Below are 49,251 nucleotides of genomic sequence, written 5' to 3'. Positions count from 1 at the left end.
GTGCCCCTGCTGGCCGAGCGCCGCCTCGCCGCGCTTACGTGACGACGCGCGCGGCGCCGTCGTGCGGGGTCAGTTGGGTACGGATACAGATCGAATCGCGTACGTTTCCGACCCCGACAAAGGCGGTCGGGCCGGAGTGAGGCTCAGTATTGGTCAGCCTTTATTCTGATCCGGATTCGTCATATCTGATCCAGGCAAACACTGAAGTCGCCGCAATGCCAGGTAAGCCGGGATCGTCAAACTATGTGATCCGGTGTAGCACCCGAAGAAACCATGGACCTGAGGCGCATGTCAACGACCCGTACAGCACAGACGGCCGTGCACACACTATGTAAAGGTCGGTCCGTCTCGGATCGCCTTACACTCGCTCGGGCAGAATGGGACACAACCACACCGCTCACAGGGAGACGGGGGTTGTTCACCGTCGCCACATTCACTGCGCAATGTCTGTGGGCGACGCAACAGCCTCGCTCTGCGCGGCGACTGGGACACCCTGTCAGGGTGTTACCATTTCAACCCATCCAGGAGTTCGTCCACGGACACCGCCTCTGCACCCTTCTCGTCGTCGAGAGCCTCAACTACGAGTTCTCTCACAACGAGCGCTGCTGGTTGATGCCGAACGTTCGTCTGCTCCTGGATGTACTCCAGGCCTCCGTTCGCATACTCCTCGAAGATCCGGACCCGCTCGTCCAAACGACTCTCGTCCATGATCTCCGGGTCATCGACCGTGTTCACCGCAATCATGTTGATGAGCGTGTCGCTGAACCCGCGCGCGCTCAATGTCTCGTATCTGATGGGCTCCCCCGCAGTAAGGGTGAACCCGGCGCGGCGATTCTGGCGGAAGCCCACGGCAGCGGCGAGCAGCAGCACGTCCCGGAAGGTCGGGAAGGCACCTTCGTCCTGGAGCTCCTTCATCAGCGCTTCGTGAGCGGCGGGGCGCCGCATGCGTACGTCAGCGGACGTGTTCACTGGATCTCCTTCAGCACGGAGCGGTCATGCGAGCTCTTTACGATGTAGGGGTAGGAGTTACCCCTTACCTCGATGTCATCGCTGACATCGCCGTCGCTGGTCGTGTGCGTTTCGATGATGCCGACGTGACTGACATGTGGGAGCAGCTGTTCGACGACCTTCCCCAAACCCTGGCTCTTGCTGACGAGAACGACCAACTGTGGCGCCATTTCGGCGAGTGCACGCGCGACCGACTCCTGGTAGTCGTCATCGAGGGAGCCGAATGCCGCATCCATGACGATGGGGTAGGCGCCTGCGCCCTCGGGCGAGGAGCCTTCAGCTCGCCCCTCGGTGCGAATCTGCCTGGCGATTTGAGAGACGGCGGTGACGAAGCTGAGGCTGAGGATCTGGTTCTCCCCGGTCGATTTGGGAACGGGCAGCATGACCCCGTCAACTTCCTTCTCCAGTCGCAGCTCGAACCCTTCGTCCAGGATCGGCTGGTGGTTCTGATGGGTGATCTTGGCGAAGATCGACTTCAATTCCGCGTCCAAGCGCTGACGCATGTCGTCCTCGCGGATGCGGAGGATCTCTTTGAGGGCCCGGGTAACGGACTGGACGAGGTCCGAGCGACGACGCGCCTTTTCCGCGAGTTCGTCCTCGACCGACGCACGAGCACGGTCGCGGGTCTTCTGCTCGATCTCTCGCTCGAGAGCCTGTCGCAGCACGCTAATCTGTCCGAGCCGCTGCTGCAGCGCGGCAATGCGAGTGTCCAGACCCATGGACTTCGTTTGCAGCGCTTGGACATCTTCAGCGGGGCTGTCTTTGAGTCGACCGGTGAGCTCAGCCTGCCGCTCTTGGAGCCGGGTGAGGCGGTCCTTCTCGTTACTTATCCGTCCGAACAGCTCGGTGAGCTGATCTTTCAGCTCAGAGCGGGCGGATGCGAGGGGTCGCAACTGTCCGAACAGCTGCTGCCAGGACGTCTCAACGACTTGAAGGCCTGCGCGATGCCGCCACTCCCGCACGTGTGCGGTGCCATCTGAATCCGGGGCGAGCGTCGCCCCGCAAATGCACACGCCGTCGTCGAGCAGCTTGTCCACGAACTCGCGTTTGAGTGGTGCGGGGAGCGCACCTTTTTCGTACAGGCCCTCGGCCTTGGTCGCCGTCAAATCTCCCAAGGACTTAGTGAAAGCCTGGAACCCTCTGGTTGCAACGAGCGCTGAACGGGAGCTCTCGGCCGCCTCCAGCGCCTGCCGCACCTCGCCGAGCTCTCGGTTCACCGTGTCCAGGGCGGTCTGGATCGGTGCTGAGTCGGCGTGTTTGCGAAGGAGGCTCGCGACCTCGTCGCGTTCCTCGCTCAGAGCGGCGATGTTCCGCTGGGCGACAGCCGCCTCCTCCGCGAGCTCCTTCTCCTCTTCCTGCTTCGAGTCGATAACGTCCTGGATCTCGGCGGCGCGTGCATCGCCGTACCTGCGGAGCTCAGTGGTCAGCTTCCGGTCGACCTTCGGGAGATGTTCCAGCGCGCGTTCCACCTGTTCGAGGCCCAGGAGTACCTTGATGTCCTTCTGAACCTCCGCGTAAGCACTCTTCTTGACGAGGTTCTCGATGCGCTCACCGTTGAAGAAGAAGAAACGGCTCACCCCTGGCGGGAGGATCGAGGAGACCATCTCTTGGGGAGCGCCGAGCATCTCCGATGCGCCGGACGCTCCTGTCCGCCATCCCTCAAGCTTCACTGATGTCGCACGCACCGACTGCGCATCAGTGTCTTTTCGCACTGAGGCCCACCGCAGGATCCGATACGTATCCCCCTCGTGTTCGAAGACGAGGTCGACCGATACCTCTACGGTTTCACCCATCGAGGTCGCCCGCCACACTTCATCGTTAATGAGGCGGTGATGCTGCTCAACATCGTCGGAAAGTGTGCCGTACAGCCCCCAGGTGAACGCGTTGAGGAAGGTGGTCTTCCCAGAGCCGTTCGCGCCGAAGATCAGCGACACCGGCTTGAGCGCGCTCGAGTCCAGGTCGAACGTCTGCTCCTCGGCGAACTGCCGGAAGTTTCGAAGCGTGATCCGCTGGAGCTTCACGTGAGGACCTCCTTTACCGCCGCAAGAAGTTCCTCCGTCGCGTCATACCCTGGCAGATGAAGTTTTGACCGCTCAATCTCCAGAGCTCGCGTGAGAAGCGCCCTCTCGTCGTCGGACAAATCCTCGAGCACCCGTCGCTCGGTTCTGTTTTCAGGCACTTCGGCTTCCTTTCATAGCAACCGCGGTCACATGTCCATGAGTTGGTAGCGCTCTTTCAGTGGTCTCAAGGCGGTGAGAGTGTCGCCGTAGTTCTCTGACAGGCGAGCAAACTCGTTCGTCCGTTCAAGCTCACGAATCAGCAGTCGGCGTTCCACGTCGAAGTCCACAGGTGCGTCGGACGGGGGCACGGCGAGGTAGTCCACGATCTCGGCGTGCCTCTTGCCTGTAGCCAACCGCAGGAGTCGTCCGCGGCGTTGGATGAACTGACGCGGGTTGCTGCTGCTGGCCAGGAGATAGCCGATTCTTGCGTCGGGGATGTCCACACCTTCGTCCAAACACCGCATGGCGACGAGGGCTTGGAGGTCAGTTCCTGTCGCGAAGCGACGCAACAGGGCCTTGCGTTCAGTGCGGGGAGTCTCCGAGGTGTATTGATGTGCGGCTAGGCCGAGGTCTCGGCCAACTACACGCAACACATCTTGGAGCTGATTGGGTCCCGGCTCTTCACCAGCCGAGGCAGGCCGTGAGCCCTCCGCGCAGTAGATGAGCTGGAAGTGCGCGTCGCGGCGCGCCGCGACGTCTCTTCTCACGGCCGCCAGTTTGCCCGCGGCGTGACCGAGAATCCCCGCGCGCTGGCGCAGAAGGAATCCCAACGTCGCGTCCGAGTCTGGTTTCTCTGGGTCACTTCCCATCGCCATTCGCGTGGCAATCTGGGCGGTCAGGTCGACGTAGAACTGAGTTTCCGCATAGTCGAGTTCCACGAGTCGGGGCTGGTAGTGATAGCGAGTGAGCGCCTTCATCTGAATGGCCCGCCCCATGTCCAACTCGTACACGACATCCCCGAAGTAGTCGATGAGAGCGTCAGTGCCCTCGTCGTCGAACCACCGCTCCGGAGTTGCGGATAGAGCCAGCCGATAGGCGGCGTTCTCGGGGAGACTGCCCCGGTACGCCGCCGAACCGAGGTTGTGCGCCTCATCGCCAATCACCAGCATCGGAAGACTCAGTCGCTTCAGGACGGACTGGAATCGGTCACCGGCGAAGGAGCTATTGGTGGCGACGAGAGCCACGATGGGCCGGCGACCGAGGCGCGCCGCCGCGAGTTGCTCTTCGACGATGGGCAGCCAGGTTGCACTGGACTCGTAAACCCCAACGGGCCTCACACCAAAGCCCTCCACCTCGGAGATCCATTGGTCAACGAGGTGCTGGAGCGGCGCGATGATGAGCACCACGAGCGGTTCCTCGCGTCTGCGAAGAACCTGACTGAGTTGGGTGGCAGCAATCATGGCGGTCTTCGTCTTGCCTGTACCTGTGGCCATCTTCAAGATCCCGCGGCCACGGTTGGCGAGCCAGCTTTCAACAGCCTGCTTCTGGTAGTCGCGCGGCTCGAGCCAGCTGGGGATGTGAAGCTCTGCGGGTGCGGTTTCGACGACTCGCGGAGTGAGCGCATGCTCGGATGCCTCAAGCCTGCCAGCCGGTCGGTGCTGGCCGATCTCGATGAGCCGCTCGCGGACCACGTCTGGGAACGCTTCGACGCTTAGTCCGGGCGTCTGATTCGCCCACAGCATCCCGAAATCGTTCTCGAGGCGCAGCGCCCGTTCACCGTCCCCATCGTGCCATCCCGGGTAAACCTCGACGGATTCAAAGTTGGCGAGAAGACCTCCGAGGGTCTCGTTGCCGCTCCCCGTAAACCCGACAACATCGCCCAGGTGGTCGCGGAAAATACCGAGCTTCTCGTGGTAAATCCCGACCCGTCCCTCTCGTTCCACGAAAGCGAGTTTGATGTCCAGGCGACCTTCGGCCACGAATCGTCCCAGCTGTCCGAGACCGTCCAGGAGAGTGTCCGGCTGCTCATCTGTCAGTTCGCGCAAGGCGGCACGTGCGATAACGGCACGAAGCTCATACCCGCGCTCAATGTCAGCGATGTCGTCGCCATTGAGGTTCGGCGACGCGATGAGCTGCATACGCCCGCCCCGTTTGCCGAACTCCTCGAGACCGCGGGAGTACAACGCAAGACTTGTCGATGAGAAGTAGCCGACCGCACGCTTGTATACCGAAGCCGTAGAGAACGCGGGAAGATAGAACGATGCGACGACGTCCTCCATGTCGCTGCGATACCGAGTTGCGAAGTTGATGGACCGCAGGCCCTTCAGACGTGTCACAGAAGATCCATGATGTAGGACACATCCGGTGCCTTAGCCAGGCTCGAGGGTCCCTTTGTCCCGGGGTCCAGCTCGTCCCTCAGGCTGATGAGCAGATCTGCGATGTCGTCGTCGCCGCGACCGCGGAAGACGTCAACAACACTCGCGAACGGCGTCGACGGATCCTGATTCGCCGCGTGCACGAGGTGCTGCCACGCGTTTTCGGTGTCAGCGGGCGCGCCGGTGAGGGCGAGAAGGTCATGCGCAGGCTCTCCAATCAAGGCGTCCGCTGGAGCGAAGTCGAAGACGCGGTCATCACTGATAGTCAGGAATGCGTCAGTGTTGGCTTCTATGTCGGCGTCCAAGAGGAAGCGCCGGATACTGCCGAACGAAGGCTGAATCCCTGTCCACGCAATGACCTGAGGCCCTAAACGCGAGTCGAGCTGGATCGAGTCGCCCACGCCGAGGCCCAGCACGTGCGCCATCGCCTTCGGTGCGACGAACCCGCTGCCTCGGAGGTGGTCAGATGACACGGTGATCCTGTACGCCCACCCATCGGCGCGGCGGAACAACCGGCGTGTACGCTCCGGCGGCTTTTCTGCTGTTCGGCCTGCACGCATCGTGCGCACCGTGCCATCGACGGTCTCGAACGGAGCAGCGTTAGCGTACGCGATGACGCTGCTCGCGCTCACCGAGTAGCGACCAGTGATTCTCTCCACCAGTGCGTCCAGACGTTCTTCTCCGCCGTTCACACCGAGGTGCTCTCGGATCACGGCTCGGATTCCCCCGTAGGATCCGAGACCCCATTCCTTGAGGCCCCACAGTTCGCGGTCTACGCGTTCAAATCGCGCATCCTGGCTCATCGCGTTCCGAAGCGATCCCGCGGTACGGTCGAACGCGAACCGTTCCACAATCGCTTGCGCGGTCATGGGCGTTCCAACAATCGACAGCACAGCCGCCCCGTAGTCGCCTACCGACCCAGTGTGACGGAGAACGAATCCGCTGTCGATGATGTAGCCGCAGCGCGTCAGCCACTCTTCTGCGGCACTGTCGGCATCGGTGTCAGGTCCGACCGTCACGACGCTGAGGTCGGAGATCCGGGCAACCCCGTAGGCGTCCGCAGATTCAGTGATGATGGCGAGCGTTGCTGCTTCGGCCGCGGCCATCGACGGAGCAACCCTCCAGCCGTCGACGATCTCGTAAGCATCGTCGAGCTGGTCCAGAACTCGCCACGCCGGCTGGTCAGCGCTTGGCACAGTTTCAGCCAACGACGGGTAGGCAGCAATCAGGTCCGACAGCGGACGGATGGTTCCCGTGGAGGACGCGATGGACTCCGCGACGTCAGCCAGCCCCGCTGACTCCGAGACGGCAGTCAGGAGTGCTCCGCGGGCCTTGCCTTCGATCTGCCGAACACGCTCTCGGGTGACGCCGAACTTGCGTCCCAAGTCCTCAAGGGTCATCGGTGCCTCGCTAAGCAGCCGGAGCTTGAGGATCTCGAGGGCCCGAGGCTCCAAGAGGGCGAGCGCGTCATCGAGCACCACAGAGAGCGACTTCGCTCTGGCGTCCGCAGGGATGTCATTCAGGCGAAGGGTGAGAAGCCGCTCGGCTGCTCGTCTCACCTCGTTCGGGGCGGTCGACAGGGTTGATGGATCGAGGAGAACCTTTTCATCAATACCAATGAGTGCGCACCAGTCGGCGATGAGCGCGATGTCGTTACGGACAGCACGCAACCAATGGTCGTCCGGAAGCTCACGGACGGTGTCGGCCGAGGCGGCTGCGCTCGCTGGCACGCCTGATTCCAGAACAGAGGGAGACGCTGTTGTCGAGACCCTGACCAGCCGAGCGATAACCCCGTTGATGGTCCCTGCGCCGATGCCACGCCAACCCATGAGCGACCCAAGGTACTCGTTCGCGAGCTCCCCGGTCGTAAAGATCCCGTGACGGCTCAGCGAGTTCGCTGCCCTCGTCGGCAGGTCGAGGGCGGAAAGTTCAACGTCGGGCGGAAGGCTGGGGAGGATCTGACCGATAGTCCAGTGCGTTAGCCGTTCGCTCGCGAGCTCCGCGATGACACCGGCAAGACGCCCGACTGTCACCTCATCTGCGCGCTCGGTGGGGGTGTTCCACTCCTCGTCGCTCGACCGCGCGATTGCCGGCAACCAGGGAAACACGTCTAACCACGTCGATCCCGAACGTGGTGAGCTGGAGTCGTCGAGCATCTCGAGCATTTAGTGCACCCCCCTGGTCGCTCCACATCCTTTATATCCGTATATCCGACCTGCCACCTTGTCACGAGACGGTTCCGGTCCCGTAGGGCCAGCGCCTGAGTTCAGAAGCGACCGCCGCGTTCGTAGACGCAGCGCGAGTCTCACCCTAGGGCGAAGAGTCGTATCCGCCATCTGGAGCTACCCGTGTTGCTGAACAAACCCATGACGGAGCGAGGTGGTCTTGGATGAAGTAGATAGTCGCGGCTGCGCGCGCACTCACCAGGTCCCCCACTCGCTCAGGAACGTGAAGTGCCCTGGGACGTCGGATTCCCTCATCTAGCAGCTCACTCCGCGGTGGGGGCGACATCCAAGCCGCCCCCACTGCGTCCACGGAGTCAGATGTCTTCGATCCGCATGAGGCCCTTGATGTACGCGTGTGCGTGCTGGCCCCAGTAAGTCCGAAGGTCATCGAACTGCTCGGGATCCCGCTGCATGTTCTCCGCCTTCGCATATGCGAAGAACAGCACGTCGAGCCCGTCGACTGCCCGGCGGAGCAGACCATGCATCTCGGAGGGATCGAGGTCGTCCGCGGGCTTGGCGACGGCGTCGCGCAGCGGGCGGTAGATGTGGGCGAAGAACGGATGGCGCTGATTCATCCGGAGCACAACTCGTCCGTTCAGGTGGTCGAGCTCAATGAGTTCCTTGCCCGGCCAGTTGCCATCGAGGAGGGTAATGGCCTGAGATGCGATCTGGATACGAACGCGCTCCTTCACCTCAGCGCCATCCGCATCAGCATCGGCGATGTCGAGGTCCTCGATGATCTTCTCAACGACCTCCGACTCCTGGGCCGGCGTCAGGTTCAGCCCAGCCTGACCCCGCGGGGAGGTCTGCTCCGCCTGGTCCACAGCCTGCTGGACAGCGGCGGAGCGACGGCTGAGCTCCACGGCGCGCTCGGCAACTTCCACGTCCGACCAGTGCTTGCGGATCTCCTTCCGCGCCGCCCGGATCGGCCGCTGCAGCCAATTGCGCAGGGCGTTGCGGAGCTTGTCCACGGGCTCGGTGCCGCGCTTCACGTGACGCACCTGGAAGTACTCATCCAGGTCCGCAGGGAACGACACCTCGATACCGATGTAGCGGTCGCCCCGGCTGACACCTGCTGGCAGCATCCGCGGGACGATGTCGTAGTAGATCTCCCGGCCGTTGCGGAGAATGCTGATGCGGCCTTCGTTGTCCTGATTGATCTGGAACTCACGGATGTCCCGGTTATCGAGGTCCGTGTCACCACCGGTTCCTGAACGGTGACGGAAGATCTCCGGGACCACGGTGACCACGACGTGGACATCATGGCCGTCGATCTCGAGATCGGTCTCTTCGATGACGACACCACGCATCTGGTCGGCGGAGATACCTTCGCGCTTCGAGTACTGCCTGATGATGCGCGGGTCATCGAGCAGGAATGTGGGGTCGTGGAGCGTGACGGACTTCCCGAGAAGGTAGACCTGGAGGCCCTGGTCGATGAACCGACGGTAGGCCCGGGAGATGAACTTCCTCAGGTCTGCCAGCTTCTTGTCCAGGGACTCACCGTAGGTTCCGCCGCTGCTGAGGCGGTCGATCTTGCGCCACAGGACGAGCGTGCCGCTTTCGAATGGATCGCCGTTCGCGTTCTGCATCAGATCCGCGTAGTCGGTCGGCCAGCCATCGACCTTCTCCGACTCGATCTGCGTCTGTTCCCCAGTCCCGATGTGGTCCAGGTCCATGTAGGCGTGGAACACGGCTTCCTGCCCGACCGGCTTTGTGTACACCTCGATGCGACGGCCAACGCTGAGCGCGGCGAGCTTCAGGCCGACGCCGAAGCGTCCGAGTCCGGCGCGCTGGCCGTATCGCGTCGAGTACCCCATCTTCAGCACGAGAGCCAGGCCTTCGCTTTCGATCCCACGACCGTTGTCGGCGAATGCCAGGTCGGTGATGTGCGATTTGTTCGCGGAGTAGCGCGGTTCGATGCGGACGATGGTGGCGTGAGCTTCGATGGAGTTGTCCACGGGCTCACCGACGGCGGCGGTGAGGTCGAACCCGGAATCGCGCATGCTCTCAAGAGCCTTGTCGACCTCGATGAAGTCGGAGGTGTATGGGGCGTCGGGGATCTGGAGGTCAGTCATGGGTGTGTCCTTCGGTCATCAGAGTCTGGGTGGATGTCTTCGCGGTCGGGATCCGGAGCCGGTTCCTACGAGTGGCCTCGAATGAGCTGGCGCAGAACGGGCAGGGCGGGTCGCCGAGCCGAGGACGCGGCGGGTGGTCGATGTTCGTAGTCCTGTCGCCGAGCGAGTGGAAGAGGCTGCACTCCATGGCGAACGCGTCGTGGACGGAGCGGCTAACGTCGAATGTGAAGTAGATGCCCGCGCCCCACGTCGCGGCGTGCTCGAGGAGGCGCCGGCGAAGGCACGTGTCGCTGCGACCGATGTACACGGGCCCGACGGCGTTCCAGAGGGTGTACGTGCCGACTGTCCCGTCGGGGATGGATGCGCGGATGAGCCAGGGCGTGAGGAGCATGCGGCGAGGATTCATGAGAATCGCACCTCCGCGTCATACGCAAGACGGGCAACACGCCGGGCGCGGGAGATCTGCTCTCTCATGCGGGCTACGGAAATGTCTGCGCGCGTGGCGAGAGATTCAGCGTCTTCGCCGTCGGCGAGCAGGAAGATGATGGAGCGCTGGTCGTCGGTCAGCCCTGTGGTGGAAGCAATCCACCAGAGGATGTCGAACGTCTCAGTGCCGGTGTCGATTCCGCTCTGACGCTGCGCGGCTTCTTCGGCCGACGCGCGGTCTGCGACGCGCAGCTCGTCGTTGTCGAGAGCGTAGACGGCGTACGTCCGCCGCTTCGCGAGCACCTTCGATGCGTTCGCGCGAGCATCGCGCACCTGGAACGGCGCGGGAGCGGTGTTGTCAGGATGTGCCAGGATCTGGTCGAGCGCCCGGTCGATACGGTCGAGGTCGAAGGCATCCGTACTGGTTCTTCTGAAAGTGAGCTGCTGAAGGTATGCGACAGCAGCCCCTACCTGGGGTGTAATCAATTTTCGTGTCCCTACTTGGTCTGACTGTGGTCGCCTGCGGCGTTCACGGTCGGTAGTTCCGTTGATGGTGTGTTCAGTTGTGTTGCCCAGCATACTGCGGGGTTCAGGGGGAGCTCGAGGCTCCTGTATGTATAGGGGGCGCGAGGATCGAGATCCTTGCAGAGGTTCTCTCAGCTCACGCTTGCGAGGTAGTTCCGGCGGGCGGGAACGACACCGCGGATGCCGCCGACCGGGTCTACAACATCGCCTTCCTGACGGGGAATCAGGTGGCAGTGCGCGTGCCCGACGGTCTGACCGGCGGCAGTTCCTGCGTTCCATCCGACGTTGAACGCTTCCCACCCGTCAGCGGCAAGCTCGCTCCGCAGAGTGTTCAACGCTGTGCGGGTGTCGAGCATCTCCTGCTCGGTCAGATCGAAGACCTCTTGGCAGTGCCGAAACGGGATGATGAGGTGGTGCTCCGGCGAGACGGGGTACCCGTCGAGCACCGCATACACCGTGCCGAAGTCGCGGATCGCCTCAGTCCGCTGCATCACGCAGAACCGACATGGGGCGTTGTCATTTCGTGGTCTCCTTCGCGCCCAGCAGCGCAACGAGCTTGTCGCGTCCTGCCCGGATCTCTTCCTCGAACTCTGAAGGGAAGTAGCTGAGCCGAGCGTCGGCGACATAACCTGGCTGCTCGAACGCGCCTTCCAGCATGGTGTGGTGAACACGCCACCTACCTGACGTGGTGACCTGGCTGAGGGCGAGGCCGGACTTCGTATCCAAGACCGCTTTGATGCTGACGTTGGCCTTCACGATGGCTTCGAAGAGGCTCCACAACGCCTTGTCCTCGCGGATGGCTTTGATGTTGTCGAGGATGTGCCACTCCCCCACCATGCATCCGCTCTCTCAGCGCGTCTCGGAGGACGAGGACTTCGTCGAGCATCGCGCAGATCGGCGAGTAGAACTCGTTCAATGCCCGGGTCTGGAACTCTCTGGTCGCGGCAGCAACGGTCTCCTTCTTACGGAGTCCACTGGCCGGCCACAGGCTGAGGACTCCAATGATGGCGGCGGTTACCGCGGGGCCAAAAAGCAGGCCAAGACCTGTGAGGGGATCCACCGACACGGAGAGCTTCATATCGTCCGCGGGCGTCGGCATGGGGGTGGGGGGTCGCCGCCCATACAAACTCCGTCAGTCCCGCGATGATCTGCTGCATACAGGCAGGCTACCCCTCGGGTCGGACATCACGACGAAGCCTATGACCGGCGACCACGAGGCCCCGCTCGCTCAGAGCTTCCCTCCAGCCCGCTTCTGTGCGGATGCGGTCCGGTTCGTCGTACAGTCCCGCCCGATGTTCCGCGCGTGACAACGCCGCATAGAGCTCGCGACGGGGGTGCTCGATGCTGACGAACTGTTCTTTTTGATGAAGAACTGACCGCCGTCCGGGCTCCTCTGGCGGGGTCCACCTCACATCCAACTTCCCGATTCGGACGCGTGCGGAGAAGCTCAGCGGCGGGTGCGCCGTCTCCTCAAATCGCTCGTACGCCCGGTATTCGACCTCGTCCGCGACGTACGACAATCGGATGATGTTCACCCCGACGCTCGCGCCGGCGAGAAGCCGCGCACAACCCTCGAACACTCGGAGAACCGGTGGCAGTTCGGCGAGGGCCGCAGCGTGGACGTACAGCGAGGTGGGGCTGATCCTGCCGACCTTCGATGCCAGGGCGTTCACCTGCCGAAGAGCGGGGTCGCTGCACGCCAGCAGCAACCGGTCCGCGTCTCGGCGCGCGCCGTCCGCTGAGGGGAAGAGCGAACGTGCGTCGGTGCGCGTGGTCGTATCGCGCAGCAGATCCTCCTGCCGGAACCGCCCTAGGGCCAGCATGACCAGTAGCTCGTTGCGCCGCTGCCTCGCGACTTCCTCCCAATAGGAGGCGGTAGTCGCAGAGCGGATGATGCGGATGCCACGGGCCACGCTGCCTACGGCGTCCGCGACCTTTACCTTGTCTGCATCCGAGAGCTCATGGGTCCGGGGAGGTCTGGCGTGCACGGCCATGAACGCGAAGAGCGGTTCGAGGGCATCGCGGTGCGTCTCGTACAACGCCTGGGTGTCGATCTGTCGGCGAGGTCGGTAGATGGCGACTCGCGAGCGCACGTACGCCTGCGCCTCATCCGGGTTTCGGAAAAGGTAGAAGACGCCGGGCGCCGCCGCGTACGCCCGCTCACCGGTGACCTGCTCTACCCACTCACCGAGCTCGGTGTGCGTGTAGAGCTTCTGGAACGTGCGCCGCCCGGTGAGCAGCCCATCTCCATGACTCACACCTGCGGGAGCACGATCCTCTCCGAAGGTTCGGCCGGAAACGATGAGCAGACGTGTCGCCAACCCCCAGGCCGTGAGCACGGCCGCCCGACGCTCAGCGACGTCTTCGATGACGTTGACCACGTACCCCAGGTTCACGACATCAGCCGGTCGCCTCTCGGTGTTCGGCCGGAACGCAGGATCCCATCCATCGGCATCTACACCCAGCGCACGGAGCCGGGCGATGTCGTCGCCACGACCGCACCCGTAGTCGAAGACCGTGGACCCGCCAGATATGAGTTGGTCGGCGAGGGCGCCCGCCACGGGCCGGGACAACGCAGTACGAGCCAACGCTGTCCGGGACCGTTCGATGCGCATGTCAAGCTTCCGAGGTCGCCATTCGGGCTAGTGCCGTCAGGTCTTTCAGCGAGGCGTCACCGACGAGATAACCGATCCCGCGGTGCAGGTGCAGACGGAACTGCTGAGCGAGGGTCTCCTCGTCCAGCGCCAGTCCGTCGAGGTGAGCGCGCATCCGCAACAGTGCCCAGTAGACCTCACCCTGGTCGCCGGCGAACGTCCGCCAGGTCATCTCGACGTTGCTGTCCAGGACCAGTTTCACGGTCGGAGGTGTCGCGGGCTCTGCCAGAGAGCGACAGAGCGCCCACCGGCACAGTACGTTCCACTGGCCGATGCCGGTACGCCGCTTCAATGTGATGAGCTGGTCGCGCGCCTGCTGGGTGACGCGAATGTTGTCGATGGTCATCGTTCCTCCCAGAAGTAGCCAGAGGTGACCGTCGTGGAACTGGTCGCCGCATCGAACTCGAGGCGGTACTCCCGTCCGATGAAGGGGGAGAGCTGCTCATGCGAGCGTTCGTTGATCTCTGTGTCCGTGGACAACAGGACGACCTGGTGGCTGGCGTTCGGGAAGTATCGTTCGAGGAGCCGGCCGCGGTGCGAGCGGTCCAGACGCCCCAGCGGGGTGTCGATAATGACGGGCAACGGCTGTCCGGCGGCACGGGCGAGGCCCCACAGCAGTGAGACGGCAAGCAGCTGCCGCTCGCCGGCGGAAAGGTCGCTCGAAGGCAACGGCGAGCCGTCCGACCCGAGGAGCTGCACCGACGTCGTCTCCGCGTCGATGGATACCTCGGTGATGAGTTTGTCCTTCCGCAGGAGCACCTGCAGCGCCTCGTGGATGAGGCTGGAGATACGGTTCAGCTGACGTCGGGTCGCCGCGACTCGGACCCGGTCGAGAGTCTCCTGCGCGCGCGTCACATGGTCGACGATGCGCCTTCCGTCATCGGCGGCGAGGTCCAGGCTCGACATCTGCTCGATAGCTTTCGCGTGCGACGCTGACGCTCGCTCCCTGTCGAGGGCCGCCCGCTGTGCCGCATCTTCTGCAACAGCCAATGCGCCGTCCGCGCGCCCCAATGCAGCAGACGCCTCCTCCCTAGCCGCGACGACCGGCGCAATCGCATCAGGATGTGGGATGGAGACCAGCCGCGCTTCTGCCTCATCGACGGCGGTGACCGCCGTCTGGTACGTCTCCAGCAGCTCGTGGATCCGCGCCTGCGTCGCCGGAAGAGTATGCGTGACCAGAGCGGTGAGTCCGTCCGTGTCGCGCACCCCGGTGAAAGACTCCGTGCTCGCCCTACTCGCACGCCCCCCACGGTCGGCGTCCAGTCGTCCGCGAAGCTCGTCGACGACATCCCCGTGCGCACCGATCTCATCCAACCAGGACAGGACAGTCGCATCGCGCTCGTCCAACGCGCTCATCAGCAGCTGGTCCTGCGCGGCTCGCGTCTCCGTGAGGGCTTGTTCTCGCAGGTCGCGCACCGCGTCCCACACGAGGAGAAGCGGTGCCTCACCACTGAGTGCGGCGCGAAGCTCCCCTTCGATGAACGTCCGCTGAGCGATGCTCTGCTCGGCTGACATCTCGGCATCCGTGCGCTTCTCAGCCAGCTGTCCGCCGGCGGCGCGGTACGCCTCATCTGCCCGCTGGTAAGACGCTCTCGCCCGTTCGGCATCGTTGCGCAGCCGGGCGACGGCCTGCGTGGCGGCATCCTCCACCTTCCGCGCGTCGTTGACCGCCGCTTCCAGCTCCTTGACCGCAGTGCTCGCTTCCGGCGACAACTGTTCCGTCTGCTGCCGACGACGGAGCACATCGAGGTCGGAGCTGAGGCGGGTAACCAGGTCCAGGCCGAGGAGTGCGTCCAGGGCCGAGCGCAGCACCTCCCGCGAGCGTTCTCCGCTAGCGAGCGCTTCGATCTGCTCGCCGTCGAAGAAGAACAGTCCAGCGATGCCTCGGGGTAGGAACGTCTCCACATACTCCTGCCAGGTCTCCGTCAGGACTCGGTCATGCCGGCCGTTGACGGAGACGAGAAGGATGGTTCGCAGTGACGCGCCTGTGGGTTTCCAGCTTCGACGGATCCAGTACCTGCGCGCTTCCCCCTGCTGGTACGCGGTGAACTCCAGCTCGACGGCGGCGCCTTTTTCGACGTCGGGTCCCCGATGGATGAGTCCGCGCAGGTAGTTGTCGTAGCTGCCTTTCCCACGGGCCGTCGTCTGCATCAGCGGGCCGTACAGAGCCAGTTGGATGGCTTCGAGCACCGTCGTCTTACCGGCGCCGTTCAGGCCACCGACGAGGACGATGGGATGCTCACGGTCCGGGGGTGTGAGGTCGAGTGTCTGCGTACCTGCGAACGTGCCGAAGTTGGTCAGGGTGAGACTGTTGAGGATCACGCGGGTGCGTCCACCGTCACTTTGCGGACATAGCCGTCTGCTAGGTCGACCGGGTCCGGGCCTACGGAAACGTCATCCCCTGCCGCCGGCGCCTTGCGCTGGCGGGCACGGTCGACGGCGTCCTCTTCGTTGTCGAAGAACCCCCGACGGATGGCCTTATCCAGCGAGTCAAACAGGCCGGCACGGCGCACCTGGGCGCGATGGCGCTGTTCGATGTCGAGGAGCTCGCGTACCATCTCGAAATGGATGCGGTCGTCACCGGCCACCTCTTCGAGAGCCGCAATCATGTCCTCACCGAGGGGGAGGTGCTCGTCCAGTGGACGCCCGGGGTAGGGTTCGCCGACGGTCGCCTGGTAGATCCGCGGCACGCGGTCCTCGAACTCGTGCTTCTCGACGACCCAGAGACGACGGATCTCTTCCAGCTCCGCGAGGGTCACCAGCTCCAGGTCACGGACGTACTCCGGTCCGTTCGCGCGAATCCAGGTCTGCGCGTCCAGGAGTCGAGTCAGCCAGTCCTCACGGGCATTCTGCGTGTAGGGCCCGGGGATCGGACGGTCATGGAACAGCTGCACGGAACCGTTCATGCGACGGAAGTCGCGCAGATCCCGGTCGTCGGCGACATCGAGAGCGTTGCGAAGCTCGAGGAGCGGGAGCATCCACTCCTTCTCCTCGTCGTTTTGAATCATCGCGGACATCGACTTGTCCTTCTCGACCAGCGTGCACGTCCAGCAGCCGAACCGGCTGTCACCGCAGCTGGGAGTGCTGGAATCGACGACCAGCGGGCACTCACCATCCTGGGAGGCGCCCTGGTACATCGTCAGCAGCTCCTTGTTGGAATACCCCCACGGGTTTCCGGCCTGCATGAGGAACGTCCACACGTCGTCGTTCGACCAGTTCTCCACGGGGGAGTACACCAGGCAGTTGGGCAGGGATGCGTTCGGGCTCAGTAGGTCACGCACACGCTGAGACTCGAGAGCCTTCATGCGTGCCGCACGGCCCGAACTCTCCGCCTTCCTTGTCCCGAGGACGAGGATGGCTTCACCGTGGGACTTGACCATTTCGCGGATGAACGTGTTCGACGGCTTGATCTTCAACCGCTCCGTGCACCACCGGAACTTCGGACGAGGTGCTGGGTAGCCGCGGCCGATAAGGTTCACCCAGAAGGTGTCGGTGACAGCGGGGGTGAGCCGGTGCGAGGTGATAGGCAGTCGCTGAGAGCGCGCCTGCTCCGCCATCTGGTCGAGGGAGTGGGTGACCCAGGCCGCGACCACCGGGTTCTCCACGAGGGTGTCCGTGCTGATGACGTGGACCGGCTTGATGCGCTGCTCTTCGGGCAGGGAATTAAGCGCCAGCCACACCAGCTGCAGCACGGCGGTGGAGTCTTTCCCACCGGAGTAGCCGACAACCCACGGCACAGCGTCAGCGAGGTACAGTTCCCGGGTTTGCGCAACGAGAGAGTCAACGGTGCCGGCGAATCCGAGGTCGTCGAATGCGGACTTCGGGCGAATGGGAAGCTGAATGGTCATGCACTGTCTCCGTCGTTGTGGTCTTCAAGGCCGAGGAACTGGGCGATGTACTCGCTGGTGAGCTGCACGTTCGCGCGGCTCTTGGTAACGCGGCCGCCAGTGGTGGCGCGGCCCTCCCACGGATCTTCGGCGCTGCGGTGCCAGTCCAATCCTTGGAGCCCTGCAAGCAGCTCAGTCCAGTCCTCGTCACGGTGCTCGGTGAGGAGGATGTTGCCGACGATGCCGAGGGCGTGGAGGACAACACTGTGCGTGTGGATGAAGTCTTTCCGGACTTCGCCGGCGGTGACGTCACCGCGCAGCACCTGTTTCCACAGCGGGAACTGGTCGGCAACGGCCTTCCAGAAGCGGACCGCGAGATCCACCCTCCCGGTAAGAGTCTCCGCTTCCACACCCTCCAGGAGCGCACCGGTTGCCGTGTGCAGCGCCGAGAGCGTAAACAGCTTCCGGGAACGAGGGGAGAGGTTGTTCGACTCCGTCTCCGTCAGATCCTTGAACAGCGGGATCTGGTCAATGACGAGGCGGGTGACCGCGGCCATGGGGTCGCGGTGGTCATATAGGACGCCGATGGACTTCGACGGGCGGATGGCGTACCGGTTCAGGTCCGCGAACATCTGCTGGCAGCGTTCTAAACCGACATCCATGAACATCACAATCGCGATGGTCTCGTCTCCGAGCGCGGAGTTCTCCGACAGTGCCTGCTGGATGGCCGCGCGACGGTGCTGTCCGTCGTTGATGACAAACTTGGCTTCCATTGGGATGGAGAGGGTTCCCACTCGCTCCGCAGGCCCCGACTGCTCCGGCATCAGTGAGCGGAACGTGACGTCCGCGTCCACCGACGCGGTGAGGGCGGAAAAGATGTAGTTGTCGGGGTTCTCGGTGATGTAACGGGCCATTTCGGGGACACGGGAGCGGTTGAGGGTGCGCTGTGCTCTCATCTCCGCGGGAAGCTCGTCTTCGTCGAAGAGGAACAGCCGCGGAATCAAGCGCAGTGGGCACATCGTGATGTAGTACTCGCGTCCGGCTTGAACGCCGCGAATGGCCGGGAAGTTGTATTCGAACTCACCCGCTCGCGCGGTCGCGGCAGGCGATTCTGGGAGCTCGACGGTGGCCATGCCATCATTCAACCATGTACGGAGGACACTCTCCAAACACATACGGAGAACAGTCCATACTCACTTCCGTACAGCCTAGAATGAGTGTATGCCAGAGCGCTCCTCCGACGGGACTGACGGTCGCCGCGTCACCTACCTGGACTACAACGCGACGTCTCCCGTGGACCCGCGAGTCGCCGAGGAAGTCATGCGATTTATGGTCCTGGAGTTCGGCAACTCCGGTAGTCGCACTCATGTCTTCGGGCAGGCTGCCAAAGAACGAGTGCAGCTCGCACGCACCGAGGTCGCCGCGGTCCTCGCCGCCGACCCGAGCGAGGTCATCTTCACCAGCGGAGCGACCGAAAGCAACAACCTCGCCATCCTCGGCCTCGCCGAGCACGGCACGAAGGTCGGCAAGACGCACATCATCTCCACCCAGATCGAGCACAAAGCAGTGCTCGAGCCACTGGAAGTGCTCGCGGCTCGCGGTTTCGACGTTGAACTCATCGCCCCCACCGCGGGCGGGTGGGTGGACCCTGAGAGCATCCGCGCAGCCCTTCGGCCGGACACCCTTCTCGTGTCGACGATGGCCGTCAACAACGAGACCGGGGTCATCCAGCCTCTCGACGACATCGCTGACGCCCTCCTGGACATCGACGCACTCTTCCACGTGGACGCCGCGCAGTCATTCGGGAAGGTCGTCGAGCCGTTGCGCAACCCCCGCATCGACCTCATCGCCGTGTCTGGTCACAAGATCGGAGCGCCGAAAGGCGTGGGCGCGCTGCTGACCCGGCGCCGGGGTTACAAGCGCCCGCCGCTCAAGCCCCTGATGTTCGGCGGAGGACAAGAGCGCGGACTGCGGCCCGGGACACTCCCCGTGGCCCTCATCGCCGGGCTCGGACTTGCGTCCACGCTCGCGTTGAAAGAGTCTGACGAGCGCCATGCGCGCGCCCTCGCCGTCCGCGGCAACATCATGGATGCGCTGGCTCCGCTGAACCCTCAGTACAACGGCGACATCGACCGCACCATCGACACCACCCTCAACTTCTCCGTGCCGGGCATCGACTCGGAAGCGGCCATCGTCGCCCTGAAAGATGTCGCGGCGATCTCCAACGGCTCCGCCTGCACCTCCCAGAGCTACGAGCCCAGCCACGTGTTGACGGCCGGCGGCTTGGACGAAGCACGAGTTGCCGGCGCCCTACGCCTGTCGTGGGGGTATGAGCAGGGCTATGTTCCCATCGACGCGGTCGTTGCCCGGCTCCGGGAGCTCGTCCGCTGACTCTCGGGATGTGAACACCCGCCAGGTCATCGCAATGAGCGCAACTTGCCTCTCATCGACAGCGTCGCCTTTCGAGTCGAGCGTGACGGCAAGCTCTCGGATCATCGTGACGTCACTCGCGGCATCCTGCGCCTGGTTCCGCACCGCGTAGTATCAGAGCTCTTCCCTGAGGTAGGTGCGCTTGTCCGGAATCACACCGCGGACGCCACCGGTGGGGTCTTCCACGTCACCGCGGCGGCGGGGGATGAGGTGGCAGTGCGCGTGGGCCACGGTCTGGCCGGCAGCGACGCCCGCGTTCCACCCGATGTTGAAGTCGGTGACACCCTGCTCGCCGAACTCGGTGTGCAGCGCCGCCAGCGCCCGGTGAACGTCGCGAAGCTCCCGATCCGTGAGGTCGAAGTAGGTGTGACGGTGCACCACTGGGATGATGAGCGTGTGACCGGGGGTCACCGGGTAGCCGTCCTCGAGCACGGCGACGGATCCGAAGCGTCGTGTCTCTTCGTTCTTCCCCAACAGGCAGAAACGGCATGCATGCGTGTTTTCAGCATGGAGGAGGAGGTCGGTTGAGGCGCGGTCGAGTCCCGAGGTGGTGTCGCTCTCCCACGGGCAGGAGGCGCACGTAGTGAACCACTGACGCGCGAAGCCGCGCTTCTCCTCGAAATAGGTGCCGATGATGTCACCGGAGTCGTTGCGCAGGGTTCGCTGGCCGTCGCGGCTCAAGGTGTAGCGGGTCATATGGACTCTATGCGCGGTGAACGCGCGGACGGGTGACACTGACCGCGTCTGGGCCGGTAGAAGCAGCTCCCAGCAGACGGTTGTCGCCTTGCCCACGGGCGTCATCGACGAGCTCGTCGAAACGCTCTCTGAGAAGATCCGCTTCAACAAGAGCGCCGCCGGACAACAGACTCTCATGACCGCCCTGCTGCGGGAGTTCATCAAGCAACGTGACAACTACACATGCAAGACCTGCCCGGCGCCCGTAGCTATCAGTCCGAATCTGCTACTCGAAGTCGACCACATCATCCCGGTTTCAAAGGACGGCATGTCGGCCGTCGAGAACTTACAAACGCGGTGTTGCCGGTGCAATCGATGCAAGTCCAACAAGATCTTGGTCGGATGAATCTGTAAGCGCGCGAGTCCATGAGCGCTCACTCTGGGGAACTTCATGGATGTCGGGACCCGCAGCTAGCTTGACGATATGGAATTGGGAACCGCAGCTGAATGGGCCGGCACCGTCGGAACGATTGGCGCCTTGCTGGTTGGCAGCACCCTGTTCGCACGGGAACGCGCCATCAGTCGACGCGCTGGCGTGGACGCCCTCATCACTTGGTTGAGCTGGGACGAAGTCGCGGACAGTGACGGAGGCTTCCGCTTCGAGACCATAGTGCACGTGCGCAGACCTGCACTCGCCCGATCTACCCTCCCTGCTGCTCTATCCGGATGAACGCGGCGGCTACAGGACGGAGATCATCAGTGACGATGGGCGACCAGCGATGCTTCCGCCCGGGAAGGAGATGAGACGCGTGATCCAGGGAGTCCCGCGAAACGCGATTCCTCGCAACATCTTGATGACAGGCGAGACTGGCCGACTTTGGATTCGCAAAGTCGATGAGCATCGATATGCGAACGCGCTTGCGCACATCGTCTTGCTCCTCCTACTGATGTGCTTTGGACGGCAGGACTGCACAGTCCCCCAACGGCTCCGGCTGCGGGAGCGACAGATAGTGCCCGCGTCCGCCGCGCTTGACCCGCAGTGGGTTGCCCAACTGCGAAGAGGATCAGCGGCAGCCTCGAACCTGAAAGGAGGCGGCAAATGGAGGCTTTAGATCACGTGAGCGCGATCAGCCTGGCAGAGGAACGCGTCGCCATTTGCGGCGACTGGCACGGAAACATCGGCTGGCTGCGGATGCTCACCCGGGCGCTACCGAACCTCGCATACGACGTGAAGACCGTCCTGCAGCTTGGCGACTGGGGTATGGACCCGGTCGAGACCGACGTCCTCTTTGCCGAAGCCGGCATAGAACGCGTCTTCGTCACCGTCGGAAACCACGACCGATTCGATCTGATCAGCCCGCTATTTGCGGCACATCCCGGCGCCGCAGTGCGCGTGTCGGAAATCACCTGGGTCCTGCCCCGGCCAGCTCGCCTGAACATCTGGGGTAGAACCGTCCTCTCCCTCGGCGGCGCAACATCTGTCGACCAGAGATGGCGAACGGAAGGTCGCGACTGGTGGCCGGAGGAAGCGATAAGTGACCAGCATGTCGCCGCAGCCGTCGCCGGTGGTCCCGCCGACGTGATGCTGACGCACGAGTCGCCGGCCGCGACCCCGGTTCGAGCGGTGCGTGAGCTGCTGGGCACCAACCCGAATCGGTTTCCCACGGAAGCGCTCGAGGAATCGGCGAAGTCACGAGCGCGGGTCAGCGAGGTGTGGGACGCCGTTCGCCCGGAGCTGTTGATGCACGGGCATATGCACACTCCGGGCGGGGGCACGGCTGAGGACGGGCGACGAGTTGTGAGCCTCGGGCGCGACGTTCAAGAGGACAACCTCGCCATCCTGGACATGACCACGCTGACCCTGGAAACCCCAAGCCTCAACGCGATCCGGAACGCAGCGCGACGATGGTGAAGTCGAAGAACACAAACCACACGAACCCCTGGGCCGAAATCGTCGGGCAGTGCTACACCACGGCGTCTCTCGCACGCGCACTCGGTTGGACGGAGCCGGCAGTGATCGAGGCATCAGAGTCGCTCGCCCTGCTCAAGTTGACCACGTCGGATGGAGTGGAGCTCTACCCCGCGTTTCAGATCCGCGATGGCAAACCGGTGGTCGGTCTTGCCGACGTCCTCAGAGTGCTGCGCACTGGCGTCGACGCCCCTTGGGCATGGGCTCAATGGTTAAATACACCCCTCGCGGATGAAGACGGCGTTGAACAGCCGGCGAACATCAAGCGACTTCGCGAGGGACAACTGGCCGATGTGCTGCGTGCTGCCGAGCACGACGCGGCTGTATGGCGCAGCTGATCGGCTGACCGTCAACTCACCGGAATTCCCGGATAGTTGAGGGGTGGCGCCTGAGGTGCAAACGGAGGTGAAGGTGCATTAACGGACCGGCGCCTCAGCACTCCGGCCCGGGCCACAGTTCGTCGCTCACAGGATGCGGATGTCGCGGTCGCGCAGCAGCAGGCCCTTTTCGAGGAACATCTGGCGGTGTCTGCCGCCGGATGTATGCGCGTGACTCCGGCGAGGAGTCGGCGTATGCCAGCTCAGTCGCCAGCAGGGTGTCGTACCGGACGTCACCCGTGCTCGGGGGTTCTTCCAGGACTTCGGCGGGGATGTCGCCTGGCGCATCGATGACCCGACCGAGAAGTTCAGTGATGCGACGGTCGGCGGCCTTGATGTTTCGCTCAGAGCGTTCTCGTGAGTTCACCAACGGACCAGGAGTGAACTGACGAAGGGGTCCTCAGCGGCCGCTGCACCGCTTGCTCGTCGGCGTTCCCCATGACGCGAGCAACGCTGCAAGGTGGGAGTTTGGACTGGCGCGGCGCGATCCGACCCACGATTCTTGATTTGTGCAACGGCTCGTTGCACAGACTGAGAACAGCCCGCCCAGCACCATCTTCAATTCGCCAACGGTCCGTTGGCGAATTGTCCAACGGATTGTTGGACAATTGACGGCTGGGCCCGTGGTGGTCGCTCCGCTTGCTTGCCGGTGTTCCGGTGACGCCGAGAGCGACGATGCCCCGTGGCAAACATGGCCCAGCGGTGGGCGCAACCCGACGCACGATCACGAATTCTCCAACGGAGCGTTGGAGAATTGCCGGCAGGCTCCCCTGGCCCCCAATCCGTCGCCCTCATGGTGCTTCGGCTGACCCTGACAGCCCGGACGAGCGGATAAGCGATACCTCACGCCGGGGTCTCATACGGAAGGTGCATCGCGCGTCGGTGAATGGCCGGTCGCCTAGCCGTACGTTCGAGACGTGGTGGCCGCGCACGCTTGCCACCGATGCTCAAGCCGCACGGCCTATCTCCACTGTTGACTTACCAGACATGAGCACGCGCCCCGGCAGGAGGCCCCGCCTCCCTGCAATGGCCGCGGTACGCTCGGCAGCCCGCTGGCTGCTCGACCGGGGATGTGCTCTCCGCGACACTCTCTCGCCCCATACCCTGCGGCACATCAACGCCCCGAACGGCGGATCCGACGAATTTGGCGTCTGCCAAGCTCCAGCCAAGTCGCACGAACGCAACTTTCCCCTGGCCAGCGGCAAGAAATTGCCCCTCCAGCCAAGGTTGCCAAGTGCGGAGTGCTCTATATAGGGGGTTTCAGAGCGAAGTTGGCCCCTATCTCTCTACTTCTCTCTTTTTCTTCTCATGTAAGAGATCTACTACTTGGCAACCTTGGCAGCGGCCTCCGATCCCAAGCGAGAGTAGGGCTCCCTCCAGCCAAGGTCACCTTGGCAGACCTTGGCAGACCTTGGCCGACTCGGCAGAAGCCTGCCTGGGACCGAATAGGGCAGAGCGCCCTCGTCAGGGGCGTAACGAAGCGGATCAAGGCGATCAGTGCGGATAGCGACTCGGGCTGAGGTGTTCCTGTGCGGGAACCCACCGCCGGTGGTCATCAGTGATGAAGGCATTCGTCGCTTGTCCGCTACCCGTGCGGTGTTGGCCGCCGATGAGCCCTGCCCAGCTATGAGTGTGGGCGCCAGAACCCGCCAGGAGACGTCTACTGCTTCGTACCGTTCACTCTGGATCGTCGGCCACGTTTCTCGAAGTAGCGTTGCGCGGCACGCAGGGTCGTACAGTCGGTGTCGCTGAATCGAACGACAACATCCGGGTGTAGCCGGGGGCGAACGTGGTCGAAGGGGACTGCTGCACGAATAGGTGACAGGTTGTAGTCACGCCGCCAGTGCGACGGTCGTGTTCATGATGGTCTCGAACTCGATGGGCGTCAAACGGCCCAGGCGGGCCTGGCGTCGGCGGCGGCGGTAGATCCGTTCGATCCAGGTGACGATGGCGATGCGCAGTTGCTCGCGAGTGGTCGAGGAGCGGCGGTCGAGGACGTTCTTCTGCAGCAGCGCGAAGAAGCTTTCCATGGCGGCGTTGTCTCCGCTCGACCCGACTCTGCCCATGCTTCCGACCATGTGATGACGGGTGAGCGCGCGCCGGAATTTTCGGCTTCGGAACTGAGATCCTCGGTCCGAATGAACCACGCAACCGGCGACATCACCGCGCATCGCGACCGCGTTCTCGAGCGCCCGGACGGCCAGACGGGACTTCATCCTCGAGTCGATGGAGTACCCCACGATCCGTCCGCTGAACGCGTCCTTGATCGCGCAAAGGTAGAGCTTGCCCTCGGCAGTTTGGTGCTCCGTGATGTCCGTCAACCACAGCTCGTTCGCAGTCTCGGCGGCGAACACGTGCCGGGTCCGGCCGTGCTCATCGACGACCGCGCAAAGGTCGTCGTGCACCGGAGGACCGGGCCGGCGGTGCTTGCCGCGCTTGGGCTTCCCGAACGCGCTGAATCAGCCGTTACTGGACGCGATCCGCCACGCGGTGCGATCCGACATCGTCTCACCCGCATCGCGGGCTTCGTCGGCGAGCAGCCGGTGTCCGAACTCGGGGTCGTCCCGGTGGGCATCGAACAACGCGTTCGCACGATACGCCTCCACCACCTCGCTGGGCGTGATGGGGGTCGTGCAGCAGTCCCGGCGCGCCCTTGGGGCGGTTCGCAGGCTTCTGCCAGTCCCAGCGGACGAGTTCGACGATCCGGCCCTAGCCACGGTCCCGCACGATGGGCGCATCCTGGGTGGGAGCGATGCTTCACGCACCGGACCAACTCTTCCACCAGTCCTCGGGCTTTCCGCCGTCGGCGACGAACTCCTGAAACGGCGGGTACGAGTACCCTGTGATTCATGGCCAGAACATCGTCGGCAGCCGCGGCACACATCGGCTCGCGGATCAGCGAAACGCGGAAAACACGTTCCATGAGCGTTGACGAACTCGCGGTCGCTAGCCGGATCGACTCGTCGAACATCCGCGGTTACGAAGCAGGGCGGGGACTGACTAGCGTTCACTCGCTAGTCAGGATCGCCGAAGCCCTAAAGGTCGACCCCGGATCGCTACTCGAAGGCGTCACCTCCGAGATGTTCACGAACGAGCGTTGAACCCGCCACCTCGAGCCTCCAACAGACCCTTGCTCCGCATTGAACGAAGCACATGGGCACCTCGTGGGGGCTTGCAGAGTGGTCACAGCGCTGTGCGCCTACGGCACGACCGTCGCCGAAAGGACCTGCATCCAGCCATCGTCGGTCTCTCCGTCGATGGTCTTCTCCACGTTCTCTAGAATCAGCTGCACGCGTGTACCGTCTGTCCACTCGTCCGCGTCCGCTTTGTCCTCGAGCAGGATCATGAGATCGTCCGCCCCGTCGTGCGCGTTGAGGGCTATTGCGTAATCCCCCGTGGCTCCGGTGATCCAGTACTCGCTGCCCACGAGCTCGCCTGTGACGCGAAACTGGTCTCCGACCTGGATCCCACCCAGGTCTACCGAGTTCAGCCTGTCGAGAAGCTCATCCACAGTTGTGTCGATGATTTTCGCCGGCTCTGACGTCTGCAGTGGCTCGGTGGTGGGTGTGGCCGACGGTCTGGTGCTCGGCTCAGCTGACGCCCTCGTTGTGGGTTGCGGAGTACCCGCCGGCTCGGCTTTGTCGCTGCCAGCAATGTTGGACATGACGAGCGCGAAGATGATCAGGGCGACGATGAAGGCACCGAGACCGGCAAACAGACGCCAGGGCATCTTCGGCTTCGGGCGACGGATGGTGAGCTTACTGGTGAGCTTGCCTACCGTCTGCGAGACGACCTCCCACCCTTGCTCTTCCCACTTCTTTGCGGTTCGCGCCTCCATGCCGCGCACCGCCTTCACGGTACGCGTCTCATACTTGATGCCATCATCGACCATTGACCACCCCAGTCCAGGCGCCCTGTGGCGCACAACCTGCTCACACTATCGGCGGGCGGGCGCTCGGCGCACGCCGTCCTCGTAGACGGCGGTCTGTCGCTCGCGGCGAGGCGATGACTACGCCCGAGCTTTTCCACGGTTGACTTACCAGTATTAGGCACGCGCCCCGGCACGAGGCCCCGCCTCCCTGCAATGGCCGCGGTACGCTCGGCAGCCCGCTGACTGCTCGACCGGGGATGTACTTTCGGCGACACTCTCTCGCCCCATACCCTGCGGCACACCAACACCCCAAACGCCGGATCCGCAGAATATGGCAGTTGCCAAGCTTCAGCCAAGTCGCATGAACGCCATTTTTCCCTGGTCAGGAAGGAGAAAATACGCCTCCAGCCAAGGTTGCCAAGTGCGAGGTGCTCTACATAGAGGAATTGAGAGTGAAGTTGGCCCTTATCTCTCTACTTCTCTCTTTTTCTTCTCATACACGAGATCTACTACTTGGCAACCTTGGCAACGGCCTCCGATCCCAAGCGGGAGTAAGGCTCACTCCAGCCAAGGTGGACTTGGCAGACCTTGCCGCACTTGGCAGAAACCGGCTTCCAGAGCTTTCACCGAGGTGATCTGCAAGCCTGAGGTGCATGGCGCCGTACGTTGACCGGGCAACCTTTGCGCGGAGAGTACGGTCAACCCAGGGAGAATGGCGCTTTCGCCGCGGTGCTGGTCGCGCCGGTAGTGATCCTGGTTGCGCTAGGGATCGCCGTCGCTGTCGCTATGGCGGTCGTCCCGACAGCGTGGGGACTGACCAGTATCGCGACGCGCGCGATCATTGACGCTGTCCAGCGCCGCAGGGCTCGCTCAGGCGACGGCCTGCAGGAGCGTGGGGTCGGTGGGGTCGACGGTGCGGGAGTTGTTGACTTTGCGGTCGACGATGTGTTCCCGGATGGTGCTCGCGACGTCCGATGAGGTGTGCTCGAGCATCGCCAGGGTCTCGACCTTCGCGGTGCCGGTCAGCTTCTCGGGCGTCAGCCAGAAATTCCAGGTGTCGGGCATCAGGAACGCTGGCATCCGGCCATGCACCTCGCCTGAGGCGTCGCGCGCTTCGCGGGTGATGACGACGAAGCAGCGGGAACGTTCCCCGTCAGGGAGTTCCATCGACCAGGTGAGACCAGCTGCGGCGAGCATCCCGTCACCGTGGAGGAAATGCGGGGTCTTATTGCCCTTCTCGCCCGTCCACTCGAAGTAACCGCGCATCGGGACGATGCAGCGAGCGGCCGAGAACGCCGGCGCCCAGAAGCCCGTGGCGAGCTTCTCCATGCGGGCATTGATGATCGGCGGACCCTTGGGGCGGTTCGCGGGTTTCTGCCAGTCCCAGCGGACGAGCTCGAGGGTTCGGCCCTCACCCCGATCACGCACGATGGGTGCGTCCTCCGTAGGGGCGATGCTGTACGCACCGGACCAGCTCCTCCACCAGTCCTCAGGCTTTCCACCCTCAGCCACGAACTCCTGGATCAGCTCATCAGTCTTGGCATCGTTCGCGAAACGGCCACACATGACGGCGAGCATAGCCCCCTGCCCTGATCCGCGCCGGATCCACGAACCCGGGCAGACATGTCTAGTCATGCAGATCATCGAGCTGCACCGCGTTGCCCCACACCCAGCAGCGATACGTCCGCCCTGCTGCTTTGAACTCGATCTCAGCCGCGAGAGCCGTGGACCGAACGATCCTCGCGTCAACCCGGACAGGCTCCGGGCCGAACCGCACCCACGCGCGCACGCGCCGTTGCGCGCCCCAGGGGTAGATCGTGACGGGCTGAGTGCGCTCCTCGAGCTCGCGTTCGGTGAGCGACTGCAGCGGCCCCCGCTTCGCGGCCGCGACAACTGCCTGATCGTGCATGCGCTTCTCGGTCGCCGCCTCGCGCAACGCTGATGGTCGTCCCATGGCCGGCGTGTCCTTCCTCCGGCCGAGAGCTTAGATTCTACGTCCGACGGCGCTGGGCGCTCGCCTCGCTCTGTCACTTCGACCGCCGTGATGCTCCCTTCAACTCTCAAGGAAAAGGGGTTGCATACTAGACGTTTTGCGGAAAGAATTCCGCACATGCGAGTTTCGGCGTGTTAGAGGACGGCGCGCGTGTCGGGTTAGCGAGCCGGCGCGCGCACTCCCTGTGTCTGGCGTTCTTTCCGACGGTGGAATTCTCGTTCCATCGCGCGCACGTACTGCGCCGTCTCTCCGCGCATCATCCAGTAGTCGAGGCGAGGCCCGACGAGCAGGCGCAGTCGAGCAAGGTCAACCATCTGCATGACGATCTGCCCGCTGAACATCTTCTGCAGACGGTGATAGTCCATCTCCAACTCGACTGCGAGATCCGTGATCTTCGTTGTTCGCGGCTTCTGCATGTAGATCTCACGGACCCCATAGGTGATCTGGTGTTGGGATATGGATGCATCCAGCTGCGCCCGCTTCTGCAGAGTCCAATCGTCCTCGGCAGTCTGCCACTGCGGAAACGGGGTCCGCCCGAAGTTTCGTGGTTCAACGAGGAAGCCTCGAGGCACATACCGGGGGTCTGACACCCAAAAAAGCTTAGCTAAAAGACCCAATTGTATCAAAAAGACCTAAGAAATAGGCGATTTTGATGTTTCGCCGTTTTCGCCCCGCACAGGGGAGTCATGAGCTACAAGACACTCCGCAAGACTCCAGGCGACGGGTTCGACCGTATCCAGTGGTACGACGCGAGGCTTAACACGCACACCATCCGCGCCGACGACCCCATCACCGCACGGACCGTCGCGCCCGGCGAACGGACACGGAAGCCCGGCAAATGGAAAGGCCAGAAGCCCTACCAGGGACACTACTGGTGCGCCGGCGCCCGGACCAGCGTCTTCCACGAGTCCATGACCGAGTACGCCGGCATGATGCTCATAGACCACCTGTACGACATCATCGCGGTCTACGCCCAGCCCATGCTGATGACGTTCTTCGACGGCCGCTACTGCTACCCCGATTTCCTCGCTATCGAGGCAGACGGGACTCGACACGTCGTCGAGGTTCATCCGAAGGCGCTCATGAAGGCCGAAGACGAGGTGAAGTTCGCGCACGCCGCCCGCGTCTGCGAGGTCCTCGGATGGCGATTCACCCTCATCGACCAGCTCAGCGACACCGTCCGGATGAACCTGGAAATGATGAGCCGCTACCGCCATCACCGCTACACGCCAACTCCGGACGTCGAGGACCACATCCTTCGCACGGCGAAGAGGAACGACACGTTCGGCAGCCTGCGACGCGCGCTCATCACCGACAAGCCTGGCGAACTCATCCCCTTCCTCTTCCACCTGATGTGGAAGGGCGAGCTCAGCTTCGACCTCACCGCCCGCTTCACCGAACACACGACGCTCACCGCTGGGTGAACCCACCGCTAAGGAGAGACACAATGATTGCACCGCGCACCATCGCCCTCGGGCAGACCATCCACCTCGAAATCGGCGAGTTCACCCTCGTCAGCTACGCCAACGGCAGCTTCCGCCTCCGCGACGAGCTCACCGGCGAGTATCAAGTCGTTCACCACACTGAACTGGCCCAGCAGCTCCCACCCGGCGAGTCGCTGGAGATGGCAGACCCCCTCGACAGCCGGCCCCTCCAAGAGGTCGTCGACGGCCTCGACGATGCGACCCGCACGCTCATCCCCTACCTCCAGCAGCTCATCGACGGAACCCCGGTTGACGATGGCGAGCCGAACCCGCACTTCGCACTCAACATCTCAAAGACCAAGCGCCTCGACTATACGGTCGAAGCGCTGGCCAGAGTGGGCATCGAGATGCCCCTCGGGACCTTGAAGCGACGCCTCGGCAACTTTGAGAAGAAGGGCGCCGCAGGGCTCGTGGACCGCCGGGTGGGGCGCAAGGAGGCCCCTTTCGCGCGAGTCCACCGCGACGTTCGGTCGGCATTGTCGGAGATTCTCGCCGGCTACAAGAACAAGTCCACCGTCACCTATACCGCCATCCGCGCCGAGCTCGCAGTCCTGCTGATGGACCGGTTTCCGAATCCTGAGGACCGGCCGAAGACGCCGTCGCTTTCAACTCTCGAGCGTCTCGTCAAGCACATGAGCGGTAATCAGAACCCCACCACCCAGGCGAAGCGCCGCCAGACCGCCGCACTTTCCCCGAGTGGCATGCACAGACCTCGCCTGGTGTTCGGCCCGGGCGATGAGTGCCAGATGGACGCGACCACGCTGGACGTCTTCGTCCGCATGCCCAGCGGCAAGGTGGACCGGCCCCATCTCACAGCTCTCGTCGACAAGCGCACCCGCTCCGTCATCGGGCTCAACCTCACCGAGTCCGACCCGACGAGCATCGACCACGCCGTGCTCCTGGCGAAGGCGCTCGTGCCGCGTCGGCTCCGCCCGTGGGCCAAAGACTACGACTCACTCGGACTCCCGCGGATGCCGTGGACCAAGCACCTGACGAAGAAGGAGTCGGAAATCTTCGACTCGTATTGCCCCTACATCTTCCCGAGTCGCATCCTCATCGACAACGGGCAGGACTTCCGCGGCACGGTCTTCGGGACGGCATGCGACCGGTATGGAATTTCGCTGACTCAGTCGCCCATCCACGACCCCACAGCGAAGGCAGTGGTCGAGCGCTTCTTCCGCAGCGTCAAGACCAAGTTCTGCCAGTTCGTCCCCGGATTCTCAGGCGGCGACGTTGCAAATAGAGGCGCAGACACCTTCGAGGGCCCGCTTCTCACCCTCGCCGAACTCAGCGAGCTGCTCGAGAAATGGACGTGCATCGTTTGGCAGAACCGTCGCCACGGAGGCCTCGAAGACGACTACGCGGAAGGCCTAAACCACTCGCCGAACAGCATGTACGCCGCGTGCATCGACCTCACCGGTCACTTCGTCCTCGCCTTCGAGGACGAAGACTTCATCGCTCTGCTTCCGACCGACGAGCGCACCGTTCAAGCGGACGGCATCGAGTTCGGTGGGCGCAAGTACGACAGCCCGCACCTCGCCCCCATGCGCAACCGTAAGCGGGGAAGCGACAACGCCACCCCGAAGGTCGTCTTCCACTTCGACCCCACCGACGAGAGCCGCATCTGGCTCCGCTCAGTCGACGACGCGGGCTGGATTACGTGCCACTGGACAGCGGAACGCGGCATGTCCCGCCCGCTCGACGAGGCCATCGCACTCGCGGCCCACCGTCAGACACTCAACAGCCTCACCTTCAGCGATGCGGAGGCAGACGTCATGATGGTCGGCTTCCGCAACCAGGCGGTCACGGAGTCCACCGTCGCGGTCGAGCAGGCAGCCCTGACCAAGAAGAAGGACAAGGAGCGCAAAGCCGCCAACACACTCGCTGCCGTCCTCACCCCCGACCCCGACAGCAGCAACGACTTCGCCAACTTCGCAACGCTCGAAGCCGCAGCCCGCTAAACCACACAGAAGGAACCGACCATGCCTAACAAACTTGAACCCCTCGGTCACTTCGACCAGCGGGAGGTACTCCAGCACCTCCTCGAGCACGAACCGACGCTGAACGCCATGCAGGTCTCGCCCGCAGAATACAAGAGCTGGACCCGCACCAAGAGGCGCGAGTTCGACGTCGAGCGCAGCGAGCGAATAGCAGACTCCATTGTCATCATCACGCCCGCGCTGCAGCAGCTGAGCCTTGCCTACAAGCGCGCCGCCCGCGTCGCACATCGCCCAGTCGGCCGAACCGGCATCATCCTGGATGGTGAGCCCACCACGGGGAAGACGACCGCCGCCATCCGCTTGGCCGGCGAAGCTTTCCGCCGCCACATGGACCGGCACCCGCGATGGAAGGAAGACGGGCACGTGCCGGTGGTGTACCTGGAAATTCCGCCGAATTGCACGGGCAAGACAGTCATGGGACGCATCATCAACTTCTTCGGGCAGCCCGTCGTCCCGCGCATGACACTGGAAGAGCGCACGACCCTGGCCACACAGCTGTTCGCCAAGGCGCACACGTCGCTGGTCATCTTCGATGAGATTCAGAACCTCTCGCAGTCCAACTCGACTGGCCGCTTTGAGAGCGCGCAGGCCATCAAGAACCTGATGAACCATGTCAAGGCCGTTCCGATGTACGTCGGCTTCGACCTGAACTCTTCGGCGTTCACCAACGATGAGCTCGGCGCGCAGTTCGCCTCGCGCTGCTCCACGGTGCGCCTCGGCAAGCTGGACATCTCGACCGGCGCTGGCCGCCAGTTGTGGGGAGGAGTCATCGTGAAGTTCGAAGAACAGCTCGCGCTAATGGCGCACCCACCGCAGACGCTGCTGAAGGAAGCGATGTATCTGTGGAACCGGACGCGCGGCTCCATCGCCGCGCTCTCCAGACTCTTGACCACAGCAGCACTCGACCTCATCGAGGCAGGCGACCCGGACGGCGAGCTCATCACCAAAGAGCTCTTGGAGAGCATCCCACTGGACCTCACCTCCGAGCGCCTGCTGTCTGCTGCGACCCGCGAGACCCGGGAGGCATCGCATGCTGCCTAATCGGTCCTGGCCGTTTCGCGTGCGGCCCGGCTCGTTCGAGACCGTCGACAGCTTCCTCCGCCGCCTCCGCGCAGCCAACCTTGTCAGCGACGCCATCTGGGGGGCTTGGGTAGCGCCCGCCGTCAGGGCTACCGGCCTAAAGCGCACAGAAGCCCTCCCACTGCTCGTCGAGGCCGTGGCGGGACTGCGCCCGGGTCACTTCGCGCGTGACGAAGCTGAGCTGCCCCGCCACTCAGATGGAACGCGCTGCGCCAACTGTGTCACCGGACTCGGTGAGAGGTTTGGCTGTGCGCGGTGCTATCACGACGAGCAGGTCGTGCAGGCGCCGCATGACGGACCGCGCGTCTGCTCCAAGCACATGATGTGGGTGGGACCGGCCACGCCTCCCGAGGAGCAGTATGGCGTTGGCGCTGAGTCACTCCGCGCTGACCGACTGTACCGCCGTATGCGTCGACGGGGCCTGCTCGACGCTCACCGCCTCGGTGAGATTCTCGCGTGCGTCAACGATTGGGCGCATGCCGAAGGTACGACGTCGAACGATGCAGAGCGTTTCGTTCTTGCCATGCGCCTCGCTCAGAAGGTGTTCCGACCACGCCAACTCGATAGATATGCGGCTCGCAACACTCCCGCACGCCAGCGTTACACGGAGCTCGCCGCAGTAGTCACCGAAACCACCGGGACGGATGCATGCATCGTCCTAACCGACTCCATCTGGCTCCTGGTTCGTGCAGCTGGCCACCAAGACCAGACGGCCCCGCATTCCTTCGTCTGTACTCCGAAGGAACAGAACGTCGACGAGACGGAAGAAATCGCACAGCTTCGCACGTGCGGTTCCACGCGTTCAGAGCATCTGCACATGACCCAGTACGTGTCGTCGATGCAACCAGGCACGCGGCGCGGCCGCGTGAGCTCCGAGTTTCAGCTCAACGAGTATGTCTGCCCTCTCGGCCATTCGTTCTCATCGCGGATTCGAGTGCTCCGCACGTCGAAGGGAAGTGGTGGGTGCGGGTATTGCGCCAACCGCAGACCGCTGGCCGGGTTCAACACGCTCGCGGACACCCACAAGCCCCTACTGTCGGAGTGGGATTGGGAAAGAAACGGCGACCTGCGACCGGAGCACGTCATTGCGGGCTCCGCTGTCAAGGTGCATTGGCGCTGTTCGAAGGGTCACTCGTTCGAACAGAGCGTGAACAACCGCAGCAGTAAAGGCGTGGGCTGCCCGGTGTGCTCGAACAAGGCAGTGGACCCGACCGTCAATGCGTTCTCCATCACGCACAGAGACGTCGCCTCTACCTGGCACCCCACCCTGAACGGCGACCGCACCCCTGACGACTACGTTGCGGGCTCGGAGCGAATCGCATGGTGGACCTGCCCCACCCATGGCGAGTACAAAATGCTCATCTCGAGGCGCACGTCAGGCGGGTCTTGCACCTTTTGCAGCCGCCAGAAGGTCCATCGCGATACCTCCCTCGCGGTCACGCATCCGCTCGTGGCCGCCCGATGGCACGTATCGATGAACGGAGCACTCACCCCGCATGATGTGTTGTCGGGTTCAGGGGCCAAAGCGTGGTTCATGTGTGCGGAAGGACACAGCTATCACGCACCAATCCATGGGCAGACCATCGGCAAGGGCTGCAACATCTGCGCGGGCAAGGCAGTGAACGCTCAGAACTCTCTGCGAACGATGTACCCAGTCCTTGCGGGAGAGGTTCACCCGACCAAGAACGGTGCATGGAACGCGGACAACGTCACTGGCAAAAGCGGACGTACGCTCATCTGGATCTGTGCAGAAGGACACGACTGGCCCGCAATGGTCAGCGTGCGGGTACAGCAGGGCACGGGGTGCCCCTTCTGCTCGAACGCGAAAGTGTGGTCGGGGTGGAACGACCTCGCCACGACTCGCCCGGACCTACTTTGCGAATGGGACTGGGAAGCAAACGGCGACACGCGTCCGACGGACGTGACCGCTGGCACGGGCAAGCGGCTCCGCTGGAAGTGCGCTCGCTCTCACACATGGGAAGCCTCAGGGAGGGACCGCCGAAAAGGCAGTAGCTGCCCGACTTGCGCTAATAAGCGCGTGCTTGCCGGGTGGAACGACATGGCCACGACGCGGCCCGACCTGGTCGAGGAATGGGACCCTGAAGCCAACGGAGCTTTGACTCCGCAGGCCGTGGTCGCGGGAACTCACCTCCGCATTCACTGGAAGTGCGTTCTCGGGCACCGCTGGGTAACAACCGGCAACAGTAGAGCTCACCGAGGTTCAGGCTGCCCGATGTGCCACAACCTCGCTCATCCGAACAGCATCTCTCGAAAGCGCGACCGACGCCTGGAGTGATCTCGCGCCGCCACAAGTGATGCCGCTCTCGACAGATCCGTCGAGAGCGGCATCGCTGCTATCCGCGTGGACGAGAACCCCTATTACTGGGTGCAGGTAACGCGATGACGAATCCCAGAGCACGGTAGGCCTCACCCGTCCTCCGGGCGGACCTGTCGGCATAAAGGCGGCCGGCGACATCGACGGTGGAATAGGAGATGACCGCTATAACGGAGCTATGACTGATCCAGTCTTCTGGTCCGCTGTGCAGGGCATCGGCACCCTCATCGCAGCCATCGCCGCGATCATCGCCCTCATCATCGCGGGCAACCAGCTCCGCCAACTCATCGCATCGAACCGGCTCCTCGCGGAGTCGAACGACACGATGGCCGAGTCGAATATCGCCCTCACCCGACCGTACGTCGTCGTCGACTACGAGTTCCATCCCTCACTCACCCGCGGCGGTGGCACCAGCGGCACCTCGGTGTTCGTCGTGATCCGTAACGATGGTCGGACGCCCGCGCACAACATCACAATGACCGTGAACCGTCCGTTCGCTCCACTCTCCGAGCCCGACGAGGACGGCTGGCGCAAAAGTGTTCGTGATCTGAACCGCATGATGGACGGAACATCGGTGCTTCGCTCGCTCACCCCCACCCGTCCCCTGAAGTACTACCTCGACGATGAGGCGCTTTTCGGAGTGTCGGATGAAGAGGCACCGGCATGGACCGTAGTCGTGAAGTACGAAGACGCTGACGGCCGCTCATTCCAAGAGTTTTTCCACCTCGATGTCGAGCCATGGCGCCGCTCCCTCGCCATCGGCGACCCCCTCCTTCGGGTCGGCAAGTACATCGACGCCGTGGCGCATCAGCTCGGCAACGTAAATGGAACCATCCGAGGCAAGCAGACTAACGTCACTGTTCAGCCGCGCATCTCCATCAGCGGCGGTACGGGTGGACGCCATCGTCGGCGCGTCGAACGATTGAGTGGTCGAGATCAGCGCGAGTAGAGCACCAGGCCGAGCGACGACTCCAGCTTCCAGATGGTGCGGAGGTCCGGCCAGGATTCGCCCAGCAGTATCTTGCGGATGGTGCCCTCGTCGATACCTGCGTCCCGTGCTACCTCGCGGATTGACCGCTCACCGATGGCGGCCTTCAAGTTCAACACGAAACGACGTGCAGCTTCACCGACCGGGTCGGTAGAAGCCTGGTCGGGCCACCCTGAGGAGAGCATTGCGGGTGTGGCTCTCGCTTGCTTACGTGCCATCTCACAGCCTCCGAATCTGCGATCCCAGTGTTCACCGGGATCAACTACGTCGTTCTGGATCACCTTCGATTGAGTGGTTCAACTTCGACTGGAAAGAAAGCATCTTCAGAGACGCCCAATACTCAGTCGACGAGCAGGGCGGGCTCTTCGAGGATCGACGCGACGTCGGCGATGAAGCGGCTCATGCCGTCGCCGTCGATCACGCGGTGATCGAACGAGCCCGACACCGTCGTGACCCAGCGGGGGCGCACCTCGCCGTCGACGACCCACGGCTTCTGGGCGATCGTGCCCATGGCGACGATGCCGGCCTCGCCGGGATTGATGATCGGGGTGCCCGCATCCATGCCGAAGACGCCGATGTTGGTGATCGTGATGGTGCCGCCCTGCTGGTCGGCGGGGCTCGTCTTGCCCTCGCGCGCAGTGAGAGTCAGGCGGTTCAGGGCTCGCGCGAGGTCCTTCATGCTCAGCTCCTGCGCGTCTTTGATGTTCGGCACCAGCAGACCGCGCGGGGTGGCGGCGGCGATACCGAGGTTCACGTAGTGGCGCACGACGATCTCGGCCCCGGAGTCGGTGTCGACCCAGGCTGCGTTGACCGTCGGGGTGCGCCGGGCGGCCCAGATCACGGCGCGGGCCATGATCAGCAGCGGTGAGATGCGGATGTCGGCGTAGTCGGGCGACGCCTTCAGCCGCTTCACGAGCTCCATCGTGCGGGTCGCGTCGATCTCCTTCCACACCGTCACGTGCGGGGCGGAGTACGCGCTCCGCACCATCGCCGACGAGGTGGCCTTGCGCACGCCCTTGACCGGGATGGATTCGGAGCGCCCCTCGTCGATCTGAGGCGTGACCGGCAGCTTCTCCTCGCGGACAGCGCTGCGCGCGGGCGTCTCGATGTTGCGGAACACGCTCGCCTGCTCGGCGTGCTTGACGACATCGTCGCGGGTGACCTCGCCGTCGGCGCCCGACGGCGTGACGTCGGCGAGGTCGACGTTCAGGTCGCGCGCCAGCTTGCGGATCGGCGGCTTCGCGATCACGCCGACCGACGACCGCACGGGGCCCTGTCCGTTGGGTCCTTGCGCCCGGCCACTGGGTCCCTGAGCCTGTCCACTGGGTCCCTGAGCTTGTCGAAGGGCCCGTCGGCGCGACGTCGCACCTCCCCCGGTTCCGTAGCCGACGAGCACCGAACCGCCGCCCTCGTCGGTCGCCGGAGGAGCGGCAGGGTCCTTCGGGTTGGCCGCGATTCCGGCATCCGCCGCCTCGGCCTCCGACACGAAGGTGATGATCGGCGATCCGACCTCCACCGTCACGCCCTCGGCGACCAGCAGCTCACCGACGACACCCGCGTGCGGCGAGGGCAGCTCGACGAGCGACTTCGCCGTCTCGATCTCGCAGATGACGTCGTTGATCGCCACGGCGTCGCCGGGGGCGACCTTCCACGCGACCAGTTCGGCCTCGGTGAGGCCCTCGCCGACGTCGGGCAGGGTGAAGGTTTCGGTGGTCATGAGAGATGTCCTCCGGCGGAGATCAGTAGGCGAGTGAGCGGTCGACGGCGTCGAGGATGCGGTCGGCATCCGGCAGGAAGGTGCCCTCGAGCTTGGCGGGCGGGAACGGCGCGTCGAAACCCGACACCCGCAGCACCGGCGCCTCGAGGGCATAGAAGGCGCGTTCCATGACGGTCGCGGCGATCTCGCTGCCGACGCTCGTGTGACCGGGCGCCTCCTGCGCGTAGATCATGCGTCCCGTCGAGCGCACCGAGTCGAGGATCGGGCCGTAGTCGACCGGCGAGAGCGAGCGCACGTCGACGACCTCGCAGCTGGTGCCCTCGGCCTCGGCGAGCGCGGCCGCCTGCAGCAGCGTGGTGACCATGGCGCCGTGGCCGACGAGGGTCACGTCGCTGCCGCGACGCACGATGCGCGAGGCGTGCAGAGGCAGAGCGGATGCCTCGAACTCGACCTCGCCCTTCTGCCAGTAGCGGCTCTTGGGCTCGAGAAAGATCACCGGGTCGTTCGAGCGGATCGCCTCCTGGATCATCCAGTACGCGTCGTTCGAGGTCGACGGTGCGACGACCCGCAGGCCCGGAGTGTGCGCGAAGTACGCCTCCGGGCTCTCCTGGTGGTGCTCGACTGCGCCGATGTGCCCGCCGTACGGGATCCGGATGACGACGGGCATCGACAGCGCACCCTCGTGCCTGTTCGTGAGCTTGGCGAGCTGCGAGGTGATCTGGTCGAAGGCGGGGAACACGAAGCCGTCGAACTGGATCTCGACCACGGGACGGAATCCGGCCATTGCCAGCCCGATCGCCGTGCCGACGATGCCGGACTCGGCGAGCGGGGTGTCGAGCACGCGGCGATCGCCGAAGTCGCGCTGCAGGTGCTCGGTGATGCGGAAGACTCCACCGAGACGACCGATGTCCTCCCCCATCAGCAGCACGCGGGGGTCGTCTTCCATCGCCTTGCGCAGACCGGCGTTCAGCGCCTTCGACATGGGCATCGACTCGATGGTCATGACGCACTCCCCTCGAATGACGCCTCGTACTCGTTCAGCCAGGCCTTCTGCTCCACCATCAGCGGGTGCGGATCGCTGTAGACGTGGTCGAAGATCAACGACCTCTCGGGCGACGTGAGGGTGATGGCGCGGCTGCGCAGGTCTTCGGCGGCGTCCGCCGCCTCGGCATCCGTCTGCTCGAAGAGGGATGCCGGCGCACCCCGCCCCTCGAGGAAAGCCCGCATGCGCGCGATCGGGTCGCGCTGCGCCCAGCGCTGCTCTTCATCGGAGTGACGGTACTTGGTCGGGTCGTCGCTGGTCGTGTGCGCGCCCATGCGGTAGGTGACCGCCTCGATCGCGCGGGGCCCTGCCCCGCTGCGGGTCTCGTCGAGCAGCGCGCGCGAGACGGCGTAGCTGGCGAGCACGTCGTTGCCGTCGACTCGCACCGACGGGATGCCGTACCCCGCGCCGCGGCTGACCAGCGGCACCTTCGACTGGGTCTCGACAGGCACCGAGATCGCCCAGTGGTTGTTCTGCAGGAAGAACAGCACCGGGGCGTCATAGCTGGCTGCGAAGACCATCGCCTCGTGCACGTCGCCCTGGCTCGATGCGCCATCGCCGTAGTAGACGACGACGGCCTCGTCGCGGTCGACGTCACCCGTGCCGGTGCGTCCGTCGAAGGTGAGGCCCATCGCGTAGCCGGCGGCGTGCAGGGTCTGCGACCCGAGCACCAGCGTGTAGATGCGGGTGTTGCCGTTCTTCGCGTCGGTGGGGTTCCAGCCGCCGTGCGAGGTGCCGCGCATGACCTTGAGGATGTCGACGGGATCGACACCGCGGATGCGGGTGACGGCGTGCTCGCGGTACGAGGGGAAGAGGGTGTCCTGCGCGCGGGCGGCACGCGCGGACCCGACTTGAGCTGCCTCCTGCCCGCGGCTCGGCGGCCACAGGGCGAGCTGGCCCTGTCGCTGCAGGTTGGTCGCCTGCGTGTCGATCGCGCGGATCACGACCATGTCTCGGTAGAACTGCTCGAGCTCGGCGTCGGTCAGCGCGTCGATGAGGGGCAGGTAGCGCTCGGCCTCGGCCGAGGGGGCGTAGCTGCCGTCGTCGGCGAGGACGCGAACGAGGGGTGCTTCGATCGGGGTCACCCGACCACGCTACCCACGTGGGCATGCCACGTCACGCATACCTAGGGGGCCCTAGTAAGTGCCCGGCACCTGGACTTCTCGTGTCAGAGCATCGACTTCGCGACGGCCAGCACCCGGTCGATCGACTCCTCTTCGCCGACCGAGATGCGGATGCCGTCGCCCGCGAACGGGCGCACGATCAGGTCGGCGGCGTCGAAGGCCGCCGCGACCTCTTCGGTGCGCTCGCCGGTGGGCAGCCAGACGAAGTTCGCCTGCGAGTCGGGCACCTGCCAGCCCTGCGCACGCAGGCCGTCGAGCAGGCGCGTACGGCGCTCGACGATCACCGACAGGCGCTCGCGCAGCTCGGGCTCGGCGTCGAGACTGGCGATCGCCGCGCGCTCGGCCGCGCTGGTCACCGACAGCGGGATGCCCGTGGTGCGTGCGGCATCGAGCACGCGCGGATGCCCGATCGCGTAGCCCACGCGCAGGCCGGCGAGCCCGTACGCCTTCGAGAAGGTGCGCAGCACGACGACGTTCGGATGACGCTCGAAGATGCGCTCGGCGAGGCCGTCGACCGCGTCGGGTGCGGTGACGAACTCGGCGTACGCCTCGTCGAGGATGATCAGCACGTCCCCTGGCACGCGGTCGACGAAGGCGGCGAACTCCGCGCTGGTGACGATCGGGCCGGTCGGGTTGTTCGGTGTGCAGACGATCATCACGCGGGTGCGGTCGGTGATGCCATCCGCCATGGCGTCGAGATCGTGCCTGGCGCCCGAGGCGAGCGGAACCTGCACGCCGGTTGCGCCGGCGACCAGCGGAAGACTCGGATAGGCCTCGAACGAGCGCCAGGCGTAGACGACCTCGTCGCCGACCGAAGATGTTCCGAGCACCAGCTGGTGCAGGATCGACACGGATCCGGCGGCCACGTGCACCGCGTCGGGCTCGACGCCGTACTTCTCGCCGAGGCGGGCACGCAGCGCCGCCGCCGACGCGTCGGGATAGCGGTTCACCGGGGTGGTGGTCTGCAGTGCCTCGAGCACGGAGGGCAGCGGCTCGAACGGGTTCTCGTTGCTGGAGAGCTTGAAGGCGTCGGGACCTGCCTGCTTGCCCTGGCGGTACGGCGGCAGCGCGGCGATCTCAGGACGGATTCGGGGCAGCATCGGCTCGGTCACGGCATCAGTCTAAGAGCGGGATCCTCCCCCGACCGCGTCGACGTGACAGGATCGGAACATGCGATTCCTCATCCGCGTCGTCATCAACGCCTTCGCCATCTGGGTCGTCACGCTCATCCCGGTGCTCGGGGTCGGCATCCGCCCGTTCGAGCCGGGCGACGACCTGCGTCTCGCCCTGACGCTGCTCGCGGTGGGCGCGGTCTTCGCGCTGGTCAACTCGATCATCGGCACGGTGATCCGCATCGTGGCGTTCCCGCTGTACATCCTCACGCTCGGGCTGATCTCGTTCATCATCAACGGCCTGCTGCTGTGGATCACCGCGTGGATCACCAGCGCGTTCAGCTGGGGGCTGACGGTCGAGTCGTTCTGGTGGGGTGTGGTCGCGGCGTTCCTCATCTCGGTCATCAACGCGATCATGGGCGCCATCCTGCGCCCGCAGGAGAAGAAGAGCCGCCGCTGACGCGCGCGGTCGGCCGACGCCGCCGCTTCGCGTGCGACGTCACGGCCTGGTCGCGTGGAACTCGGTCCGCTCGACCGAGACGATGTCGTCCGCCTCCGAACGCAGTGTCTCGTGCATGCGATCGACGCGGGTGTCTCCCGACTCGTCGGCGAGGGCGAGCGTCTCGTCGTAGGCATCCCGCATGTGCGCGCCGAACGTCGATGCCTTCCAGCTCGCCGCGTCGTCGCGTGAGATGGTCATGCTGTCGGGTGAGCCGATGCTGGCCGCCGGACCGCCAGAGGTGAGGCCGGAGCCGACGGGATCGTCGGGGTGGACGACCCGGATGAGCGTCTGCTCGGCGTCGAGCACCGGAACCGTCGGGCTCCCCACGGTCATCACCCGCGAGGTGGTGTACACCCCGCTCACCGCCACCGCCGCGGCGATGGCACCGCCCTGCGAGTACCCCACGAGGTCGACGCGCGCGCCGGGCTCGGCGCCCGCCTGTCGCAGCGCCTCCATGGTCGCCGCGTACGAGGCGCTCTGCTCGCGGTCGATGTAGAGGTCCCAGTTCGAGCCGGAGTCCCACGGCTCCTCGCCGCCGCTTCTGACGGTGCGGGTGCCGTCGATGTACGCGACGAACGATGTGGTGCCGTCGGCGTGGGTGCGCTTCTCGACCGCGACCTGCGCCTTCCCGTCGGGCAGGCGCTGCGTGAGCTGAGCGAGGGTCGTGGCCGCGCGATCGACGGGGTGCGTCGATACCCGCCGCACCACCACCGGCGGTGCATCGCCGCTGAGCCGCGTGCCGTTCAGGATCGTGCCCGCGCCCGTCGTGGTGCGCTGCAGCAGCGGGGCCAGCAGCCACAGCGGCATGTGGAACGCGGTGTCGGCAAGATATGCCGCGATCTGGTCGACGGGCGCGTCCAGCATCCCCTCTGGCGACGAGCGCTCCCATGCGGCGGTCAGCTGCAGCGCCATCCCATCGAGGGCGGGGTACGACGCGACCAGCTGGTCGATCCGCCCCTGCAGAAGCTCCGCCTCGAGGGGACGCTCCACCGCGAGCAGCTGCTGTTCGGACCGCAGGTCGGCCAGCTCGAAGGCATCCGCCATGATCGCGGTGCCGCGCGCGTCGTCGCCGAGCTCGTCTCCGTCTTCAGCCACGTGCTGCGCCGTCGCCCACAGGCCGCCCGCAGCGACTCGGCGACCCGCGCTCCACGCCGATGAGAGGGCGTGATGCGCGCGGCGCAGATCATCGGCGGCGGCGCTCAGCCGCGCGGCGGTCGCCCCCATCCGGTCGGCGACCGCGCGCATCTGGTTCGGGTCGACGGCGATCGCCCCGCCGCCGGTGATCTCCAAGGTCATACGAGCGCCGCCAGGCATTCGTCTCGATACGAGGCGATGTCGGCACAGGCGACGACGAGCCGGCCGGCCCGCCCGATCAGCGCGGCACGCAGCATCCGCACCGCCGCCGCCTCCCAGTGGGAGTCGTCGATGAGGCGGTCCAGCTCGGCGCGCACCTGCGCGAGGATGTCGAGCGCGTCGTCGAGCAGGCGCGCCCCGTCTAGAAGCGCGGCCATCTCGTCGGCCGACGGCGTGCCTGGAGGAGCGATCGTGAACATGTCTCCAGGGAGCGCGGCGTCGCAGGCTTCGTCACGCTGTGATCCCGGCAGCTGTGCACAAGTCGGCCGCAATCCGTGATTGGGGACGGAGGTCGTTGCGGGCACAATGGTGTGATGACCGACCCGGATCCCTTCCGCGTCATCTTCGTCTGCACAGGCAACATCTGTCGCTCCCCGATGGCCGAAGTGGTGCTTCGTGCGCTCTCCGTGCAGAACGGACTCGGCGCGCGCGTCGTCTCGCGCAGCGCCGGCACGGGCGACTGGCATGTCGGCGAGCGCGCCGACGTCCGCACCCTCGACGCGCTGAGCAGGCGTGGACTCGACGGCGCGACGCACCGCGCGAGGCAGTTCAGCGCAGCGTCCTTCTCGGAGAACGATCTGATCGTCGCCCTCGATCGCACCCACGAGCGCATCCTGCGGGCGTGGGCGCGCAGCGACGATGACGACGGCAAGGTCACCCTGCTGCGCGCCTTCGACCCGCACGCGTCGAGCATGGATGTGCCCGATCCGTACTACGCCGGCCCCGCGATGTTCGATTCGGTGCTCGGTATGATTGAGACCGCCACCCGCGGCCTCTTCGCCCAGCTCGAACCGGCTGTGCGGGCATCCCATCGCCGTCTCGCCTGACGCGGGACCCTGAGCAGGAGGACCTGCCCTGACTTCTCTGCCCTCGCTCCCGACCCAGCCGCTCAGCCCTCTCGACGGCCGCTACCAGGCCGCCGTCGCAGGTCTCGCCGACTACCTCTCGGAGGCGGGCCTGAACCGTGCCCGCGTCGAGGTCGAGGTGGAGTGGCTGATCGCCCTCACCGATCGGTCACTGTTCGAGACGACGCCGCTGACGGATGCCGACAAGCAGCGTCTGCGTGCGCTGTACCGTGACTTCGGGCAGGCCGAGATCGACTGGCTGGCCGAGAAGGAGGCCGTCACCCAGCACGACGTGAAGGCCATCGAGTACCTGGTGCGCGACCGGCTCCAGGCCCTGGGCCTGGATGCCATCGCCGAGCTCACGCACTTCGCCTGCACCAGCGAAGACATCAACTCGGCCTCGTACGCCCTCACAGTGAAGCGCGCGGTGGAGGAAGTCTGGCTGCCCGCCCTCGATCTGGTGATCGCGAAGCTGCGCGAGCTGGCCGTCGAGCACGCCGACGCGGCCATGCTCTCGCGCACCCACGGACAGCCCGCGACGCCCTCGACCATGGGCAAGGAGCTCGCCGTCTTCGCGTGGCGCCTCGAGCGCGTGCGCGGTCAGATCGCGGCATCCGACTACCTGGCGAAGTTCTCGGGCGCGACCGGCACCTGGTCGGCGCACCTGTCGGCCGATCCCGACGCCGACTGGCCGACGATCGCCCGCGAGTACATCGAGGACATGGGCATCGGATTCAACCTGCTGACGACCCAGATCGAGTCGCACGACTGGCAGGTCGAGCTGTACGACCGGGTGCGTCACGCCGGCGGCATCCTGCACAACCTCGCGACCGACATCTGGACGTACATCTCGCTCGGCTACTTCGCGCAGATCCCCGTCGCCGGCGCGACCGGCTCGTCGACGATGCCGCACAAGATCAACCCGATCCGCTTCGAGAACGCCGAGGCGAACCTCGAGATCGCCGGCGCACTGCTGAACTCGCTCTCGCAGACGCTGGTCACCTCGCGCCTGCAGCGCGACCTCACCGACTCGACCACGCAGCGCAACATCGGCGTCGCGTTCGGGCACTCGCTGCTCGCGCTCGACAACCTGCGCCGCGGCCTGAACGCCATCTCGTTGCGCCGCGACGTGCTGCTCGACGACCTCGACCACAACTGGGAGGTGCTCGCCGAGGCGATCCAGACCGTGATCCGCGCGGAGGTCGTCGCAGGACGCTCGAGCATCAGCGACCCGTACGCGCTGCTCAAGGAGCTCACCCGCGGACACCGCGTGGGAGCGGCGGAGCTGGCCGAGTTCGTCGAGAAGCTCGAGATCGGGGATGCCGCGAAGCAGCGACTGCTCTCCCTGACGCCTGCGACCTACACCGGCATCGCCGAGCGCCTGGCGCGCTGAGGATCCTCAGACCGCGTCGGGGTCTGGCACGTCGTCGCGCGGCATGAGCACTGCGGCGAGCAGGGTGAGTGCGGCGAAGACGGCGGCGCCGACGAACACCCACGTCGACGCCCAGACGACGGTGGCGGGGTCGCCCGCTCCCCTGCCGGCGTCCAGCAGCGAGTTCGAGATGGCGCCCAGCACGGCCACGCCGACGGCGCTGCCCGCCGAACGGGCGAAGCCGTTCATCCCCGTGACAGCCCCGCGCTCTCCCCAGCCGACCGCCGCCTGTGCGCCGATCAAGGTCGGCGCGGCGGTCCACCCCAGGCCGAATCCGAGCACGAAGGCGACGGCGGCGAACAGCAGCGGGCTCGGCCACGGTGCGATCAGCACCAGACCGGCGGCCGCGATGGTAGTGATCGACATGCCGATCAGCACCGTGCGGCGGAAGCCGATGCGCAGGTACAGCCGGCCGACGAGGGATGCCGCGAGCGGCCAGCCCATGCTCAACGCCGCGACTGCCAGCCCGGAGACGAGCGGAATGGCCCCGCCTGCGCCTTCGAGGTAGGCGGGACCGAAGCTCGTCACGCCGATGGTGAGCGCGCCGACGCCGAAGGCGACGGCGGTGCAGGTGAGGATGAGACGCCGAGTGATGAGCGCGAAGTCGATGATCGGCTCCGCCGCCCGCTTCTCGACGAACGCGAAGACGACGAGCAGCAGCGCGCCCCCCACGAAGCAGATGGCACTCTGCCACGACAGCCAGGCCCACGCGCTGTCTCCCTCGAGCAGCCCGAGGATGATCCCTGTCAGTCCGAGGGTGAGCAGAACGGCGCCGAGGTAGTCGATGCGGTGCTGCTTCCGCTCCACCTGCTCGTGATACCTCGTCACCAGCATCCATCCCGCCAGCAGACACAGCGGGACGTTGACGAAGAAGATCCACCGCCACGCATCCAGCTGAGCGAAGATCCCGCCGAGAGACGGGCCGACGACCGACGAGATCGCCCAGACACTCGCCATGTAGCCCTGCACCTTGGCTCGCTCGGCGACCGTGTAGATGTCGCCCACGATCGTCATGGCCATCGGCCCGACGGCGCCCGCGCCGAGGCCCTGCACGACTCGGAACAGGATGAGCGTGAGCATGCTCCACGCGAACCCGCACAGCACAGAGCCCGCGAGGAACAGCCCGATGCCGATCAGGATGATCGGCTTGCGGCCGATCGTGTCGGCGAAGCGCGAGTAGATCGGCACGCTCACCGCCTGAGCGAGGAGGTAGACCGAGAACAGCCACGGGAACAGCTGATAGTCGCCGAGATCCCGAACGATCGTCGGGACGGCTGTGGCGAGGATCGTCGTGTCGATCGCGATGAGTCCGGTGGCGAGCATGAGCGCGCCGAGCACGGGGCCGCGCTCCGATCGCAGACCGACAGAGGCGCGATCGATGGAGACGGTCATGACAGGGCCAAGGCGGCATGCGCCGGAAGTATTCCCGCTGAGGGTGGATCGACGGCGCGAAGTGACGGATGCTGGAGGGCACACGCGTGAGAGGAGCGGCCGATGAGACGACGCGTCGCACCGGCGCTGGTGCTCGGCGCTCTCGTTCTTGCGGGGTGCTCGGCCCCCGGCATCCCGACGCCGCCCGCGGTCGACCCGACCGACACGGCGAACACCGAGCCGGTCACGCTCGCGTCGGGGCTGGCGGCGCCGTGGTCGGTGGTGCGCCTCGATCGCGGCGGGGCGCTGATCTCGCAGCGCGACGGCGGCGAGGTGCTCGAGCTGACGGCGTCCGGAGACCTGCGCGAGGCGGGCGTGGTGCCCGGTGTCGTCTCGGGTGGCGAGTCGGGCCTGCACGGCCTCGCGCTGCTCGTGGATGGCGAGACGCGCTGGCTGTACGCCTATCACGGTGCGGCGGACGACAATCGGGTCGTGCGGATGCCGCTGACCGGCGAGCCCGGCTCGCTGACGCTCGACGTCGACGCGGCCGAGGTGGTGGTCGCCGGCATCCCGCGGGCATCGAATCACGACGGCGGGCGGGATGCTGTACATCGCCACCGGCGACGCGGGGCAGCGTGATCGTGCTCGGGATCGGGACTTCCTCGGCGGGAAGATCCTGCGGGTGACGCCGGAGGGCGAGCAGGCGTCCGGCAACCCGTTCGGCACCGCGGTGTACAGCCTTGGCCACCGCAACGTGCAGGGACTCGCGTGGGGTGACGACGGCACCCTGTGGGCGAGCGAGTTCGGGCAGGACACGTGGGACGAGCTGAACCGCATCGGGGCGGGCGGCGACTACGGCTGGCCCGACCACGAGGGGTTCGCGCGCGCCGACGACGCGATCGATCCGGTCGCCGTGTGGGCGCCCGACGAGGCGAGCCCCAGCGGCATCGCCGTGATCGACGATGTCGTGTACGTCGCAGGGCTCCGCGGTGAGCGGCTCTGGCTGTACGACACGACGACACCGAGCATCGAACCCTGGCCGCTGTACACCGGCGAGTTCGGCCGGCTCCGCGACGTCGTCGCCGGTTCCGGCGACACCTTCTGGGTGCTGACGAACAACACCGACGGTCGGGGATCGCCGGGGCGCGACGACGATCGGCTGCTGCAGCTCACGCTGCCGGACGGATGAGGCGGGTCAGGATGCCGCGGCCGGCCCGTCGCCGGCACCCGGACGCTCACCGTTCTTCGGCTCGCCGGTCGGGCTGCTCTCGGAGTCGGGCGACGACGGGTCGGTGTCGAAGAGCACCGGGCGATCGATGGTCTTGGTCACGTCGGCCGGGTCGATCGCGAGCATGAGCATGGCGAGCCCGAGCAGGGTGACGATGAACGAGGCGCCGCCGACGACGAGACCCAGCCCCACGGGGGTGAGGCCCTCGTAGGTGCCCTTGGCGATGGAGAGGTTCACGCGCTCGGTGAAGGCGCCGGTCGAGACCAGTGTCACGACGGTCGCGAAGACGCCGGCGGCGAGGGCGATGCCCACGAGGTGCAGCGGGCGCAGGATCTCCTTGCGCGTCGGCTTGTTGTCGGTCATGCCTCTCCTCCGTGGTCGGCCAGGCGGTCGGCCTCGGCAGTCTTCTCACCGGTCGCCGTGCTCTTCGCGGCGGGGGCGAGCCCGGCGATGCCGAGGAACACAGCCACGATCGCGGCGTACCCGCCGAACAGTCCCACGCCGATGATGATGCCGGTGAGCGACATGGCGTGTCCCTCGACGGCGTAGTTCTGCACGAACCCGGCGGGGACGAGCAGCAGCAGCGCCGCGAGCAGAAGTCCCAGCGCGCCGACGGTGATGGCGTCGCGAGAGCCGTCCTGGCCCCGTGTCCGGATGCCCGAGATCAGCTCGACGAGACCCGTCAGCGCCGCCCACGTGATCACGAGCACGAAGAACAGCGCGTCGGTGCGCCAGGTCGGGATGCTCGCGGCCATGCCGAGAACGAGGGTGATCGCGCCCATCAGGACCGACGGCCAGCGCTGGCCCGCAGGGTGCACGATGACCGCGGCGACGATCAGCACGAGAGAGGTGACGATCGCGAACCCGCCGAACACCGACAGGCCGACGGCGGCGGAGTGATCGGGAGAGAACGTGATCATGATGGCCGCGACAGCCGCCATCACGGCGCGCGCGAGCTGCACGGTGCGCACGGTGAACGGGCGCCCCGTAGCGGGACGCGCGGTGCGCGAGCGGGAAGCGGCGGGCATGACAGTCCTCAGATCGGTGACCCGACCAGTCTACGTCGCGCCGCCTTTGCACCGCCTCGACGGCCGAGGGCCGGGCGCGGGGTGCGTGCCCGCGGGCATCCGAGGTCACTTCCGTACGGTTCGGCGCCCGAAACCGTACGCAATCGACCTCGCAGCGCGACAGGGCAGACGCGAGCGGGC

At 65.1% G+C, this 49,251-nt stretch carries 43 protein-coding genes and 2 pseudogenes; 14 read left to right on the top strand and 31 right to left on the bottom strand.

What is annotated here, in order from left to right; all coding sequences use genetic code 11:
- Positions 1-504: 504 nt before the first annotated feature.
- The 15 genes from RT309_RS01150 to dndB form a co-directional block, all read right to left on the bottom strand.
- A complete protein-coding gene (locus RT309_RS01150) occupies positions 505-945 on the bottom strand; it encodes a DNA phosphorothioation-associated protein 4 (protein WP_313354555.1) in 441 nt (146 codons plus the stop codon).
- Between the two features lie 20 nt (positions 946-965).
- Positions 966-3,029, bottom strand: a complete 2,064-nt coding sequence (locus RT309_RS01145) for an AAA family ATPase (RefSeq protein WP_313354549.1) — start codon at positions 3,027-3,029, stop codon at positions 966-968.
- On the bottom strand, positions 3,026-3,187 hold the full coding sequence (locus RT309_RS01140) for a hypothetical protein (protein ID WP_313354547.1): 162 nt from the start codon (positions 3,185-3,187) through the stop codon (positions 3,026-3,028). The genes RT309_RS01145 and RT309_RS01140 overlap by 4 nt, the downstream gene beginning before the upstream one ends.
- A gap of 27 nt (positions 3,188-3,214) precedes the next feature.
- Entirely contained in the window at positions 3,215-5,344 is a 2,130-nt protein-coding gene (locus tag RT309_RS01135; protein ID WP_313354545.1) for a DEAD/DEAH box helicase family protein, read from the bottom strand.
- Positions 5,341-7,548 carry a sigma factor-like helix-turn-helix DNA-binding protein gene (locus RT309_RS01130; protein ID WP_313354544.1) on the bottom strand — a complete coding sequence of 736 codons (2,208 nt, stop codon included), beginning with the start codon at positions 7,546-7,548 and terminating at the stop codon, positions 5,341-5,343. Before RT309_RS01130 ends, RT309_RS01135 begins: the two co-directional genes overlap by 4 nt.
- Before the next feature lie 374 nt (positions 7,549-7,922).
- Complete coding sequence (locus RT309_RS01125; RefSeq protein WP_313354542.1) at positions 7,923-9,683, bottom strand: ATP-binding protein; 1,761 nt, start codon at positions 9,681-9,683, stop codon at positions 7,923-7,925.
- A complete protein-coding gene (locus RT309_RS01120; RefSeq protein ID WP_313354540.1) occupies positions 9,676-10,074 on the bottom strand; it encodes a hypothetical protein in 399 nt (132 codons plus the stop codon). Before RT309_RS01120 ends, RT309_RS01125 begins: the two co-directional genes overlap by 8 nt.
- Before the next feature lie 11 nt (positions 10,075-10,085).
- A complete protein-coding gene (locus RT309_RS01115; protein WP_313354538.1) occupies positions 10,086-10,688 on the bottom strand; it encodes a hypothetical protein in 603 nt (200 codons plus the stop codon).
- Positions 10,689-10,765: 77 nt separating this feature from the next.
- Positions 10,766-11,125 (bottom strand): HIT domain-containing protein, encoded by a 360-nt coding sequence (locus RT309_RS01110; RefSeq protein WP_313354553.1) that lies wholly within the window; start codon positions 11,123-11,125, stop codon positions 10,766-10,768.
- A 25-nt stretch (positions 11,126-11,150) separates the two neighbouring features.
- Positions 11,151-11,471: a hypothetical protein gene (locus RT309_RS01105; RefSeq protein ID WP_313354537.1), complete on the bottom strand. Its 321-nt coding sequence runs from the start codon at positions 11,469-11,471 to the stop codon at positions 11,151-11,153.
- A 329-nt stretch (positions 11,472-11,800) separates the two neighbouring features.
- Complete coding sequence (locus RT309_RS01100; RefSeq protein ID WP_313354535.1) at positions 11,801-13,249, bottom strand: DNA phosphorothioation-associated putative methyltransferase; 1,449 nt, start codon at positions 13,247-13,249, stop codon at positions 11,801-11,803.
- A 1-nt stretch (position 13,250) separates the two neighbouring features.
- Positions 13,251-13,634, bottom strand: a complete 384-nt coding sequence (gene dndE / locus RT309_RS01095) for a DNA sulfur modification protein DndE (RefSeq protein ID WP_313354533.1) — start codon at positions 13,632-13,634, stop codon at positions 13,251-13,253.
- Positions 13,631-15,610 (bottom strand): DNA sulfur modification protein DndD, encoded by a 1,980-nt coding sequence (gene dndD / locus RT309_RS01090; protein WP_313354531.1) that lies wholly within the window; start codon positions 15,608-15,610, stop codon positions 13,631-13,633. The genes dndE and dndD overlap by 4 nt, the downstream gene beginning before the upstream one ends.
- A complete protein-coding gene (gene dndC / locus RT309_RS01085) occupies positions 15,607-17,136 on the bottom strand; it encodes a DNA phosphorothioation system sulfurtransferase DndC (protein WP_313354529.1) in 1,530 nt (509 codons plus the stop codon). The genes dndD and dndC overlap by 4 nt, the downstream gene beginning before the upstream one ends.
- Complete coding sequence (gene dndB / locus RT309_RS01080; protein ID WP_313354527.1) at positions 17,133-18,248, bottom strand: DNA sulfur modification protein DndB; 1,116 nt, start codon at positions 18,246-18,248, stop codon at positions 17,133-17,135. Before dndB ends, dndC begins: the two co-directional genes overlap by 4 nt.
- 88 nt (positions 18,249-18,336) lie before the next feature.
- Between dndB and dndA the strand changes: the two genes are divergently transcribed.
- Positions 18,337-19,506 carry a cysteine desulfurase DndA gene (gene dndA, locus RT309_RS01075; RefSeq protein WP_313354525.1) on the top strand — a complete coding sequence of 390 codons (1,170 nt, stop codon included), beginning with the start codon at positions 18,337-18,339 and terminating at the stop codon, positions 19,504-19,506.
- A 153-nt stretch (positions 19,507-19,659) separates the two neighbouring features.
- Here dndA and RT309_RS01070 read toward each other — a convergent pair whose 3' ends face one another.
- Entirely contained in the window at positions 19,660-20,442 is a 783-nt protein-coding gene (locus tag RT309_RS01070) for an HIT domain-containing protein (RefSeq protein WP_313354523.1), read from the bottom strand.
- Here RT309_RS01070 and RT309_RS15050 point away from each other — a divergent pair.
- From RT309_RS15050 to RT309_RS01060, 3 genes are all read left to right on the top strand, one after another.
- Positions 20,417-20,626 carry an HNH endonuclease gene (locus RT309_RS15050; protein WP_396654390.1) on the top strand — a complete coding sequence of 70 codons (210 nt, stop codon included), beginning with the start codon at positions 20,417-20,419 and terminating at the stop codon, positions 20,624-20,626. The two genes, RT309_RS01070 and RT309_RS15050, sit on opposite strands and share 26 nt — an antisense overlap.
- Positions 20,627-21,319: 693 nt before the next feature.
- On the top strand, positions 21,320-22,132 hold the full coding sequence (locus tag RT309_RS01065; protein ID WP_313354522.1) for a metallophosphoesterase: 813 nt from the start codon (positions 21,320-21,322) through the stop codon (positions 22,130-22,132).
- Positions 22,133-22,233: 101 nt separating this feature from the next.
- Positions 22,234-22,527, top strand: a complete 294-nt coding sequence (locus RT309_RS01060; RefSeq protein ID WP_313354521.1) for a hypothetical protein — start codon at positions 22,234-22,236, stop codon at positions 22,525-22,527.
- Positions 22,528-24,398: 1,871 nt separating this feature from the next.
- Here RT309_RS01060 and RT309_RS01055 read toward each other — a convergent pair.
- A pseudogene (locus tag RT309_RS01055) lies at positions 24,399-25,193 on the bottom strand (IS3 family transposase); the annotation flags it as partial.
- Positions 25,194-25,415: 222 nt separating this feature from the next.
- Between RT309_RS01055 and RT309_RS01050 the strand changes: the two are divergent.
- Positions 25,416-25,667 carry a helix-turn-helix transcriptional regulator gene (locus RT309_RS01050; RefSeq protein ID WP_313354519.1) on the top strand — a complete coding sequence of 84 codons (252 nt, stop codon included), beginning with the start codon at positions 25,416-25,418 and terminating at the stop codon, positions 25,665-25,667.
- Positions 25,668-25,765: 98 nt separating this feature from the next.
- Here RT309_RS01050 and RT309_RS01045 read toward each other — a convergent pair whose 3' ends face one another.
- From RT309_RS01045 to RT309_RS01030, 4 genes are all read right to left on the bottom strand, one after another.
- Positions 25,766-26,458, bottom strand: coding sequence for a hypothetical protein (locus tag RT309_RS01045; RefSeq protein WP_313354517.1), 693 nt, complete (start codon positions 26,456-26,458; stop codon positions 25,766-25,768).
- 849 nt (positions 26,459-27,307) lie between these two features.
- Complete coding sequence (locus RT309_RS01040; RefSeq protein ID WP_313354515.1) at positions 27,308-28,003, bottom strand: SOS response-associated peptidase; 696 nt, start codon at positions 28,001-28,003, stop codon at positions 27,308-27,310.
- 61 nt (positions 28,004-28,064) lie between these two features.
- Positions 28,065-28,391, bottom strand: a complete 327-nt coding sequence (locus tag RT309_RS01035; RefSeq protein ID WP_313354514.1) for a hypothetical protein — start codon at positions 28,389-28,391, stop codon at positions 28,065-28,067.
- Between the two features lie 197 nt (positions 28,392-28,588).
- Positions 28,589-29,020 (bottom strand): hypothetical protein, encoded by a 432-nt coding sequence (locus RT309_RS01030; RefSeq protein WP_313354512.1) that lies wholly within the window; start codon positions 29,018-29,020, stop codon positions 28,589-28,591.
- Positions 29,021-29,116: 96 nt separating this feature from the next.
- On the opposite strand from RT309_RS01030, the gene RT309_RS01025 reads away from it, so the two are divergent.
- The 5 genes from RT309_RS01025 to RT309_RS01005 all read left to right on the top strand — a co-directional run bounded on the left by RT309_RS01025 (position 29,117) and on the right by RT309_RS01005 (position 36,278).
- Positions 29,117-29,854 (top strand): TnsA-like heteromeric transposase endonuclease subunit, encoded by a 738-nt coding sequence (locus RT309_RS01025; protein ID WP_313354510.1) that lies wholly within the window; start codon positions 29,117-29,119, stop codon positions 29,852-29,854.
- Between the two features lie 23 nt (positions 29,855-29,877).
- Positions 29,878-31,875 (top strand): Mu transposase C-terminal domain-containing protein, encoded by a 1,998-nt coding sequence (locus RT309_RS01020; RefSeq protein WP_313354508.1) that lies wholly within the window; start codon positions 29,878-29,880, stop codon positions 31,873-31,875.
- Between the two features lie 21 nt (positions 31,876-31,896).
- Positions 31,897-32,955 (top strand): TniB family NTP-binding protein, encoded by a 1,059-nt coding sequence (locus RT309_RS01015; protein WP_313354506.1) that lies wholly within the window; start codon positions 31,897-31,899, stop codon positions 32,953-32,955.
- 358 nt (positions 32,956-33,313) lie between these two features.
- The gene (locus RT309_RS01010) at positions 33,314-35,290 is read left to right on the top strand and encodes a zinc-ribbon domain-containing protein (RefSeq protein WP_313354504.1); all 1,977 of its coding nucleotides are present in this window, start codon (positions 33,314-33,316) and stop codon (positions 35,288-35,290) included.
- A gap of 217 nt (positions 35,291-35,507) precedes the next feature.
- Positions 35,508-36,278 carry a hypothetical protein gene (locus RT309_RS01005; protein ID WP_313354502.1) on the top strand — a complete coding sequence of 257 codons (771 nt, stop codon included), beginning with the start codon at positions 35,508-35,510 and terminating at the stop codon, positions 36,276-36,278.
- Here RT309_RS01005 and RT309_RS01000 read toward each other — a convergent pair.
- From RT309_RS01000 to RT309_RS00980, 5 genes are all read right to left on the bottom strand, one after another.
- Entirely contained in the window at positions 36,266-36,535 is a 270-nt protein-coding gene (locus tag RT309_RS01000) for a helix-turn-helix transcriptional regulator (RefSeq protein WP_313354500.1), read from the bottom strand. The two genes, RT309_RS01005 and RT309_RS01000, sit on opposite strands and share 13 nt — an antisense overlap.
- Positions 36,536-36,657: 122 nt before the next feature.
- On the bottom strand, positions 36,658-38,034 hold the full coding sequence (locus RT309_RS00995; protein WP_313354499.1) for a dihydrolipoamide acetyltransferase family protein: 1,377 nt from the start codon (positions 38,032-38,034) through the stop codon (positions 36,658-36,660).
- 22 nt (positions 38,035-38,056) lie between these two features.
- Positions 38,057-39,037, bottom strand: a complete 981-nt coding sequence (locus RT309_RS00990) for an alpha-ketoacid dehydrogenase subunit beta (RefSeq protein WP_313354497.1) — start codon at positions 39,035-39,037, stop codon at positions 38,057-38,059.
- Entirely contained in the window at positions 39,034-40,161 is a 1,128-nt protein-coding gene (locus RT309_RS00985) for a thiamine pyrophosphate-dependent enzyme (RefSeq protein WP_313354496.1), read from the bottom strand. Before RT309_RS00985 ends, RT309_RS00990 begins: the two co-directional genes overlap by 4 nt.
- A gap of 83 nt (positions 40,162-40,244) precedes the next feature.
- The gene (locus tag RT309_RS00980) at positions 40,245-41,300 is read right to left on the bottom strand and encodes a histidinol-phosphate transaminase (protein WP_396654391.1); all 1,056 of its coding nucleotides are present in this window, start codon (positions 41,298-41,300) and stop codon (positions 40,245-40,247) included.
- A 70-nt stretch (positions 41,301-41,370) separates the two neighbouring features.
- On the opposite strand from RT309_RS00980, the gene RT309_RS00975 reads away from it, so the two are divergent.
- On the top strand, positions 41,371-41,772 hold the full coding sequence (locus tag RT309_RS00975) for a phage holin family protein (protein WP_313354492.1): 402 nt from the start codon (positions 41,371-41,373) through the stop codon (positions 41,770-41,772).
- Positions 41,773-41,811: 39 nt separating this feature from the next.
- Here the strand turns inward: RT309_RS00975 and RT309_RS00970 are convergent, their stop codons facing one another.
- Both RT309_RS00970 and RT309_RS00965 read right to left on the bottom strand, forming a co-directional pair.
- Complete coding sequence (locus RT309_RS00970; RefSeq protein WP_313354490.1) at positions 41,812-43,110, bottom strand: hypothetical protein; 1,299 nt, start codon at positions 43,108-43,110, stop codon at positions 41,812-41,814.
- A complete protein-coding gene (locus RT309_RS00965; protein WP_313354488.1) occupies positions 43,107-43,367 on the bottom strand; it encodes a hypothetical protein in 261 nt (86 codons plus the stop codon). Before RT309_RS00965 ends, RT309_RS00970 begins: the two co-directional genes overlap by 4 nt.
- A 114-nt stretch (positions 43,368-43,481) precedes the next feature.
- Between RT309_RS00965 and RT309_RS00960 the strand changes: the two genes are divergently transcribed.
- Entirely contained in the window at positions 43,482-43,994 is a 513-nt protein-coding gene (locus tag RT309_RS00960) for a low molecular weight protein-tyrosine-phosphatase (protein ID WP_313354486.1), read from the top strand.
- 37 nt (positions 43,995-44,031) lie between these two features.
- Entirely contained in the window at positions 44,032-45,405 is a 1,374-nt protein-coding gene (gene purB / locus RT309_RS00955; RefSeq protein WP_313354551.1) for an adenylosuccinate lyase, read from the top strand.
- A 6-nt stretch (positions 45,406-45,411) separates the two neighbouring features.
- On the opposite strand, the gene RT309_RS00950 is transcribed toward purB, so the two are convergent.
- Positions 45,412-46,836 carry an MFS transporter gene (locus RT309_RS00950; protein WP_313354485.1) on the bottom strand — a complete coding sequence of 475 codons (1,425 nt, stop codon included), beginning with the start codon at positions 46,834-46,836 and terminating at the stop codon, positions 45,412-45,414.
- Positions 46,837-46,938: 102 nt separating this feature from the next.
- On the opposite strand from RT309_RS00950, the pseudogene RT309_RS15045 reads away from it, so the two are divergent.
- Positions 46,939-48,004, top strand: a pseudogene (locus RT309_RS15045) (PQQ-dependent sugar dehydrogenase).
- Between the two features lie 6 nt (positions 48,005-48,010).
- On the opposite strand, the gene RT309_RS00935 reads toward RT309_RS15045, so the two are convergent.
- Both RT309_RS00935 and RT309_RS00930 read right to left on the bottom strand, forming a co-directional pair.
- Positions 48,011-48,406 carry a hypothetical protein gene (locus RT309_RS00935; RefSeq protein ID WP_313354480.1) on the bottom strand — a complete coding sequence of 132 codons (396 nt, stop codon included), beginning with the start codon at positions 48,404-48,406 and terminating at the stop codon, positions 48,011-48,013.
- Positions 48,403-49,071, bottom strand: coding sequence for an acyl-CoA synthetase (locus RT309_RS00930; RefSeq protein WP_313354478.1), 669 nt, complete (start codon positions 49,069-49,071; stop codon positions 48,403-48,405). Before RT309_RS00930 ends, RT309_RS00935 begins: the two co-directional genes overlap by 4 nt.
- Positions 49,072-49,251 lie beyond the last annotated feature (180 nt).

The sequence above is a fragment of the Microbacterium sp. genome, from assembly GCF_032084865.1.
Lineage (GTDB): Bacteria > Actinomycetota > Actinomycetes > Actinomycetales > Microbacteriaceae > Microbacterium.
The sequence above is the reverse complement of the archived record's forward strand: the minus strand, read 5'-3'. Positions and strand labels throughout refer to the sequence as shown.

Bases quoted from the DNA above. Each gene is read 5' to 3' on its own strand.
- RT309_RS01150 (WP_313354555.1), bottom strand. From the start codon at position 945: ATGCGGCGCCCCGCCGCTCACGAAGCGCTGATGAAGGAGCTCCAGGAC.
- RT309_RS01130 (WP_313354544.1), bottom strand. From the start codon at position 7,548: ATGCTCGAGATGCTCGACGACTCCAGCTCACCACGTTCGGGATCGACG.
- RT309_RS01125 (WP_313354542.1), bottom strand. From the start codon at position 9,683: ATGACTGACCTCCAGATCCCCGACGCCCCATACACCTCCGACTTCATC.
- RT309_RS01120 (WP_313354540.1), bottom strand. From the start codon at position 10,074: ATGCTCCTCACGCCCTGGCTCATCCGCGCATCCATCCCCGACGGGACA.
- RT309_RS01115 (WP_313354538.1), bottom strand. From the start codon at position 10,688: ATGCTGGGCAACACAACTGAACACACCATCAACGGAACTACCGACCGT.
- RT309_RS01110 (WP_313354553.1), bottom strand. From the start codon at position 11,125: ATGCAGCGGACTGAGGCGATCCGCGACTTCGGCACGGTGTATGCGGTG.
- RT309_RS01105 (WP_313354537.1), bottom strand. From the start codon at position 11,471: ATGGTGGGGGAGTGGCACATCCTCGACAACATCAAAGCCATCCGCGAG.
- RT309_RS01100 (WP_313354535.1), bottom strand. From the start codon at position 13,249: ATGCGCATCGAACGGTCCCGGACAGCGTTGGCTCGTACTGCGTTGTCC.
- dndE (WP_313354533.1), bottom strand. From the start codon at position 13,634: ATGACCATCGACAACATTCGCGTCACCCAGCAGGCGCGCGACCAGCTC.
- dndC (WP_313354529.1), bottom strand. From the start codon at position 17,136: ATGACCATTCAGCTTCCCATTCGCCCGAAGTCCGCATTCGACGACCTC.
- dndB (WP_313354527.1), bottom strand. From the start codon at position 18,248: ATGGCCACCGTCGAGCTCCCAGAATCGCCTGCCGCGACCGCGCGAGCG.
- dndA (WP_313354525.1), top strand. From the start codon at position 18,337: ATGCCAGAGCGCTCCTCCGACGGGACTGACGGTCGCCGCGTCACCTAC.
- RT309_RS15050 (WP_396654390.1), top strand. From the start codon at position 20,417: ATGACCGCCCTGCTGCGGGAGTTCATCAAGCAACGTGACAACTACACA.
- RT309_RS01070 (WP_313354523.1), bottom strand. From the start codon at position 20,442: ATGAACTCCCGCAGCAGGGCGGTCATGAGAGTCTGTTGTCCGGCGGCG.
- RT309_RS01065 (WP_313354522.1), top strand. From the start codon at position 21,320: ATGGAGGCTTTAGATCACGTGAGCGCGATCAGCCTGGCAGAGGAACGC.
- RT309_RS01050 (WP_313354519.1), top strand. From the start codon at position 25,416: ATGGCCAGAACATCGTCGGCAGCCGCGGCACACATCGGCTCGCGGATC.
- RT309_RS01045 (WP_313354517.1), bottom strand. From the start codon at position 26,458: ATGGTCGATGATGGCATCAAGTATGAGACGCGTACCGTGAAGGCGGTG.
- RT309_RS01040 (WP_313354515.1), bottom strand. From the start codon at position 28,003: ATGTGTGGCCGTTTCGCGAACGATGCCAAGACTGATGAGCTGATCCAG.
- RT309_RS01035 (WP_313354514.1), bottom strand. From the start codon at position 28,391: ATGGGACGACCATCAGCGTTGCGCGAGGCGGCGACCGAGAAGCGCATG.
- RT309_RS01025 (WP_313354510.1), top strand. From the start codon at position 29,117: ATGAGCTACAAGACACTCCGCAAGACTCCAGGCGACGGGTTCGACCGT.
- RT309_RS01020 (WP_313354508.1), top strand. From the start codon at position 29,878: ATGATTGCACCGCGCACCATCGCCCTCGGGCAGACCATCCACCTCGAA.
- RT309_RS01015 (WP_313354506.1), top strand. From the start codon at position 31,897: ATGCCTAACAAACTTGAACCCCTCGGTCACTTCGACCAGCGGGAGGTA.
- RT309_RS01010 (WP_313354504.1), top strand. From the start codon at position 33,314: ATGATGTGGGTGGGACCGGCCACGCCTCCCGAGGAGCAGTATGGCGTT.
- RT309_RS01005 (WP_313354502.1), top strand. From the start codon at position 35,508: ATGACTGATCCAGTCTTCTGGTCCGCTGTGCAGGGCATCGGCACCCTC.
- RT309_RS01000 (WP_313354500.1), bottom strand. From the start codon at position 36,535: ATGGCACGTAAGCAAGCGAGAGCCACACCCGCAATGCTCTCCTCAGGG.
- RT309_RS00995 (WP_313354499.1), bottom strand. From the start codon at position 38,034: ATGACCACCGAAACCTTCACCCTGCCCGACGTCGGCGAGGGCCTCACC.
- RT309_RS00990 (WP_313354497.1), bottom strand. From the start codon at position 39,037: ATGACCATCGAGTCGATGCCCATGTCGAAGGCGCTGAACGCCGGTCTG.
- RT309_RS00980 (WP_396654391.1), bottom strand. From the start codon at position 41,300: ATGCTGCCCCGAATCCGTCCTGAGATCGCCGCGCTGCCGCCGTACCGC.
- RT309_RS00975 (WP_313354492.1), top strand. From the start codon at position 41,371: ATGCGATTCCTCATCCGCGTCGTCATCAACGCCTTCGCCATCTGGGTC.
- RT309_RS00970 (WP_313354490.1), bottom strand. From the start codon at position 43,110: ATGACCTTGGAGATCACCGGCGGCGGGGCGATCGCCGTCGACCCGAAC.
- RT309_RS00965 (WP_313354488.1), bottom strand. From the start codon at position 43,367: ATGTTCACGATCGCTCCTCCAGGCACGCCGTCGGCCGACGAGATGGCC.
- RT309_RS00960 (WP_313354486.1), top strand. From the start codon at position 43,482: ATGACCGACCCGGATCCCTTCCGCGTCATCTTCGTCTGCACAGGCAAC.
- RT309_RS00950 (WP_313354485.1), bottom strand. From the start codon at position 46,836: ATGACCGTCTCCATCGATCGCGCCTCTGTCGGTCTGCGATCGGAGCGC.
- RT309_RS00935 (WP_313354480.1), bottom strand. From the start codon at position 48,406: ATGACCGACAACAAGCCGACGCGCAAGGAGATCCTGCGCCCGCTGCAC.
- RT309_RS00930 (WP_313354478.1), bottom strand. From the start codon at position 49,071: ATGCCCGCCGCTTCCCGCTCGCGCACCGCGCGTCCCGCTACGGGGCGC.